The organism is Aeromonas sp. SrichE-2G, from assembly GCF_017939565.1.
In the GTDB taxonomy this organism is placed as follows: domain Bacteria; phylum Pseudomonadota; class Gammaproteobacteria; order Enterobacterales; family Aeromonadaceae; genus Aeromonas; species Aeromonas taiwanensis.
On the sequence record NZ_JAGKRG010000003.1, the window covers coordinates 55441 to 112469 of the forward strand.

General features: G+C 62.2%; 54 protein-coding genes and 1 tRNA gene (1 of these 55 running past the window's edge). 17 read left to right on the forward strand and 38 right to left on the reverse strand.

Features of this window, described 5'->3' with window-relative positions:
* The first annotated feature begins 108 nt into the window (after positions 1-108).
* The 6 genes from purH (at position 109) to J9885_RS01315 (ending at position 7781) form a co-directional block, all read left to right on the forward strand.
* Positions 109-1701, forward strand: a complete 1593-nt coding sequence (gene purH, locus J9885_RS01290; protein WP_210547841.1) for a bifunctional phosphoribosylaminoimidazolecarboxamide formyltransferase/IMP cyclohydrolase — start codon at positions 109-111, stop codon at positions 1699-1701.
* 110 nt (positions 1702-1811) lie between these two features.
* Positions 1812-3101, forward strand: a complete 1290-nt coding sequence (gene purD / locus J9885_RS01295) for a phosphoribosylamine--glycine ligase (RefSeq protein WP_210547842.1) — start codon at positions 1812-1814, stop codon at positions 3099-3101.
* 321 nt (positions 3102-3422) lie between these two features.
* Positions 3423-3797 carry a cytochrome b562 gene (locus J9885_RS01300; protein ID WP_043764163.1) on the forward strand — a complete coding sequence of 125 codons (375 nt, stop codon included), beginning with the start codon at positions 3423-3425 and terminating at the stop codon, positions 3795-3797.
* Entirely contained in the window at positions 3778-4332 is a 555-nt protein-coding gene (locus J9885_RS01305) for a cytochrome b/b6 domain-containing protein (RefSeq protein ID WP_210547843.1), read from the forward strand. The genes J9885_RS01300 and J9885_RS01305 overlap by 20 nt, the downstream gene beginning before the upstream one ends.
* A gap of 266 nt (positions 4333-4598) precedes the next feature.
* Positions 4599-7175 (forward strand): alpha amylase C-terminal domain-containing protein, encoded by a 2577-nt coding sequence (locus J9885_RS01310; RefSeq protein WP_210547844.1) that lies wholly within the window; start codon positions 4599-4601, stop codon positions 7173-7175.
* Positions 7176-7310: 135 nt separating this feature from the next.
* Positions 7311-7781, forward strand: coding sequence for a tetratricopeptide repeat protein (locus J9885_RS01315; protein WP_210547845.1), 471 nt, complete (start codon positions 7311-7313; stop codon positions 7779-7781).
* A 50-nt stretch (positions 7782-7831) separates the two neighbouring features.
* Here the strand turns inward: J9885_RS01315 and J9885_RS01320 are convergent.
* The 5 genes from J9885_RS01320 to rpsU form a co-directional block, all read right to left on the reverse strand.
* A tRNA-Ile gene (locus tag J9885_RS01320) sits at positions 7832-7908 on the reverse strand.
* 185 nt (positions 7909-8093) lie between these two features.
* Positions 8094-9989: an RNA polymerase sigma factor RpoD gene (gene rpoD, locus J9885_RS01325; protein ID WP_289711753.1), complete on the reverse strand. Its 1896-nt coding sequence runs from the start codon at positions 9987-9989 to the stop codon at positions 8094-8096.
* Positions 9990-10172: 183 nt separating this feature from the next.
* Complete coding sequence (gene dnaG, locus J9885_RS01330) at positions 10173-11960, reverse strand: DNA primase (protein ID WP_210547846.1); 1788 nt, start codon at positions 11958-11960, stop codon at positions 10173-10175.
* Positions 11961-12048: 88 nt separating this feature from the next.
* Positions 12049-12492 carry a GatB/YqeY domain-containing protein gene (locus tag J9885_RS01335; protein ID WP_134694671.1) on the reverse strand — a complete coding sequence of 148 codons (444 nt, stop codon included), beginning with the start codon at positions 12490-12492 and terminating at the stop codon, positions 12049-12051.
* A 15-nt stretch (positions 12493-12507) separates the two neighbouring features.
* Positions 12508-12723 carry a 30S ribosomal protein S21 gene (rpsU, locus tag J9885_RS01340; protein WP_005309452.1) on the reverse strand — a complete coding sequence of 72 codons (216 nt, stop codon included), beginning with the start codon at positions 12721-12723 and terminating at the stop codon, positions 12508-12510.
* A gap of 179 nt (positions 12724-12902) precedes the next feature.
* On the opposite strand from rpsU, the gene tsaD reads away from it, so the two are divergent.
* Positions 12903-13916, forward strand: coding sequence for a tRNA (adenosine(37)-N6)-threonylcarbamoyltransferase complex transferase subunit TsaD (gene tsaD, locus J9885_RS01345; protein WP_210547847.1), 1014 nt, complete (start codon positions 12903-12905; stop codon positions 13914-13916).
* 73 nt (positions 13917-13989) lie between these two features.
* Here the strand turns inward: tsaD and rpoS are convergent, their stop codons facing one another.
* The 14 genes from rpoS to rlmD all read right to left on the reverse strand — a co-directional run bounded on the left by rpoS (position 13990) and on the right by rlmD (position 28981).
* Positions 13990-14973: an RNA polymerase sigma factor RpoS gene (gene rpoS, locus J9885_RS01350; RefSeq protein WP_043764154.1), complete on the reverse strand. Its 984-nt coding sequence runs from the start codon at positions 14971-14973 to the stop codon at positions 13990-13992.
* Positions 14974-15019: 46 nt separating this feature from the next.
* A complete protein-coding gene (locus J9885_RS01355; protein ID WP_210547848.1) occupies positions 15020-16087 on the reverse strand; it encodes a LysM peptidoglycan-binding domain-containing protein in 1068 nt (355 codons plus the stop codon).
* 9 nt (positions 16088-16096) lie between these two features.
* Positions 16097-16678, reverse strand: a complete 582-nt coding sequence (locus J9885_RS01360) for a YqaA family protein (protein WP_210547849.1) — start codon at positions 16676-16678, stop codon at positions 16097-16099.
* Complete coding sequence (locus J9885_RS01365) at positions 16675-17292, reverse strand: protein-L-isoaspartate(D-aspartate) O-methyltransferase (RefSeq protein ID WP_043764150.1); 618 nt, start codon at positions 17290-17292, stop codon at positions 16675-16677. The genes J9885_RS01360 and J9885_RS01365 overlap by 4 nt, the downstream gene beginning before the upstream one ends.
* A 4-nt stretch (positions 17293-17296) precedes the next feature.
* Complete coding sequence (gene surE / locus J9885_RS01370) at positions 17297-18043, reverse strand: 5'/3'-nucleotidase SurE (protein ID WP_043764149.1); 747 nt, start codon at positions 18041-18043, stop codon at positions 17297-17299.
* On the reverse strand, positions 18024-19082 hold the full coding sequence (gene truD / locus J9885_RS01375; RefSeq protein ID WP_210547850.1) for a tRNA pseudouridine(13) synthase TruD: 1059 nt from the start codon (positions 19080-19082) through the stop codon (positions 18024-18026). The genes surE and truD overlap by 20 nt, the downstream gene beginning before the upstream one ends.
* A complete protein-coding gene (ispF, locus tag J9885_RS01380; protein ID WP_210547851.1) occupies positions 19082-19558 on the reverse strand; it encodes a 2-C-methyl-D-erythritol 2,4-cyclodiphosphate synthase in 477 nt (158 codons plus the stop codon). Before ispF ends, truD begins: the two co-directional genes overlap by 1 nt.
* 73 nt (positions 19559-19631) lie before the next feature.
* Positions 19632-20363 (reverse strand): 2-C-methyl-D-erythritol 4-phosphate cytidylyltransferase, encoded by a 732-nt coding sequence (gene ispD, locus J9885_RS01385; protein WP_210547852.1) that lies wholly within the window; start codon positions 20361-20363, stop codon positions 19632-19634.
* Entirely contained in the window at positions 20356-20673 is a 318-nt protein-coding gene (gene ftsB, locus J9885_RS01390) for a cell division protein FtsB (protein WP_041211065.1), read from the reverse strand. Before ftsB ends, ispD begins: the two co-directional genes overlap by 8 nt.
* 177 nt (positions 20674-20850) lie before the next feature.
* Positions 20851-22152, reverse strand: a complete 1302-nt coding sequence (gene eno / locus J9885_RS01395) for a phosphopyruvate hydratase (protein ID WP_043764145.1) — start codon at positions 22150-22152, stop codon at positions 20851-20853.
* 89 nt (positions 22153-22241) lie between these two features.
* Positions 22242-23879: a glutamine hydrolyzing CTP synthase gene (gene pyrG / locus J9885_RS01400; protein ID WP_039041042.1), complete on the reverse strand. Its 1638-nt coding sequence runs from the start codon at positions 23877-23879 to the stop codon at positions 22242-22244.
* A 218-nt stretch (positions 23880-24097) separates the two neighbouring features.
* On the reverse strand, positions 24098-24895 hold the full coding sequence (gene mazG, locus J9885_RS01405; protein ID WP_210547853.1) for a nucleoside triphosphate pyrophosphohydrolase: 798 nt from the start codon (positions 24893-24895) through the stop codon (positions 24098-24100).
* 187 nt (positions 24896-25082) lie between these two features.
* Entirely contained in the window at positions 25083-27293 is a 2211-nt protein-coding gene (gene relA / locus J9885_RS01410) for a GTP diphosphokinase (RefSeq protein WP_210547854.1), read from the reverse strand.
* A gap of 365 nt (positions 27294-27658) precedes the next feature.
* A complete protein-coding gene (rlmD, locus tag J9885_RS01415; RefSeq protein WP_210547855.1) occupies positions 27659-28981 on the reverse strand; it encodes a 23S rRNA (uracil(1939)-C(5))-methyltransferase RlmD in 1323 nt (440 codons plus the stop codon).
* 272 nt (positions 28982-29253) lie between these two features.
* Between rlmD and barA the strand changes: the two genes are divergently transcribed.
* The 3 genes from barA to J9885_RS01430 all read left to right on the forward strand — a co-directional run bounded on the left by barA (position 29254) and on the right by J9885_RS01430 (position 33447).
* Entirely contained in the window at positions 29254-31989 is a 2736-nt protein-coding gene (gene barA, locus J9885_RS01420) for a two-component sensor histidine kinase BarA (protein WP_210547856.1), read from the forward strand.
* Positions 31990-32053: 64 nt separating this feature from the next.
* On the forward strand, positions 32054-32539 hold the full coding sequence (locus J9885_RS01425) for a DUF1456 family protein (protein ID WP_043763282.1): 486 nt from the start codon (positions 32054-32056) through the stop codon (positions 32537-32539).
* 32 nt (positions 32540-32571) lie between these two features.
* Positions 32572-33447: an N-acetylmuramoyl-L-alanine amidase gene (locus tag J9885_RS01430; protein ID WP_210547857.1), complete on the forward strand. Its 876-nt coding sequence runs from the start codon at positions 32572-32574 to the stop codon at positions 33445-33447.
* A 154-nt stretch (positions 33448-33601) separates the two neighbouring features.
* On the opposite strand, the gene pdxJ is transcribed toward J9885_RS01430, so the two are convergent.
* From pdxJ to rpoE, 10 genes are all read right to left on the reverse strand, one after another.
* Positions 33602-34339, reverse strand: a complete 738-nt coding sequence (gene pdxJ, locus J9885_RS01435) for a pyridoxine 5'-phosphate synthase (RefSeq protein ID WP_043763278.1) — start codon at positions 34337-34339, stop codon at positions 33602-33604.
* A 73-nt stretch (positions 34340-34412) separates the two neighbouring features.
* Positions 34413-35120: a DNA repair protein RecO gene (recO, locus tag J9885_RS01440; RefSeq protein ID WP_043763275.1), complete on the reverse strand. Its 708-nt coding sequence runs from the start codon at positions 35118-35120 to the stop codon at positions 34413-34415.
* Positions 35121-36026, reverse strand: a complete 906-nt coding sequence (gene era / locus J9885_RS01445) for a GTPase Era (protein WP_210547858.1) — start codon at positions 36024-36026, stop codon at positions 35121-35123.
* 58 nt (positions 36027-36084) lie between these two features.
* Complete coding sequence (rnc, locus tag J9885_RS01450) at positions 36085-36756, reverse strand: ribonuclease III (RefSeq protein WP_043763271.1); 672 nt, start codon at positions 36754-36756, stop codon at positions 36085-36087.
* Positions 36757-37680: a signal peptidase I gene (gene lepB, locus J9885_RS01455; RefSeq protein ID WP_210547859.1), complete on the reverse strand. Its 924-nt coding sequence runs from the start codon at positions 37678-37680 to the stop codon at positions 36757-36759. It lies immediately after the preceding gene.
* A gap of 3 nt (positions 37681-37683) precedes the next feature.
* The gene (gene lepA, locus J9885_RS01460) at positions 37684-39477 is read right to left on the reverse strand and encodes a translation elongation factor 4 (protein ID WP_043763267.1); all 1794 of its coding nucleotides are present in this window, start codon (positions 39475-39477) and stop codon (positions 37684-37686) included.
* A 160-nt stretch (positions 39478-39637) separates the two neighbouring features.
* Complete coding sequence (locus J9885_RS01465; RefSeq protein ID WP_210547935.1) at positions 39638-40099, reverse strand: SoxR reducing system RseC family protein; 462 nt, start codon at positions 40097-40099, stop codon at positions 39638-39640.
* Positions 40100-40188: 89 nt separating this feature from the next.
* Positions 40189-41169 carry a MucB/RseB C-terminal domain-containing protein gene (locus J9885_RS01470; RefSeq protein WP_210547860.1) on the reverse strand — a complete coding sequence of 327 codons (981 nt, stop codon included), beginning with the start codon at positions 41167-41169 and terminating at the stop codon, positions 40189-40191.
* A 21-nt stretch (positions 41170-41190) separates the two neighbouring features.
* Positions 41191-41778: an RseA family anti-sigma factor gene (locus tag J9885_RS01475; protein WP_210547861.1), complete on the reverse strand. Its 588-nt coding sequence runs from the start codon at positions 41776-41778 to the stop codon at positions 41191-41193.
* A 22-nt stretch (positions 41779-41800) separates the two neighbouring features.
* Positions 41801-42382, reverse strand: a complete 582-nt coding sequence (rpoE, locus tag J9885_RS01480) for an RNA polymerase sigma factor RpoE (RefSeq protein ID WP_043763259.1) — start codon at positions 42380-42382, stop codon at positions 41801-41803.
* A 182-nt stretch (positions 42383-42564) separates the two neighbouring features.
* On the opposite strand from rpoE, the gene nadB reads away from it, so the two are divergent.
* The gene (nadB, locus tag J9885_RS01485; protein WP_210547862.1) at positions 42565-44172 is read left to right on the forward strand and encodes an L-aspartate oxidase; all 1608 of its coding nucleotides are present in this window, start codon (positions 42565-42567) and stop codon (positions 44170-44172) included.
* A 101-nt stretch (positions 44173-44273) separates the two neighbouring features.
* Here nadB and J9885_RS01490 read toward each other — a convergent pair whose 3' ends face one another.
* Positions 44274-44651, reverse strand: coding sequence for a protein YgfX (locus J9885_RS01490; protein ID WP_210547936.1), 378 nt, complete (start codon positions 44649-44651; stop codon positions 44274-44276).
* A 68-nt stretch (positions 44652-44719) separates the two neighbouring features.
* On the reverse strand, positions 44720-44989 hold the full coding sequence (locus tag J9885_RS01495; protein WP_043763255.1) for a succinate dehydrogenase assembly factor 2: 270 nt from the start codon (positions 44987-44989) through the stop codon (positions 44720-44722).
* 113 nt (positions 44990-45102) lie between these two features.
* Between J9885_RS01495 and ygfZ the strand changes: the two genes are divergently transcribed.
* Positions 45103-46014: a tRNA-modifying protein YgfZ gene (ygfZ, locus tag J9885_RS01500; RefSeq protein ID WP_210547863.1), complete on the forward strand. Its 912-nt coding sequence runs from the start codon at positions 45103-45105 to the stop codon at positions 46012-46014.
* Here the strand turns inward: ygfZ and J9885_RS01505 are convergent.
* The gene (locus tag J9885_RS01505; RefSeq protein ID WP_210547864.1) at positions 46004-46903 is read right to left on the reverse strand and encodes a LysR family transcriptional regulator; all 900 of its coding nucleotides are present in this window, start codon (positions 46901-46903) and stop codon (positions 46004-46006) included. The two genes, ygfZ and J9885_RS01505, sit on opposite strands and share 11 nt — an antisense overlap.
* Positions 46904-47028: 125 nt before the next feature.
* Between J9885_RS01505 and J9885_RS01510 the strand changes: the two genes are divergently transcribed.
* The gene (locus J9885_RS01510; protein WP_210547865.1) at positions 47029-47463 is read left to right on the forward strand and encodes a PACE efflux transporter; all 435 of its coding nucleotides are present in this window, start codon (positions 47029-47031) and stop codon (positions 47461-47463) included.
* An 83-nt stretch (positions 47464-47546) separates the two neighbouring features.
* Here the strand turns inward: J9885_RS01510 and J9885_RS01515 are convergent, their stop codons facing one another.
* A complete protein-coding gene (locus J9885_RS01515) occupies positions 47547-47888 on the reverse strand; it encodes a hypothetical protein (protein WP_043763247.1) in 342 nt (113 codons plus the stop codon).
* Positions 47889-48071: 183 nt separating this feature from the next.
* Here J9885_RS01515 and cutA point away from each other — a divergent pair, with 183 nt between their 5' ends.
* The 4 genes from cutA to J9885_RS01535 all read left to right on the forward strand — a co-directional run bounded on the left by cutA (position 48072) and on the right by J9885_RS01535 (position 51194).
* Complete coding sequence (gene cutA, locus J9885_RS01520; protein ID WP_210547866.1) at positions 48072-48389, forward strand: divalent-cation tolerance protein CutA; 318 nt, start codon at positions 48072-48074, stop codon at positions 48387-48389.
* Complete coding sequence (locus J9885_RS01525; RefSeq protein ID WP_210547867.1) at positions 48386-50167, forward strand: protein-disulfide reductase DsbD; 1782 nt, start codon at positions 48386-48388, stop codon at positions 50165-50167. Before cutA ends, J9885_RS01525 begins: the two co-directional genes overlap by 4 nt.
* A complete protein-coding gene (locus J9885_RS01530) occupies positions 50157-50690 on the forward strand; it encodes a GNAT family N-acetyltransferase (RefSeq protein WP_210547868.1) in 534 nt (177 codons plus the stop codon). Before J9885_RS01525 ends, J9885_RS01530 begins: the two co-directional genes overlap by 11 nt.
* 78 nt (positions 50691-50768) lie before the next feature.
* Positions 50769-51194 (forward strand): hypothetical protein, encoded by a 426-nt coding sequence (locus tag J9885_RS01535; protein WP_210547869.1) that lies wholly within the window; start codon positions 50769-50771, stop codon positions 51192-51194.
* A 19-nt stretch (positions 51195-51213) separates the two neighbouring features.
* On the opposite strand, the gene J9885_RS01540 is transcribed toward J9885_RS01535, so the two are convergent.
* The 5 genes from J9885_RS01540 to J9885_RS01560 all read right to left on the reverse strand — a co-directional run.
* Positions 51214-52515 (reverse strand): FAD-binding oxidoreductase, encoded by a 1302-nt coding sequence (locus J9885_RS01540; RefSeq protein ID WP_210547870.1) that lies wholly within the window; start codon positions 52513-52515, stop codon positions 51214-51216.
* Positions 52516-52721: 206 nt separating this feature from the next.
* Positions 52722-53801 carry a class II fructose-bisphosphate aldolase gene (gene fbaA / locus J9885_RS01545; RefSeq protein WP_005309342.1) on the reverse strand — a complete coding sequence of 360 codons (1080 nt, stop codon included), beginning with the start codon at positions 53799-53801 and terminating at the stop codon, positions 52722-52724.
* A 115-nt stretch (positions 53802-53916) separates the two neighbouring features.
* Positions 53917-55080 (reverse strand): phosphoglycerate kinase, encoded by a 1164-nt coding sequence (locus J9885_RS01550; protein ID WP_042016220.1) that lies wholly within the window; start codon positions 55078-55080, stop codon positions 53917-53919.
* Positions 55081-55143: 63 nt separating this feature from the next.
* Positions 55144-56154: an erythrose-4-phosphate dehydrogenase gene (epd, locus tag J9885_RS01555; RefSeq protein WP_210547871.1), complete on the reverse strand. Its 1011-nt coding sequence runs from the start codon at positions 56152-56154 to the stop codon at positions 55144-55146.
* A 49-nt stretch (positions 56155-56203) separates the two neighbouring features.
* On the reverse strand, positions 56204-57029 hold the 3' portion of the coding sequence (locus tag J9885_RS01560) for an ROK family protein (RefSeq protein ID WP_210547872.1). The gene runs 104 nt beyond the window's last position; 826 of the gene's 930 nt are visible here — the last part of the coding sequence; the start codon falls outside the window, past its right edge; it ends in the stop codon at positions 56204-56206.

The following is a 57029-nucleotide window of genomic DNA, read 5'->3' on the forward strand; positions in this document are numbered from 1 at the left end:
GCGAGAGTGGTTTGCGAAATCCCCCACTTCCATTTATTTGGGGACTCTCTGTGTGTTGAGCCTCGCCTCCCATGGAACGGTCCCCGTTATGCTGAGGACGATAGAGTGATGGAACAAGCTCGACCCATTCGCCGCGCACTGCTGAGTGTGTCTGACAAGACTGGCATCCTGGAATTTGCCAAGGCACTCGACGCGCGGGGTGTGGCCCTGCTCTCCACCGGTGGTACCGCCAAGCTGCTGGCCGATGCCGGCCTGCCGGTCACCGAGGTCTCCGACTACACCGGCTTCCCCGAGATGATGGACGGTCGGGTCAAGACCCTGCATCCCAAGGTGCACGGTGGCATCCTCGGCCGCCGCGACCGGGATGACGCCATCATGGCCCAGCACGCCATCTCCCCCATCGACATGGTCGTCGTCAACCTCTATCCCTTCGCCGCCACCGTGGCCAAAGCTGGCTGCACCCTGGAAGACGCCGTCGAGAACATCGACATTGGCGGTCCGACCATGGTCCGTTCCGCTGCCAAGAACCACAAGGACGTCACCATCGTCGTCAAGGCCTCCGACTATGACCGCGTCATCGCCGAGATGGATGGCAACGGCAACAGCCTGACTCTGGCGACCCGCTTCGATCTGGCCATTGCAGCCTTCGAGCACACCGCCGCCTACGACGGCATGATCGCCAACTACTTCGGCACTCTGGTGCCCTCCTACGGCGAGAACAAGGAAGGGGATGAAGAGTCCCGCTTCCCGCGTACCTTCAACGCCCAGTTCATCAAGAAACAGGACATGCGCTACGGCGAGAACAGCCACCAGGCTGCCGCCTTCTACGCCGAAGAGCAGGCCGCACCGGGCTCGGTGGCGAGCGCCACCCAGCTGCAGGGCAAGGCCCTCTCCTACAACAACATCGCCGACACCGACGCGGCGCTGGAGTGCGTGAAGGAGTTCAGCGAGCCGGCCTGCGTCATCGTCAAGCACGCCAACCCCTGTGGCGTCGCCATCGGTGACAACCTGCTGACCGCCTACGATCGCGCCTACCAGACCGACCCCACCTCGGCCTTTGGCGGCATCATCGCCTTCAACCGCGAACTGGACGGCGACACCGCTGCGGCCATCGTGGCCCGCCAGTTCGTGGAAGTGATCATCGCCCCCAGCATCAGCCAGGCAGCCCGCGACGCGGTCGCCGCCAAGCAGAACGTGCGTCTGCTGGAGTGCGGTCAATGGACTGCCCCGGCGCAAGGGTTTGACCTCAAGCGCGTCAACGGCGGCCTGCTGGTGCAGGAGCGCGATCTCGGCATGGTCACCCTGGGGGATCTGACCGTGGTCAGCCAGCGCCAGCCGACCGAGGCTGAACTGAAAGACCTGCTGTTCTGCTGGAAGGTCGCCAAGTTCGTCAAGTCCAACGCCATCGTCTATGCCAAAGACGGCCAGACCATTGGCGTGGGCGCCGGCCAGATGAGCCGGGTCTACTCCGCCAAGATCGCCGGCATCAAGGCCGAGGATGAAGGGCTGACCGTGGCGGGCTCCGTCATGGCTTCCGACGCCTTCTTCCCGTTCCGCGACGGCATCGACGCCGCTGCTGCTGCGGGTATCTCCTGCGTCATCCAGCCCGGTGGCTCGATGCGCGATCAGGAGGTGATCGACGCCGCCAACGAACACGGCATGTGCATGGTGTTCACCAACATGCGCCATTTCCGTCACTGATGGATCAGGGCCGCCGCTGGCGGCCCTTTTGTTGTCTCTTTTCACCTGGCTATTTTCACTGGCGCAGGCTGTTGGCCCGCCAGTGACCCCGAATAGAAGCGAGCGATACGATGAAAGTACTGATCATTGGCAACGGCGGCCGTGAACACGCCCTGGCCTGGAAGGCCAAGCAATCTCCCCTGGTGACCCGGGTCTTCGTCGCCCCCGGCAATGCCGGCACCGCCCATGAAGGGAGCATCGAGAACGTGGCCATCTCGGCCACCGACATCCCGGCCCTGCTGGCGTTTGCCAAGGAGCAGCACATCGGTCTGACCATCGTCGGGCCGGAAGCGCCGCTGGTGAAAGGGGTGGTCGATGCGTTCCGCGCCGAGGGGCTGGCCATCTTCGGCCCGACCGCCGCCTCTGCCCAGCTGGAAGGCTCCAAGGCGTTTGCCAAGGATTTTCTGGCCCGCCACGCCATCCCGACCGCCGAGTACCAGAACTTCACCGAGGTGGAGCCAGCCCTGGCCTACCTGCGCGAGAAAGGCGCCCCCATCGTGATCAAGGCTGACGGCCTGGCCGCTGGCAAGGGGGTGATCGTCGCCATGACCCTCGCCGAAGCGGAAGAGGCGGTGCGCGACATGCTCTCCGGCAATGCCTTCGGCGATGCCGGCGCCCGGGTGGTGATCGAGGAGTTCCTGGACGGGGAAGAGGCGAGCTTCATCGTTATGGTGGACGGCGAGCATGTGCTGCCCATGGCCACCAGCCAGGATCACAAACGGGTCGGTGATGGCGATACCGGCCTCAACACCGGCGGCATGGGCGCCTACTCCCCCGCGCCCGTGGTCACCCCCGAGGTGCACCAGCGCGTGATGGAGCGGGTGATCATGCCGACCGTGCGCGGCATGGCGGCCGAGGGCAACGTCTATACCGGTTTCCTCTACGCCGGCCTGATGATCGACGGCCAGGGCAACCCCAAGGTGATCGAGTTCAACTGCCGCTTCGGCGACCCCGAGACCCAGCCCATCATGCTGCGCATGCGCTCCGATCTGGTGGAGCTCTGCCTGGCAGCCTGCGCCGGCAAGCTGGATCAGGTCGAAGCCATCTATGACCCCCGCGTCGCCATCGGCGTGGTGCTGGCGGCGGGCGGCTACCCCGGCGACTACCAGCAGGGCAAGCCCATCAGCGGCCTGCCGGTGGAAGAGGCGAGCGGCGAGAAGGTATTCCACGCCGGCTCCCGCATGGAAGGCGATACCGTAGTCACCGCCGGGGGGCGCGTACTGTGCGCCACGGCCCTCGGCCACACGGTCGCCGAGGCGCAGCAACGGGCCTATCAGCTGGCAGGGCGCATCAAGTGGGACGGCGTCTTCTACCGCAACGACATCGGCTGGCGCGCCATCGAACGCGAGCTGGCCAAATAAGCCGTCACTTGCTACCTCGCAGACAAGGGCCCCCGGGCCCTTTTTTGTTGCCGGGGTGCAGCCCCCCACTGCATTCGGACTCCCCGCATGCTGCTGCCAGGCCGCCTTGGTGGGCTTCAGCCTTCCGTTTCGCCCGCTTGGCATCCGATGCCTGACACACTCCGTTCGGTTACATTCGTACAGCAGGATGCACACATTTCGTCACAATCAGTCGCACTTTCCCCATACAATTGGCCAGCTTTCGTGGCATCATGCTGCCGATAGCGCACTCATATGAGTGTCATAAGAACCTGCAATTTCGTCGTCTCATAAGGAAATCCCATGCTGAAAACTGTGCGTCCCCTGCTGCTGCCCCTGATGTTCGGCCTGATGACCCTGCCCGCCGTGGCCGGCGATCTGGAGCAACCGATGAAGAAGATCGGTTTCAACTACAAGCAGGCCGTGAAGGCCGACGATGCGGCCACCATGGAGAAACACATCAAGGAGATGAAGGCCCAGCTGGATGTGGCCAAGGAGAGGAACATGCCGGCCGCCAAGAAGGAGAAATTCCTCGAAGGCATGAACAAGGTACAAAACGAGCTGGACGCCAGCCTGGCGGCCCTGCAGGCCGGAGACCAGGAGAAGGCCCAGGCTCACCTGGCCAAGGTCAACGACCTGAAGAAGGAGTACCACAACTATGCCAAGCAGAAAGGCTGATCCCTTCCACTGGGATGGTCTGGTCCGCCTCACCCACTGGGGGGTGGCGGCCATCTGTATCGGCAATCTCTGGCTCAACGAAGCGGGGGAAGAGTGGCACGAGCGGATGGGATACGCCGTCATGGTGCTGATCGGACTGCGCCTGCTGTGGGGGCTCACCTTCGCACGCGGCCCCGCCCGCCTGCGCGCCCTCATTCCGAGCCGGGAGGACTTCCGGCAGCAGGCCGATGCCCTGCGCGAGCGAACCCCGCCCACGCCCGGCCACCACGGCAGCGGCAAGCTGGCGGTCTGGGCACTCTGGCTGCTCGTCCTGGCGACGGCCGGTACCGGCTGGTTCCAGAACACCGAGACCGGCTTCGAGCTCGGGGCCGATGACTGGCACGAGTGGTGTACCTGGGCGCTGCAGGGCATGATCGCCCTGCACCTGAGCGCCGTCATCTACACCTCCTGGCGCCAGCGCAGCAACCTGGTGACCCGCATGCTGCCAAGGCGCAGACGCGATGCCCGGGTTCAGCAACAGGAACCCAACACCTGACTCTCCCGGGGCCCTGATGGGCCCCGTTCTTGTCTCTTCCCCCGCCCTTCTCCCGGCCCGTGCAGCGACCTGCACAGGCGCTGTCGCGTCCTCTTCCGACAGGGACGCATGAAAGCATTTTCATTCACATTTCTTAATTAATTCAGGCTGTTCAATGTTCAACCAGCAGATTTTCATGAATGCTACTGAGCTGAACGAGGAAGTTTGTTGTCCGTTCGATTCATAGACAGTGATACGTCAATAACAAGATCGAAGGGAAAATCGTCATGCACACCACACTGTTTCGAACCGCCCTGCTGGCGGCAGCACTCGGCTCTTTCAGCCACACTGCCAGCGCCGAAGGGGTCATGGTTCACCTGTTCCAATGGAAGTTCAACGACATCGCCAACGAGTGCGAGACCGTGCTCGGGCCCAAGGGGTTCGGCGGCGTCCAGATAACCCCCCCCGCCGAACACAAGCAGGGCAGCCAGGTCTGGTGGACCGTCTATCAACCGGTCAGCTTCAGCAACTTCAACAGCTTCGGCGGTAGCGAGGCGGAGCTCAGAAGCATGATCGCCCGCTGCAACGCGGCCGGGGTCAAGGTCTACGCCGACGCCGTCTTCAACCAGCTGGCCTCGGGCACCGGCACCGCCACCGGCGGTGGCAGCTACAACTCGGGGCAATTCCAGTATCCCCAGTTCGGCTACAACGACTTCCACCACAGCGGCGACATCACCAACTACGGCGACAGCAACAACGTCTGGAACGGCGCCCTCTACGGCATGCCGGACCTCAATACAGGCTCCGCCTACGTGCAGGATCAGATCGCCACCTACATGAAGACCCTGCTCGGCTGGGGCGTGGCGGGCTTTCGCATAGATGCGGCCAAGCACATGGCCCCGGCCGACGTGAAGGCCATCCTCGACAAGGCGGGCAGCCCCAGAGCCTACCTCGAGGTGATCGGCGCAGGCGGGGAATCCGCCGACATCCAGCCCCCTCGCTACACCTACATAGACACCGTCACCGACTTCAAATACGGCACGGATCTCGCTGCCAACTTCAACGGCCAGATCAAGAACCTCAAGACCCTGGGCGAGAGCTGGGGCCTTCTCCCGTCGAACAAGGCATTCGTCTTCGTGGTCAACCACGACCGCGAGCGGGGCCATGGTGGCGGTGGCATGCTCACCTTCATGAACGGCGCCCGCTATGAGCTGGCCAACACCTTCATGATGGCCTGGCCCTATGGCTGGAAGCAGGTGATGTCGGGTTACCGCTTCGAAAACATGGGCACCTATGAAACCGACAAGGGGGCACCGGGCAGCACGCCCTGCTCCGACAGCCAGTGGAACTGCGAGCAGCGGCGCCCGACCATCATGAACATGGCCCTGTTCCACAACAGAACCGAGGGCCAGCCCGTCAGCCACTGGTGGGACAACGGCAACAACCAGATCGCCTTCGGCCGCGGTGACAAGGGCTTCGTCGCCATCAACAACGAGAGCGGCAGCCTGGTGGCCTCGGTGCAGACCGGCCTGCCGGCCGGCGAGTACTGCAACCTCCTGGGGGGCACTGATTACTGCAGCGGCGGCTATGTCACCGTCGATGGCAGCGGCAAGGCCAGCCTGAACGTACCCGGCATGAAGGCAACAGCCATCCTCGCCGGTTGCACCAAAGCCAGCCCCTGCGGAGGTTCCGTCCTGCCGGGCAACAAGTTCAGCAGCATGAACCTGCGTGGCACTCACAACGCCTGGGGCAACACCCCCATGACCGTCGATGCCAACCGTGTCTGGTCCGCCACCCTCACCCTGACCGGCAACGGTGACGCCACCGGTGCCCAGCGCTTCAAGTTCGACGTCTTCGGCAACTGGACCGAAAACTACGGCGACAACGAGGGGGATGGCATCGCCGACAAGGGCAGCAGCAAGGATATCCTGGTCAGCGGGGCGGGCACCTACCGCATTACCCTGAGCGAGAGCGATTTACGCTACACGGTCACCCCCCTCACCAGCAACCAGGCACCGGTGGCCGCCCTCTCCCCCAAGACCCTCAGCGTCAAGGCGGGTGAGAGCGTGGTGTTCGACGCCTCAGCTTCCAGCGACGATGGCGGCGTGGTGAGCTACAGCTGGTCCAGCGGGGGCACCGCCGCCACGGAGACAGTCCGGTTCGATACCCCGGGTACCCATACCGTGACGGTCACCGTGACCGATGCGGAAGGGTTGACCGCCAGTGCCAGCGCCACCGTGACCGTCACCGACGACAACGGCACCTATGCCAGCGTGCTGCCGACCCTGAACTTCCGCGGTACCCCCAATGCCTGGGGATCCCTTGCCATGACGCTGGTCGCCGACAACCAGTGGGAAGCCCTGGTCACCTTCGACGGGCAGACCAACCAGCGCTTCAAGTTCGACGTCAAGGGGGACTGGACCCAGAACTATGGCGACAGCAACAAGGACGGCGTGGCCGAACTGACCGGCAGCGACATCTACACCACGGTCACCGGCCAGTACCGGGTACGCTTCAACGATCAGACCCTGCAATACAGCCTGACCCCGGTGAGCGTCACCTATGCCAAGAATGTCGCCAGCCTCAACATTCGCGGCACCACCAACAGCTGGGGCACCACACCCATGTCACTGGTGGGGGATCACCTCTGGCAGGCCAGCGTCACCTTCACCGGCAGCGGGGATGGCAACGGTGGACAGCGCTTCAAGTTCGACGTCAAGGGGGACTGGACCCAGAACTACGGCGACACCAACAAGGATGGCGTGGCCGAGCTGGCCGGGGCAGACATCGCCACCGCAGTGGTTGGCGTCTATGTGGTGCGTTTCAATGACCAGACCCTGGCCTACAGCCTGAGCGCACAGTAAGGCTGGACACACGCCCAATGCATTGCAACCAGGCCTCCCGCCATCGGCGGGAGGCCTTTTTCATGGCCCCATGGCACGTTCCCCGCCACCCCATCGACATGCATACTGATCCTTCATCCCCATGCAGGAGCGCATATGAAACAGTTGAATACTCTCAAGGCCGAGGGACGGATCGAGGAAGCCCGCCAGCACGGCCTGCTGCAACTCATCGAGCACCCGGCCCATGCCGAGCTGCATTACGAAGTGGCCAGTCTGCACGACATGCTCGGGCGCGAGGCCCAGGCCATCCCGCTCTACCGCAAGGCCATCGAACTGGGGCTGGGCAATGCATCCTTGCGCGGTGCCTGGCTCGGCCTCGGCAGCTCCTATCGCACCACGGGGCACGATGCCGAGGCCCTGGCCACCTTCGATGAGGCGCTGGCCCGCTTCCCCGATGCCGTGGAGTTCAAGGTGTTTCGTGCCATGACCTGCTACAACCTGGGACGCCACAAGGAGGGGATGGAGAGCCTGCTGGCGGTGCTGGCGGCAACGACCACGGATCCCGCGATCGCACCCTATCGGCGCGCCATGGCACTCTATGCCGAGGATCTGGACAGGCGCTGGTGACACGCCAGAAACGACAAAGCCGCTCACGAGGAGCGGCTTTGGCTGAAATGTGGTGGCCCCTGCCCGACTTGAACGGGCGACCAATCGATTATGAGTCGACTGCTCTAACCAACTGAGCTAAGGGGCCATGATGCTGGTTTGCGGCGTGGATTATAGGGGATGCGAGATAACCCGTCCATAGTCATATCAACCACTTGGCGAGATTTTGTCCATCTCGACAGGGACTCGGTCATCCCATACGGCGGATAAAACAAAGCCCCGCATGGCGGGGCTTTTTGGCTGCGGCTCCAGGCCGGAGCAGATGGTCGAGGGTTACTCGTCCAGGAAGCTGCGCAGCACTTCCGAGCGGCTCGGGTGGCGCAGTTTGCGCAGGGCCTTGGCTTCGATCTGACGAATACGCTCACGGGTGACGTCGAACTGCTTGCCCACTTCCTCGAGGGTGTGGTCGGTGTTCATGTCGATACCGAAACGCATGCGCAGCACCTTGGCTTCGCGGGCGGTCAGGCCGGCCAGCACCTCGCGGGTCGCGTTGCGCAGGCTCTCGCTGGTGGCCGCATCCGCCGGCAGGGCCAACGTGGTATCTTCGATGAAATCGCCCAAGTGGGAGTCTTCATCATCGCCGATGGGCGTCTCCATGGAGATGGGCTCTTTGGCGATCTTCAATACCTTGCGGATCTTGTCTTCCGGCATGCCCATGCGCATGGCCAGCTCTTCCGGGTTCGGTTCGCGCCCCATCTCCTGCAGCATCTGACGGGAGATACGGTTGAGCTTGTTGATGGTCTCGATCATGTGCACCGGGATACGGATGGTACGGGCCTGATCCGCGATGGAGCGGGTGATGGCCTGACGGATCCACCAGGTGGCGTAGGTCGAGAACTTGTAGCCACGACGGTATTCAAACTTGTCGACCGCCTTCATCAAACCGATGTTGCCTTCCTGGATCAGATCCAGGAACTGCAGACCGCGGTTGGTGTACTTCTTGGCGATGGAGATAACCAGACGCAGGTTGGCCTCGACCATCTCTTTCTTTGCACGGCGGGCTTTGGCCTCACCGATGCTCATGCGACGGTTGATATCCTTGATCTGGGCAATCGACAGGCCGGTCTCTTCTTCGATCTGCTGCAGCTTGCCGATGGAACGCAGGATCTCTTCGTCCATCTCGAGCAGACGGGGAGACCACGCCTTGCCGGCCTGCTTCTGGTATTCGAACCAGGCAGTCTCGCACTCATTGTTGGTGAAGGCAGCGACGAAGGTCTTCTTCGGCATCTTGGCCTGTTCCACGCAGAGTTTCATGATGATGCGTTCCTGCACGCGGACACGCTCCATCATCTCCCGCATGTTATTGACCAAACGATCGAACTGCTTGGGCATCAGGCGGAATTGACGGAAGACATCGGCCAGCTGGGCGATGGCGTTCTGGGTGTCGTCGTGGGCACGACCATTCTGCTGAATGGAGAGACGAGTCACTTCATACTGGGCGCGCAGTTCACCGAACTTCTCGCGCGCGACTTCCGGATCCGGACCGCCGTCGCCGTCGTCGTCGGAATTGTCGCCGTCTTCGTCTTCGTCTTCGTCTTCGTCTTCATCCTCATCGGCGAGGTCATCTTCGCTGAGCTCGGAGCCGATGTGGGTGGCGGTCGGCGCCACGTCATCCACTTCGTTCGGGTCGATAAAGCCGGAGATGATGTCGGAGAGGCGCAGTTGCTCGGCTTCATACTTGTCGTACTGCTCGAGCAGATAGGTGATGGCTTCCGGGTACTCGGCCACGGAGCTTTGTACCTGGTTGATCCCGTCTTCGATCCGCTTGGCGATATCGATCTCGCCTTCACGGGTCAACAGTTCGACGGTACCCATTTCTCGCATGTACATGCGGACGGGATCGGTCGTGCGACCAATCTCGGATTCAACAGATGCCAGTGCCTGGGCCGCTGCTTCGGCAGCGTCTTCATCGGCGGTACCACCTTCAGCCATGATAAGGTCATCGGCATCCGGAGCGTTTTCAACCACTTGAATGCCCATATCGTTGATCATCTGGATGATGTCTTCGATCTGGTCTGAATCGACAATGTCTTGCGGGAGGTGATCGTTCACCTCGGCATAAGTCAGGTAGCCCTGTTCTTTACCTTTGGCAACGAGGAGTTTAAGCTGAGACTGCGGGGTTTGCTCCATAGAACTCATCCGGTTGGTGTTGCTAGGTTGCGCGTACAGTGCGCTGCTGCGCAAATAGCCAATTCTAATAGAAAACCGCCAGACATGCTATGTCTGGTTGCGGCGTCGGTCATGAGAAACCCCTGCCCGCAGTGTTGTCGGGGCCAGGTGGTTATAAAGTGTTTGCTTTCAATCCCGTCGATTCGGGCAACGCTATTCATATTGGGACTACTCACTCAAATATCAAGCCCCACTCTCATTTCTTTTCTCAATCTGCACCTCTCTGATCAGCATCATCAGCTCTTGTGTCTCCTCAGAGCTTAGCCCTTCTTGCACCACCTTGGCCTGTAATTCCTCGATGCGTTGCTTCAGGAACAGGTTGATGAAACCGACGAAGGTATCCTGCAATTCTCCCAGAATATCGGGCTCCTGGTCGAGCTTTACCTCTTCAAACAGATCGTGCATCGCCAGCTGGGCCAGGATTTCTCCTTCCTTGGTGCCACGCCAATGCTCCAGCAGAATGCCCGTCGTCACCCCAGGCTGAGTCAGGATCTGCTGGTGCAGCTGCAGCAGGAACCGGATGCCCTGGAGACGTAGATCGGCCAGCTCAGGCATGGCCGGCAACTCGGCGGTGATCGCCGGATATTGCACCATCAGGGCCAACGCCCGGCGCAGCGGGGTCAGTTTGGCCACCTTGGACTTGCTCATCTCGGCCTTGGGCTGGCTGCTTCTGGCAAACAACTCGGCGATCCGCTGCTTGTTCTCCCCCCAGCGCATCATGCTGGAGAGACGGGTGATCAACCCCTCGCGGGTGAAGCCCTCCGGTACGCGGCGTATCAGTTCCGCAGCCTTGTTGGCCACTTCGAACTTGCCCGCTTCTCCCGAGAGGGCTGCATCGCGCCCCAGGCGCTCGAACATGAAGTCGGCAAAAGGCTGGGCCTTGTCCAGCAGGGCTTCGAACCCCTCCTTGCCGATCTGGCGAACCAGGGAATCGGGATCCTCCCCATCCGGCAGAAAGACGAACTTGAGTTCACGACCATCCTGCAGATGGGGCAGCGCGTTATCCAATGCCCGCCAGGCCGCCTCACGGCCGGCATTGTCCCCGTCATAGCAGCAGACCACCTCGGCAGTGGTGCGAAACAGGGTGTGGATATGGTCGCTGGTCGTTGCCGTGCCCAGTGCCGCCACCGCATAATCGATGTCGTACTGCCCGAGCGCCACTACATCCATGTAGCCTTCCACTACCAGGATCCGGCGAGGATCCTTGTGTGCCTGTTTGACCTCATAGAGCCCAAACAGCTCCCTCCCCTTGTGGAAGATGGGGGTTTCAGGGGAGTTCAAGTATTTGGGGGTGCCGTCACCCAGCACACGCCCGCCAAAGCCGATGACCCGGCCGCGCTTGTCCCGGATCGGGAACATGATGCGATCGCGAAAACGATCATAGCTGCCGGGGCCGCTGTCGCGGGGGATCAACATGCCACCGGAGATAAGCAGTTGCTCGTGATCCCGGCTGGCACCAAACCGCCTCCTCACCTGATCCCAGTCGCCCGGGGCATACCCGATGTTGAAGCGCTTGACCACCTCGCCAGTCAGACCCCGGCCTTTCAGATACTCCACCGCCTGCGGCGCGTTCTTGAGATTGCTCTCATAGAAGCGGGCGATCTGGTTCATCAGTTCGAACAGATCCTTGCTGACAGCCGGCTGGCTATTGCCAGACCCACCCGAGGTTTGATCGCGCGGCACCTGCATGCCATGCAGGCTGGCCAGCTCCTCGATGGCATCGGGAAATTCGAGCCCGTCGTACTCCATGACAAAGCCGATGGCATTGCCGTGGGCACCACAACCGAAACAGTGGTAGAACTGCTTCTCCTGGCTGACGGTAAAGGAGGGACTTTTTTCGTTATGAAAAGGGCAGCAAGCCTGGTAGTTCTTACCGGCTTTCTTCAACCGCACACGGGAGTCGATTAGTTCGACTATGTCGGTGCGTACGAGCAGATCATCGATAAAGGATTGCGGGATCCTGCCTGCCATAACCGTCCTGTTTCATTGCATAGAAAATAAAAAAGCCGCGCATTCCCAGGGAAGCACGGCTTCTTTGACCAAACAAGAGAGTTGCCTGTTACGCCAAGCGGGTTTTCACCTGCGCACTGACGGCGCCGACATCGGCACGCCCCTGAATTTTCGGCTTCAAGACAGCCATGACCTTGCCCATGTCAGCCATGACGGCAGCCCCGCTTTCGGCAACGGCTTGCTCAATCAGGGCGGCGATCTCGGCTTCGGTCAGCTGTTGTGGCAGGAATTCCTGCAGCACAGCGATCTCTGCGGACTCTTTGTCGGCAAGATCCTGGCGACCGGCAGCTTCGAATTGGGTGATGGAATCACGACGCTGTTTGACCATCTTGGTCACAACGGCGAGGATCTCCTGATCACCGAGCTCGACACGAGTGTCAACTTCACGCTGCTTGATCTCGGCCATCAACAAACGGATCGCTCCCAGGCGAGCCTTGTCTTTGGCAAGCATGGCGAGCTTTTGCTGATCCTTGAGTTGATCCTTCAGAGACACGGCATGATCCCTTGATTAGTACAGGCGGATACGACGTGCGTTTTCGCGGGACAGCTTCTTGGCGTGACGCTTGACGGCGGACGCTTTGGCGCGCTTGCGAATGGTAGTCGGCTTCTCGTAGAACTCACGGCTACGAACTTCGGACAGGATACCGGCCTTTTCGCAAGAACGCTTGAAGCGACGCAGAGCAACGTCAAACGGCTCATTTTCACGGACTTTGATTACTGGCATGTGCCTTTCACCTCAGTGATAAATTGTTAGCTGACCTTCAATCGATCAGCATGTCTTAAAATGGTGCGAAATTATACTCTGGACAGGGAATGAAAGTAAACCCGCAGAGATCGCTCTGGTTTAAAAAACCCGCGAAGGTTACCATAGCCGTCTCATTTTAGCAGTGAAATTTTTTAGCAATGCGTGTATTGGGCATAGAGACATCCTGTGACGAAACCGGGATCGCGATCTTCGATGATCAAAAAGGGATCCTTTCCCACCAGTTATACAGCCAGGTCAAGCTGCATGCGGACTACGGCGGCGTCGTTCCCGAGCTGGCCAGCCGGGATCATGTCCGCAAGACGATCCCCTTGATCCAGGCCGCCCTGAAGGAGGCCGGAATCGGCAAGGATGAGATCGACGGCATCGCCTATACCGCAGGTCCGGGGCTGGTGGGCGCCATCCTGGTCGGGGCTACCATAGGCCGCTCCCTGGCCATGGCCTGGGGCAAACCCGCCGTGGCGGTACACCACATGGAAGGCCACCTGCTGGCCCCCATGCTGGAAGAGAAGGCTCCCGAGTTCCCCTTCGTGGCCCTCCTGGTTTCCGGCGGCCACTCCATGCTGGTCAGAGTCGATGGTATCGGCAGCTACCAGCTGCTCGGGGAATCCATCGACGATGCCGCCGGCGAAGCGTTCGACAAGACAGCCAAGCTGATGGGACTGGACTACCCCGGTGGCCCCCTGCTCTCCCGTCTTGCCGAGAAAGGCACCAAGGGACGTTTCACCTTCCCGCGTCCCATGACCGACCGCCCCGGGCTCGACATGAGCTTCTCCGGCCTCAAGACCTTCGCCGCCAACACCATCGCCGCCAATGGTGATGACGAACAGGCCCGTGCCGACATCGCTCGGGCGTTTGAGGACGCCGTGGTCGACACCCTGGCCATCAAGTGCCGCCGCGCCCTGAAGGAGACCGGCCTCAATCGTCTGGTGGTGGCCGGTGGCGTCAGTGCCAACCGCCATCTGCGGGCCCAGCTCGCCGAGCTGATGGAGAGCCTGAACGGTGAAGTCTTCTACCCGCGCACCGAATACTGCACCGACAATGGTGCCATGATCGCCTATGCCGGCATGCAGCGCCTGAAGGCGGGCGTGTTCGAGCCGCTGGCCGTCAAGGCCGTACCGCGCTGGCCGCTGGATACGCTGGATCCGGTGTGATCCACAAGATCCTGTTTCAATAAAAAGGGGCCCATGGCCCCTTTTTCGTGTCTGGCGGTGCTATCGCCGCTGGTTAGTTGGTTCTAAAGAGTGCCTCGATAGAGAGCCCCTGCCCCAGCAGGATCTCCCGCAGACGGCGCAGCCCTTCCACCTGGATCTGGCGAACCCGTTCGCGGGTCAGACCGATCTCGGCCCCCACGTCCTCCAGCGTCGCCGGTTCATAGCCGAGCAGGCCGAAACGGCGGGCCAGCACTTCGCGCTGCTTGGGGTTAAGCTCTTCCAGCCAGTGCACTATGCTGCTGCGCATGTCATCTTCCTGGGACTCCAGCTCGGGCCCCATGCCGCGCTCGTCGGAGAGCACGTCCAGCAGCGCCTTGTCGCGATCGCCGCCGATAGGGGTATCCACCGAGGTGATCTTTTCATTGAGCTTGAGCATGCGATTCACATCGTCGACCGAGCGATCCAGCGCAGAAGCGATGTCCTCGGCGGTCGGCTCATGATCGAGACGATGGGAAAGCTCGCGCGCGGTGCGCAGGTAGACATTCAGTTCTTTGACCACATGGATGGGCAGACGAATGGTGCGGGTCTGATTCATGATGGCCCGCTCGATGGTCTGGCGGATCCACCAGGTGGCATAGGTGGAGAAACGGAAGCCGCGCTCGGGGTCGAACTTTTCGACCGCGCGGATGAGACCGAGGTTGCCCTCTTCGATGAGATCCAGCAGCACCAGGCCGCGGTTGTTGTAGCGCCGGGCAATTTTGACCACCAGGCGCAGGTTGGATTCGATCATGCGCTTGCGCGCCGCTTTGTCGCCGCGCAAGGCACGGCGGGCGTAATAGACTTCCTCTTCAGCCGTGAGCAAGGGGGAGAAACCTATCTCCCCCAGATAGAGCTGGGTGGCGTCCATCACCTTGTTCAGTTCGGGCGCCATCAGTTCATCGGAAATGGTCTCTTCGGCCTCGGCCGCCACCTCCTGAACTTCTTCTGCCTCCTGATCCTCCAGCTCTTCGTCGAACTCTAACTCTGCATCCTGCATTACCAGTTGTTCTTGGCTCATGATATGTCTCCCTGACCTGCACCAGAGTAAGACCTAGCTCTCTGAGTTAACGCTTTGGCAAATAGCCCATCGGGTTGATCGACTTGCCTTTGTACCGGATTTCAAAGTGCAAGCGCACATCCGGCGCATCCGTGCTACCCATATTGGCGATAACTGCTCCGCCCTTGACGCTGTCTCCCTCTTTGACCCTCAGCTCATCATTGTGAGCGTAGGCGGAGAGGTAGTCATCGTTGTGCTTGAGAATGATCAGCTTGCCATAGCCCCTGAGAGCACTGCCCGCGTAGACCACCTTGCCGCCGCTGGCGGCATAGATGGGCTGACCCTTCTGGCCAGAAATGTCGATGCCCTTGTTGCCTTGCTCCGCAACGGAGAAGCCTTCGACGATCCGACCTTTGGTAGGCCAATGCCAGGAGAGTGTTGACGGGGAGCTGACGTTTTTTTGTTCTTTCGCCTGAGCGTATGCTGTTGACGGGGCAGGAGCAATCGTTTTCTGAGCAATAAATGGTGTGGTCGTACCTGCTGGCGCCGTCGCCAGCGGTTTGGGGCCCGTGCTGGTCACGGTCGGGGTAACCGCCGCCACCATCTGGCCGCTGGAGGCCCCCGCAGCCCCCACGTTGAGTACCTGACCCACGTGCAGGTCATAGGGAGCCTGAAGGTTGTTGCGCTGTGCCAGCACCTGATTGGAGACACCAAACTGGCGGCCTATGCTGCTCAGAGTATCGCCACGGCGGACCTGATAACTGCCCGTCCCCGTCACGCTGCCACGACTGACCGGGCTGCCGACACTCGCCACCGCAGTGGGGGCGCTACCATCCAGTCTGAGTTGCTGGCCGGGGTAGATGTTGTAGGGCGGCGTGATGCCATTCATGCTGATCAGCGCATCCACGTCCATGCCCGAGCGGAACGCAATGGAGTAAAGGGTATCCCCTTTGACCACAGTGTAACCGCTGCCCTGAATGCCGGATTTGGCCACCCCTTGACGGACCGGGATGGTCGAGGCGATCTGATCATTGCCCAGGCTGTGTACCGGGGCAGCAGTCTTGCTGGAGGAACAGGCGAGCAGCAGCCATGACAACACGACGACTCCGCTACCTTGCCAAACACGCGAACACATAGTGGATCCTTAACGACTAAACCAGAAATAGGCCGCAACGGCCAAACCAATACAGAGCCAACCGAGCACGTCCACATAGTGCATCAGCTTGCGCTCCATCTTCTCGCCACCCCAGCGCATCAGCCCCGCCACCAGGAAGAAGCGCATGCCACGGCCGATGAGCGAGGTCAGGATGAAGGGCAGCAGTGCCATGTGGAGCAAGCCGGCCGTGACGGTAAACACCTTGTAGGGGATCGGCGTGAAACTGGCAATAAAAATCACCCAGATGCCCCACTGCTCGAACCACTGTTCGGCCAGAGCAATCTTGTCCTCATAACCGACCGAGGCCACCAGCGGCTGGACGACAGGCTCCCACAGGCCATAGCCGAGCAGATAGCCCAGCAGGGCCCCCAGCACCGAAAACAGGGTCGCGATCCCGGCATAGTGCCAGGCCCGCTGGGGTTTGCCGAGCGCCATGGGGGCCAGCATCACATCCACCGGGATGGGCCAGAAGATGGACTCGATAAACGCGGTGATGGCAAGGTACCAGGGGGCATGCTTGTGGCGGGCCCACTGCATCACCCGTAAATAAAGGCGGGAAAACAACTTCACTCGACATCTCCGTCAATCAGGGGAACAAAACGCACCGGCTCCAGGATCCGGCTGGTGAGCTGCGAGCCGGATCGCTCGATCAGCTGCAGGGTCTGCTGGTTATCTCCCACCGGCAACACCAGACGACCGCCATCGGCCAGCTGATCGGTCAGGGCCTTGGGCACCTCGCTCGCCGCCGCCGTCACCAGGATGGCATCGAAAGGCCCCTTGTTCGGCCAGCCCAGCCAGCCGTTGCCATGCTTGGCAGAGACATTGTGCAGATCAAGCTGGCGCAGCCGGCGCCTGGCCTGGAACTGCAGCGATTTGATCCGCTCCACCGTGTAGACATGCTCCACCAGATGGGCCAGCACTGCGGTCTGATAACCGGAGCCCGTCCCGATCTCCAGCACATGGGCCGGATCGTTCTGGATCAGCAGCTCGGTCATGCGCGCCACTATGTAGGGCTGGGAGATGGTCTGGCCATGGCCGATGGGCAGGGCCGTATTGTCCCAGGCCTTGTGGGCCATGGCCTCGTCCACGAACAGCTGGCGCGGCACTTTCGCAATCGCCGCCAGCACGCGGAAATCACGCACATCCTGGGCAATCAGTTGATTCAACAGGCGCTGTACTATCACAACGTCATCCCTGCAGATCCAGCCAGGCACCCAGGCTCGCCAGACTGCTGTAGGCAGTCATGTCGATGGTCAGCGGGGTGATGGAGACATAGCCCTGCTCGATGGCAGCGAAATCCGTACCCTCGCCTGCATCCTGCTGACTGCCCGGGGGGCCGATCCAGTAGATGGGCTGGCCACGGGGATCCTCGGTGCAGATCACCGACTCGGCACGGTGGCGATTGCCAAGGCGCGTCACCCTGATCCCCTTGATCTGATCGAGGGGCAGGTCGGGCACGTTGACGTTGAGGATCTGATCGGCGGGCAGCGGATGCACCATCATGCCCTTCACCAGCAGGGCCGCGTAGTGGGCTGCCGTGGCGAAATGGGTCCGCCCTACCAGCGAGATGGCCAGTGACGGAAAGCCCAGGTGGCGCCCCTCTGTCGCGGCCGCCACGGTACCGGAGTAGATGACATCATCCCCCAGGTTGGCACCGTGGTTGATGCCGGCCACCACCATGTCGGGCTCGGGGCGCACCAGCTCGTTGACCGCCAGGTGTACGCAGTCGGTTGGAGTCCCCTTCACCGCATGGTATCCGGTTTCGGCGATGCGGGTGACCCGCAGCGGCACTTCCAGCGTCAAAGAGTGGCTGGCGCCACTGCGGTTGCGATCCGGCGCCACCACGATGACCTCGCCACAGGCCGTCAAGGCCTCGCTGAGGGCGCGAATGCCCTCGGCATGTACTCCATCGTCATTACTGACCAGAATTCGCATCGGTTGGGTTCCTGAAACCGTGATCGGCCTCTTCGGCCTGCATTAACTCGCGTACCACGCTGGTGGCAAAGGCTCCGGCCGGCAGGAAGAACGACAGGGTCAGCACCTCCCCTTCCAGCTGCCAGCTCATCTGCTCGGGTTTGAGCAACAGCGGGCGCCTGTCCTGATCCAGCCCGGCCTTCTCCAGCCCGTCACACCAGTCGGCATAGGGTGCCAGCACCCCCTGCTCGAACTCGGCGGCGGCCCCCTGGCTGGCCAGACGGCCCCGACCCCACTGGGGGGCGGTCAGCTGTACGTCGCCGGAGGCAAGGCGCGCCTCCAGCTCGGGGGTCAGCACCTCTTCGCTGAAGATGGAGTGGCTGCCCTTGAGCATCACGCAGTCACCGGCCAGTAGCTGGTGTGCCAGCCCCTGCTCGATGCGGGCGCTGACGATGGCATTGAACAGCATGCTGCGGGCGGCGGAGAGGTAGAGGGAGCGCTTGTTGCGATCCTTGATCCGCTTGCCGGCAAACATCGCCTTGGCCGCTTCCAGGTTGTTGCCCTCGCGCCCGAAACGCTGTTCACCGTAATAGTTCGGCACCCCCTGGGCGGCGATGGCCTGCAGGCGGGATTCCAGCCCGTCGGCTTGCTCCAGTCCGGTGAGGCGCAGGGTGAAGTGGTTGCCCTTGAGGTAGCCCACCCGCAGCTTCTTGTTGTGACGCTTGCTTTCGAGGATCTGGATGCTGTCGCTCTGGATGACCGACAGATCCGGCTCTGCCTTGCCAGGCAGGTGGATGCCGAACCACTGCTCGGTCACCGCGTGGCGATCCTTGAGACCCGCCCAGGTCACCGCGTTGCGCGCGACTCCGGCCGCATCCGCCAGCAGGCCCGCCACCCAGGCGGTGTTCTCGCCGGTTTTGCGCACCCGGACGAAGATATGCTCCCCCTCACCACAGGGTTCAAACCCGAGATCTTCATTGACCACGAAGTCGGCGGCCTCGGCCTTGAGGATGCCACGGGCGCTGGGCGCGCCGTGCAGGTAGGCAAGTTGTTCCAGCATTATTGTTTCACCAGTAAGACGACGGCTTCGGTGGCGATCCCTTCCTTGCGCCCCGTAAACCCGAGTTGTTCCGTGGTGGTCGCCTTGACATTCACCCGGTTCAAATCACATTGCAGATCCGCGGCCAGCACGGCGCACATGGCCGCGATATGGGGCGCCATCTTGGGGGCCTGGGCGATGATGGTCACATCCAGGTTGCCGATGGCATAACCCGCCTTCTGCACCCGGGCAAAGACATCCCGCAGCAGGATGCGGCTGTCGATCCCCTTGAATTCGGCGGCCGTATCCGGGAAGTGGCGGCCGATGTCGCCGGCCCCGATGGCCCCCAGCAGGGCATCGCTCACTGCGTGCAGTACCACGTCGCCATCGGAGTGTGCCAGCAGGCCCTGTTCATAGGGCACTGCCACCCCGCCCAGCATGCAGGGGCCGACCCCGCCAAACTTGTGTACGTCAAAACCATGACCGATTCGCATCATGCCCGGTGCCCCCCCATCATGTGGAAACCTTTCCCGTCCAATGTGTATGCCTCAAGACCATGGCCACTGCGGATCATGCCTGCTCCTCTGCGGGTGAATCGGGTCGCGCCGGCTGGCGCGCACACTGTTGCTGTAAAAAGAGCCCGGCCAGGGAGAGATCTTCCGGCCGGGTCACCTTGATGTTGTCGGCACGCCCTTCCACCATCCTGACGGTGAAACCGGCGCGCTCCATGGCCGACGCCTCGTCGGTGATGTCCGCCCCCAGGGCCAACCCCTCCTCCAGCGCACGCCTGAGCGCAAGGCGGGGGAACATCTGTGGCGTCAGGGCATGCCAGAGTTGCTCGCGATCCACGGTGGCGAGGATGTTGCCCGCCCCGTCGGAACGCTTCATGGTGTCGCGCACCCGGCTGCCGAGGATGGCGCCGTCGCACGCCATGGCGGTGGCGATAAGCCTGTCGAGATCGCCGTGGGTCAGACAGGGACGGGCGGCATCGTGCACCAGCACCCACTCCCCTTGTGCCACATGCAGCCCGTTGAGCACCGAATGGGCGCGCTCGCTACCCCCTTCCACCCGCAGCACGCGCGGGTCGGCGGCCACGGCCAGCGTCTCGAACCAGGCATCGTGGGGAGCCAGCGCCACGATCACCCGGGCGATGGCCGGATGGGAGAGCAGGCGCTCCAGGGTATGCTCCAGGATGCACTTCCCTGCCAGCGACAGATACTGTTTCGGGCAGCTGGCGCCCATGCGGCTGCCGATACCGGCGGCCGGGACTATCGCGGTCAGTCCGCTCTGGTGATCAGTCATCGTAGGGAACGCCGTCAGGCTCGGTCGCCTGGTCTTTTTCCTTGGGGATGATCCGGTAGAAGGTCTCGCCCTGCTTGATGTAGCCGAGGTCATTGCGCGACAGCTCCTCGATGGCCTCCAGGCCCGAGGTCAAATCGTCGATCTCCCGGTAGATCAGGTTGTTGCGGTCCTTGAGCACCAGGTTGTCCTGCTGCTGCCGCTCAATGGCATTGGAGAGATCCCGATAGTCGGAGAGGCCGTTCTTCCCCAGCCAGAAGTCATATTGCAGCCCTCCCAACAGGAGGAGCAGGATAAGAGTGAGTAGCCGCATGCACTGAGTCTCCTTCAAGCGGCCTAGTTTCCCATATTCGCAGGCAAGACAAAAGAAAGCCTGTGTGCCGGATGGGTTGGTCGGAATAAAAAACACGGGGCTCGTTCATGGAGAAGGCGGATACGAAAAAGCCCCGCCAGATGGCGGGGCTTTGGGAGGCTCGGAAGCAGGCGAAAATTAAGCCTGGTTCTTCACTTCTTTCAGACCGCGGAACGGAGCCTTGGCACCCAGGGCTTCTTCGATACGGATCAGCTGGTTGTACTTGGCAACACGGTCAGAACGGCTCATGGAACCGGTCTTGATCTGGCCAGCAGCAGTACCAACGGCCAGGTCGGCGATGGTCGCGTCTTCGGTCTCACCGGAGCGGTGGGAGATGACGGCAGTGTAGCCAGCGTCCTTGGCCATCTTGATGGCAGCCAGGGTTTCGGTCAGGGAACCGATCTGGTTGAACTTGATCAGGATGGAGTTGGCGATGCCGTTGTCGATACCGCGCTTCAGGATCTTGGTGTTGGTTACGAACAGGTCGTCACCCACGATCTGGATTTTCTTGCCCAGTTCGGCAGTCTGGTAGGCGAAGCCTTCCCAGTCGGATTCGTCCAGGCCATCTTCGATGGAGACGATCGGGAACTTCTCGGTCAGGTCAGCCAGGAAGTCGGAGAAACCGTTGGAGGTGAAGACACGGCCTTCGCCCTTCAGGTTGTACTCTTTCTTCTCTGCGTCGTAGAACTCGGAAGCAGCGCAGTCCATGGCCAGGGTCACGTCGGTGCCCAGCTTGTAACCGGCAGCGGCAACGGCTTCAGCGATCACTTCCAGCGCTTCGGCGTTGGATTTCAGGTTCGGAGCGAAACCACCTTCGTCACCGACGGCAGTGTTGTAGCCCTTGGACTTCAGCACTTTGGCCAGGTTGTGGAACACTTCTGCGCCCATGCGGACGGCTTCTTTCAGGGTCTTGGCGCCAACCGGCTGGATCATGAACTCCTGGATGTCGACGTTGTTGTCGGCGTGCTCACCACCGTTGATGATGTTCATCATGGGCAGCGGCATGGAGTAGACACCCGGGGTGCCGTTCAGCTCGGCGATGTGGGCGTACAGCGGCATGCCCTTGGCAGCAGCAGCAGCCTTGGCGTTGGCCAGGGAAACAGCCAGGATGGCGTTGGCGCCGAACTTGGATTTGTTCTCGGTACCGTCGAGGTCGATCATGATCTGGTCGACAGTGGCCTGGTCCTTGGCATCTTTACCCAGCAGAGCCTGGGCGATCGGGCCGTTGACGGCTTCGATGGCTTTCAGCACGCCTTTACCCAGGAAACGGCTCTTGTCGCCGTCACGCAGTTCCAGCGCTTCGCGGGAACCGGTGGACGCGCCAGACGGAGCGGCTGCCATACCAACAAAACCACCCTCCAGGTGAACTTCGGCCTCAACGGTCGGGTTACCACGGGAGTCGATGATTTCACGACCGATCACTTTAACGATCTTGGACATGTGTATTTCCTCAGGTTTCGTAAAAAAACAACAAAAATATGCCAAAAAAAGCGGCTGTGGCACAGAGCCCCAACCGCATTTATTTTCAATTACTTCAAATTACGCTTCTGATACTCGCCCGCCGCCTTCACAAAACCGGCGAACAGGGCGTGGCCATCACGAGGAGTCGAGGTGAACTCCGGGTGGAACTGCGCGGCCACGAACCAGGGGTGATCCGGGATCTCGATGATTTCCACCAATTTCTTGTCGGCGGAGAGACCGGTCACTTTCAGGCCTGCTGCCTCGATCTGCGGCAGCAGCTTGTTGTTCACTTCATAACGGTGGCGATGACGCTCGTAAATGGTCGGGCTGCCGTACATCTGGCGCACCTTGGAGTCTTCCACCAGGTGGCAGAGCTGGGAACCCAGGCGCATGGTGCCGCCCAGATCGGACTTCTCGGTCCGGGTCTCGACGTTGCCTTCGTCATCCACCCACTCGGTGATGAGACCGACCACGGGGTACGGGCTGTCTTTCTTGAACTCGGAGGAGTGAGCCCCTTCCATACCCGCCACGTTGCGGGCGTATTCGATCAGCGCGACCTGCATGCCGAGGCAGATGCCCAGGTACGGGATCTTGTTCTCGCGGGCATACTTAGCGGCCAGGATCTTGCCTTCCACACCGCGCTCGCCGAAGCCGCCCGGTACCAGGATGGCATCCAGACCTTCCAGCAGCTCGGCACCACGGGTCTCGATGTCCTGGGAGTCGATGTACTTGATGTTGACGGAGAGACGGGTCTTCAGGCCACCGTGCTTGAGCGCCTCGTTGACGGACTTGTAGGCGTCCGGCAGGGAGACATACTTGCCCACCATGCCGATGGTCACTTCCGCAGTCGGGTTGGCCTCTTCATAGATGACCTGTTCCCACTCGGCCAGATCCGCTTCCTTGCACTCGATGCCGAAGCGCTCGGTGATGTAGCCGTCCAGACCCTGGGACTTCAGCAGCGCCGGGATCTTGTAGATGGAGTCGACGTCCTTCATGGAGATGACGGCGCGCTCGGGCACGTTGCAGAACAGGGCGATCTTGGCACGCTCGTTGGCCGGAATGGCACGGTCGGAACGGCAGATCAGCACGTCCGGCTGGATACCGATGGAGAGCAGCTCCTTCACGGAGTGCTGGGTCGGCTTGGTCTTCACCTCGCCGGCGGCGGCCAGGTAAGGAACCAGGGTCAGGTGCATGAACATGGCGTTGTTGCGACCCACGATGGCCGCCAGCTGACGAATGGCCTCGAGGAACGGCAGGGACTCGATGTCGCCCACGGTACCGCCCACCTCGACGATGGCAACCTGGTGGCCTTCGGCACCGGCGATCACCCGCTCCTTGATGGCGTTGGTGATGTGCGGGATCACCTGGATGGTGGCGCCCAGGTAGTCACCACGACGCTCCTTGCGCAGCACGTCGGCGTAGATGCGGCCGGTGGTGAAGTTGTTGCGGCGGGTCATCTTGGTGCGGATGAAACGCTCGTAGTGGCCCAAATCCAGATCGGTCTCGGCCCCGTCCTCGGTTACGAACACTTCACCGTGCTGGGTCGGGCTCATAGTGCCCGGATCCACGTTGATGTACGGGTCCAGTTTCATGATGGTCACATCCAGACCACGGGCTTCCAGAATGGCTGCCAGAGAAGCTGCGGCAATGCCTTTGCCGAGGGATGAAACAACGCCACCAGTCACAAAAATATATTTGGTCGTCATGCTGAACCTGAAAGAAGTTTAGGGAATTTTAAGGGGTGCTTCGGGGATGAAGCAGGACGGGGAAACAGTATACCAAAACCCCCACTCCCAAACAATGAACAAAAATCTATCAGGCTCGCCGCCCCCCCGTCTTGCGCCAAATCAACTTTGCTCGGTTTCTTTGGCTCAGTCCCGGATGACATCCAGTGTCTTCGGGGGCAATCCGTCCTTCTCAGCACTCAACTCTGTTCGGTTTCCTTGGCCCGGCCCCAGGCGTCATCCAGCTTCTCCAGGGTACAGTCGGTCATTTTCAGCCCTTCCGCGGCGATAAACTGCTCAACCTGACGAAAACGTCGCTCGAACTTGGCATTGGCGCCCCGCAGCACCTGCTCGGGATCCTTGCCCAGGTGACGCACCAGGTTGACGGTGGCAAACAGCAGATCGCCGAGCTCGTCGCTCACCCGCTCCTCGTCCACGTCGACCATCAGCGCCTCTTCCATCACCTCCTCGATCTCCTCGTGGATCTTGTCCACCACGGGGCCCAGGGTCTTCCAGTCGAAACCGACGGTGGCGCAGCGCTTCTGGATCTTGGCGGCCCGGGTCAGGGCCGGCAGCGAGAGGGGGATGTCGTCGAGCACGCTCTCTTTGTCGAGCGCCGCCCGCTCCTTGGCCTTCTCCGCCTCCCAGTTCACCTTGACCGCCTGCTCGTCGCCGAGGTCGGCATCGGAGAAGACATGGGGATGGCGGCGGATCAGCTTCTCGCTCACCGCATCGACGATGTCGGCAAAGTCGAACAGCCCCTGCTCCTTGCCAAGCTGGGCATAGAAGACCACCTGAAACAGCAGATCGCCGAGCTCCCCCTTCAGCCCCTGCCAGTCCTTGGTCTCGATGGCATCGGCCACCTCGTAGGCCTCCTCCAGGGTGTGGGGCACTATGGTCTGGAAGCTCTGCTTGAGATCCCAGGGGCAACCCCCTTGCGGATCCCGCAGGCGAGCCATGATGTCGAGCAATTGAGAGAGGTCGTAACGTTGAGACATGGGCTACTCACTTTCGATTCGTTAAATGGGGATAAAGCGACATCAAGCCGCGCAGCCGATCAATCTCATGTCGAGCAGTTGAGGCAGGTCGTAACGTTGGGACATGGGATGTTCGCTTTTATTGATGCTACCGGGGAAAAACAGTGACCGACCTGGCGGTCGGTCACGGGGGCGGTGTCGGGTAAGATCAGAGGCGCTTGGCGCTGATCACGTCGTTGAGCTGGCTGAGCTTGGCCAACGCCCGGTTGAAGGCGTTGATGTTGTAGATCTCCAGCTCCATGTCGATCTCGGCGGTCTGCTCGCGCACGTTGGAGCGCGAGCGCACCCCCATCACGTTGATCTTCTCGTTGGCGAGCACGGTCGTGATGTCGCGCAGCAGGCCGGATCTGTCGTTGGAGAGGATGCGGATGGTGAGGCCGTAACCGCCGGAGTAGTTTTCCCCCCAGACCGCGTCAATCAGCCGCTCCGGGTTGCGACGCGACAGCTCCTTGAGCTGTTCGCAATCCTCCCGGTGGATGGAGACGCCACGGCCCATGGTGATGAAACCCTGGATGGCATCCCCCGGAATGGGCTGGCAGCAGCGGGCGATGTGGGTCATCAGGTTGCCGACCCCTTCCACCACGATGTGATCCTTGGGCTTGGGACGGAACGGCGCGTTGGCCTTCTGCTCCAGCTTCTCCAGCAGCCGGCGATCCTCTTCCTCGGCAGTCGGCTTGTTGTAACGGGTGTCCAGGTAGTTGAGCAGCTGGTTGATACGGATGTCGCCGCTGCCGATCCCGGCCAGCAAGTCTTCCAGCTCCTCGGCGTGGAAGCGCTCCAGCACCACCTTGTCCACCTTGGAGAGGGTCAGGTTGTGCCTGTCCAGCTCCTTCTCCAGCAGCTCCTTGCCGGCGGCGATGTTCTTGTCCCGATCCAGCTTGCGGAACCAGGTCGCCACCTTGGCGCGCGCCCGGCTGGAGCGCAGGAAGCCGGCGTTGGGGTTCATCCAGTCGCGGCTCGGGTTCGGCTCCTTCTGGGTGATCACCTCCACCTGGTCGCCGGTCTGCAGCGTGTAGGTGAAGGGCACGATGCGACCGTCTATCTTGGTGCCGATGCAGCGGTGGCCGATCATGCTGTGCACGTGATAGGCGAAGTCGAGCGGCGTGGCGCCCGCCGGCAGGTCGATGACATCTCCCTTGGGGGTGAACACATAGACCCTGTCCTCGAACACCTGGCTGCGCAGATCGTCCAGCAGGGAGCCGCTCTCGGAGAGATCCTCCTGCCACGCGAGGAGTTTTCGCAGCCACTCGATCTTGTCTTCGAAGGTGTTGGTCTTGGTGGCCGCCTGGGCCCCTTCCTTGTAGCGCCAGTGGGCAGCGACGCCGAGCTCCGCATCCTGATGCATCTGCTCGGTACGGATCTGGATCTCCACCGTCTTGCCCTCTTCCCCCACCACGACGGTGTGGATGGACTGGTAGCCGTTGGGCTTGGGGTTGGCGACATAGTCGTCGAACTCGCGGGGAATGTGGTGGAAGTGGGTGTGGACTATGCCGAGCGCCGCGTAGCAATCCTGCAGCCGCTTGGTGATCACCCGCACCGCGCGCACGTCGAACAGCTCGTTGAACTCGAGGTGCTTCTTCTGCATCTTGCGCCAGATGCTGTAGATGTGTTTCGGCCGGCCGTAGACCTCGGCCTCGACCCCCGCCTCTGCCAGGGCATCCCGCAGGGACTGCACGAACTCGCGGATGTAGCGCTCCCGATCGAGGCGTTTCTCGTCCAGTTGCTTGGCGATCTGCTTGTAGGTATCCGGGTGCAGGTAGCGGAAGGCGAGATCCTCCAGCTCCCACTTGAGCTGGCCGATGCCGAGGCGGTTGGCCAGCGGCGCATAGATGTTGGTGATCTCCTGGGCCATCAGCACCCGGGTCTCTTCATCTGCCTTCTTCGCCTCCCGCAGGCAGGCGATCCGCTCCGCCAGCTTGATCACCACGGCGCGCACGTCTTCCACCATGGCGAGCAGCATGCGGCGCACGTTGTCCACCTGCTCCGGGGAGGTCTCGCTGCGGTGCAGGGTCTGCAGGGAGCGGATGGCCTCCATCTCCAGCACCCCTTCCACCAGCTTGGCGATCTTGGCGCCGAAGTCCTCGCTCACCTTCTCCTGGCTGATGAGGCCCGCTTCGACGAAGGGGTAGAGAATGGCGGCCTTGAGGGTGGCGAGATCCATGCTGAGCATCAGCAGAATGCCCACCATCTCGACACCGCGCACCAGCAGGCGGTTGGTGAGGGCCTCGTCGCCGAGCGTCAGACAATACTGGTAGACGGTTCGCAGCTGATTCTTGTCATTTTCACTTAAGGAGAGGGAACTGACCCACTCATCCAGAGTGAAATTGTCTTTCAAATGAATATCGCGCACCGCAACCATGGTATCAATCCTTAAAAGTGTGGGGCCGAAAGCCGATGCTTCCCCTTCCCCTCATCAACTGATGACTGCCTCAAATGGGGATGCAGAAGAGAGTTTTCAAGGCATGCTGTCGCGCAAGACAACAGGGCTATCCCCACATCCGATCCATTTTCGACGCTCTAGATTACCCTAATCACTCCTGCTCAGACAGCACTGCCACCATCGAAAAACCGATGCAACCGCCCTCCCGAAAGGCGGGCCGTTCAACCCCGTTCAAATCACACTGTGCACGCCGGATGACCGCTCATTGACTTCCGCTTACTGCCGTTCAAACAGCGCCATGAACTCCAGATGGCCGCTATTTGGGAACATTCACAAGCTTCCGTTTACTTCCGTTCAAACAGTGCCATGGATTCCAGATGGCCGGTGTGCGGGAACATGTCCAGCATCCCCAGCCGGGTCAGCTGGTAGCCCCCCTGCACCAGCACCTTGCTGTCACGGGCCAGGGTGACCGGGTTACAGGAAACATAGACCACCCGTTTGGGCGAAAGTGCCACCACGTGGCTCATCACCTCGAGGGCGCCGGGCCTCGCCGGATCCAGCAGCACCAGGTCAAATCCCTCACGGGCCCAGGACATGCCGACGATGTCACCGCTCAAGTCCGCCTTGTAGAAGCGGGCGTTGTCGATGCCGTTGCGCCTGGCGTTCTCCGTGGCGCGCTCCACCATGGCAAGCTCCCCTTCGACCCCGACCACTTCGCGGGCCTGACGAGCCAGCGGCAGGGTGAAGTTGCCGATGCCGCAGAAGAGATCCAGCACCTTGTCATCCCCGGTAGCGCCCAGCCACGCCAGCGCCTGATCGACCATGCGCTGGTTGATGGGGCCATTGACCTGGATGAAGTCACCGGGGGCGAATGCAAGAGACAGGCCATCGAGGGAGTAGCTCGGTTGAAATTGCTGATGCAGGGGCTCGATGCGATCGTCCGCCGCCTGCAGGTAGAGGTCGATCTCCTGCTCTTGCGCGAATGCGTTCAACAGGGCGCGATCTGCCTCGTTCGGGCGGCCGGTGTGGCGCAGCAGCATCATGATGCCCTGCTCTGCCTGAATGAGTTCAGCATGCCCCAGCTCGCGCTGGCTCTTGAGGCGATTGAGACACTCGCGCAGCGGCGCGATGAGGGCCGAGAGCGGCTCGGCCAGCACGGGGCAGCCGGCGATCTCCACCAGATCGTTGGACTGGCGACGGCGGAAGCCCACCCGGGTGCAGCGGCCGTTCTTGTCAAACTTGATGGCAAGGCGGCAGACCCGGCGGTAGGCGCGGGACTCCCCTCTCAGCACGGGCTCCAGCGCCGGTGCCTGAATATTGCCGAGGCGCTCGAACAGGCTGACCAGCCCGGCCTCCTTGGCCGCCTGCTGATCCGCCTCCCCCAGGTGCTGGGCGCTGCACCCGCCGCACTCGCGATAGTGGCCGCAGAAGGGGGCGATGCGATTGGCCGCCGGGGTCATCACCTGTTGCAGGGCGCCATGGGCATAATGCTTCTTGTCATCGATGATGCGGGCCTTGATGGCCTCGCCGGGAAGCGCCCCTTCGACGAAGATCGCCTTGCCCTGATGACGGCCGACACCGACACAGTGGTGATCCAGACTGTCTATCGTAAATTCAATACGTTGGGGCTGGGTGGATTTCTTTTCGGGCTTGAAAAACTGGGCCATAAAACTTGGTGCCTATAGGTGGCTATGTCATGATTGTGGAATCTGCGGCAGACCATTGTCCCACAAGAATAATCGTATGACCAAATACGGCCTGAGGGCCCGCGCTGCGGCGTCCGCCCCATCGCCCATTCTGACCAGAAGTGGCTCACTGATATGACCGGATATGGCCTAACATTCCGAGCGGCAACCTCCACCGCCCTGCCTGCCCTCTCCTTCTGCCGGCACGCCATGGGCGCGCCCGCCTTCATCATCCTTGCCAACGGTTTATCAGCATGACCAAGTACGGCCTCAGAGCCCGGGTGCTGGCCTTTACCATTCTGCCGACCCTGATCATCGGCGGCCTGATCGCCGGCTATTTCACCTTCCATCGCTACCATCAGCTGGAAAACAACCTGATCGATCAGGGCATCAACATCATAGAACCGCTGGCGATTGCCAGCGAATATGGCATGACCCAGCACAGCCGCGAGTCCCTCAAGCGACTGATCGGCCTCACCCATCGCAAGAACTCGCCCTTCATCAAGTCCATCGCCGTCTTCACCCAGGACAACCAGCTGTTCGTCACCTCCAATTACCACCGGGATTTCAGCCAGCTGCGCCTGCCCGACGGCAGCATCATCCCGGCCCTGACGAGCGTCTCCTTCAACGGCGATGACATCATCTTGCGCACCCCCATCCAGGCCGAGACCAGCCTGGACGGCTTCCCCCTGCCGAGCGACCTGGAGCCGCCGGTCATCGGCTACATCTCCATGCAGCTCGCCACGGACAGGGCCATCGTCCTGCAATACCGGGATGCCTTCTTCGCGGTCATCATCGTGCTCATCGGGCTGGCCATCAGCGCCCTGTTCGGCTTCCGTCTGGTCAAGAGCGTGACCCAACCCATCACCGATATGGTGCAGGCGGTGCACCGAATCCGGGAGGGGCGACTCGACACCCGGGTCAGCGGTCAACTCACCGGCGAGCTGGACATGCTCAAAAACGGCATCAACGCCATGGCCAAGGCGTTGTCGGAATACCACGAGGAGATGCAGCAGAACATTGATCAGGCCACCTCGGATCTGCGGGAGACGCTCGAGCAGATCGAGATCCAGAACGTCGAGCTCGACATGGCGAAGAAGCGGGCGCAGGAGGCAGCCAGAGTCAAGTCCGAGTTCCTCGCCAACATGTCCCACGAACTGCGCACCCCCCTCAACGGCGTCATCGGCTTTACCCGCCAGCTGCTCAAGACCAGCCTGACCCCGAGCCAGACCGACTACATGCAGACCATAGAGAAGTCGGCGCGCAACCTCCTCGGCATCATCAACGACATCCTCGACTTCTCGAAGCTGGAGGCCGGCAAGCTGCAGCTCGAGCACATCCCCTTCAGCCTGCGCGACACCCTCAACGAGACCATGCACCTGCTCGGCCCCAGTGCCCACGACAAGCAGCTGGAGCTCTCCCTGCAGGTGGATGCCGCCGTGCCGGACTATCTCACCGGTGACCCCATGCGCCTGCAGCAGGTGCTCACCAACCTCACCGGCAACGCCATCAAGTTCACCGAGCGCGGCAACGTGGATGTGCGCGTCGAGCAGACGGGGGCCCCCAACGGCAGCAAGGTGCGCCTGCGGGTCCTCATCCGCGACACCGGCATCGGCATCTCCGAGGAGCAGCAGCGCCAGCTGTTCCAGGCCTTCAACCAGGCCGACTCCTCCATCTCCCGCCGCTACGGCGGCACCGGGCTTGGGCTCGTCATCACCCAGAAGCTGGTGCAGCAGATGGGGGGCCAGATACGGTTCGAGTCCGAGCTTGGCAAGGGCTCCGTCTTCTCCTTCAACCTGGAGCTGGATGTCTCCCCCCTGCCCCAGGGCGAGCCGCTCCCGCTGGATCGCATCCAGAGCAAGCGGGTCTGGCTGCTGGAGCCGGATCCCTTCACCCACGCCTCCCTGCTCGCCCTGCTGGCGGAGTGGCAACTGGACGTGCACTCCCTGACGGTGGACGAGGAGTGGCCCCAGATGGGCAGCCAGGACATGGTGCTCATCGGCAGCAGTACCCTGCAGAGCCCGCAGCAGGTAATCGCCCGCCTCGACGCCCTCGACGGGCAACAGAACACCATAGTGATGCTCAGCAGCCACGAGCCTGCCCTCTATGACGCCATGCTGGCCCACGGTGCCTCTCACTGCCTCTCCAAACCCATCAACCACCGCAAGCTGCTGGATGCCCTGCTCTCCCCCGACGCGGCCAGGAACACGACCCTGCACGCCTCGTCGCCACGCCACGAACAGACGATGGCGGTGCAGGCCGTCAGGGTGCTGGCGGTGGATGACAACGCCGCCAACCTCAAGCTCATCGCCGCCATGCTCAAGGAGATGGTGACCGAGGTGGTGGTGTGCAAGAACGGCAAGGAGGCGGTCAACCTGGCCCAGAGTCAGGCGTTCGACATCATCTTCATGGATATCCAGATGCCTATCATGGATGGCATCAGCGCCACCCAGGCTATCCGCCATCACTCCCTCAATACCGAGACCCCCATAGTGGCGGTCACCGCCCACGCCATTCCCGGCGAGCGGGAGCGGCTGATCCGCCAGGGGATGGACGACTACCTCGCCAAACCCATCGACGAGGGGATGCTGGCACAGCTCATCACCGACTTCGCCCACCGGCGTCACCAGAATCACGGCGTGCAGCAGATAGACTGGGCCCTCGCCGTGCGCCAGGCCGCCGGCAAGCCGGCACTGGCCAGGGAGATGCTGACCATGCTGCTCGCCAGCTTCGACGAGGTGGATCCCCTCCTGGAGGCCGCTCTGGAGGGGGGCGCCGATGATGCCGAGGTACTGGCCCAGATCCATCGCCTCAACGGCGGCTGCGCCTACTCCGGGGTGCCGGGCCTGCAGCGCCTGCTCTCCCAGCTCGAGCAGCAGCTGCGTGACGGGGTCGCCGTCCGCGATCTGGAGCCCGAATTGCTGGAGCTGCAGGACGCCCTGGAACAGGTGAGGCAGGAGGCCCCCCGCTACCTGGCCCTGACCGACTGAGGCGCTTTTTCTGACGGCGCAGCCAGCTGGTGGTAACATCGGCGCCGTTTCTACAGGAGTCAACATGACCAACAACGATATTCTGCGCCGCCTGCGCTATGCCCTTACTATCAGCAACGACCAGATGGTCGAGATGTTTGCCAAGGGCAACCTGGCCGTCACCCACGCCCAGCTGCACGGCTGGCTGATGAAGGAGGCCGCAGAGGGCGAGGCACAGGATCCGGGCTACGCCGCCTGTCCGGACTCGGCCCTGAGCCAGTTCCTCGACGGCTTCATCGCCCTGCGCCGCGGCGTGCGGGAGGATGCGCCGCCTCAGGTGATCCCGAACCGGATCAACAACAACCTGATCCTGCGCAAGCTGCGCATCGGCCTCAACTACAAGGAAGAGGACATGCTGGGCACCCTCAAGCTCGCGAACTTCAACCTCTCCAAGTCCGAGCTGAGCGCCCTGTTCCGCTCACGGGACCACAAGCACTACCAGGATTGCGGGGATCAGATCCTGCGCAACTTCCTCATCGGCCTCACCGCCAAGTACAGGTCCGAGCCGTGATCACCGCTCCTGGCAAGGTGCGGGGCTGAGCCATGAGCCGGCGTCGCAGCCCCCTGGTCCCCCGTTTCCGGGGGAGCGGTGGCGCGCGCTGGCTCTGGTCACTCTGCCTCCTCCTGCTGCTCGGCGCCTGCCAGCCCGACGCCTATCGTCTCTCCTCCCACCATCAGAGCGCCAACCAGAACGAGCGCATCGCCTTCCTGATCCTGCACTACACGGATGAGGATGACGCTCGCTCCCTTCGCCTGCTGACCGAGTCAGAGCACAAGGTAAGCGCCCACTACCTGATCCCCCGCGACACCGATGAGCGACCGCTCCCGGTCTACCAGCTGGTACCCGACGACCAGCGCGCCTGGCACGCAGGCCGCAGCCGCTGGCACCAATATGCCGGGCTCAACGCCAGTTCGCTGGGCATCGAGATAGTGAATCTCGGGTATGACGAGAAAGAAGCGGCCCTGCCCGCCCACCTGAGACACTGGCAACCCTACACGGAAGCCCAGATCGCCGCCCTCGGTGCCCTCGCCCGGGAGCTGGTCGAACGCTACCAGATCCCCCCCACCCAGGTACTGGGCCACAGCGACGTCGCCCCCGAGCGCAAGCAGGATCCCGGCCCCCGCTTCCCCTGGCGCGAGCTGGCCCTGCGCTACGGGGTCGGCGCCTGGCCCGACGAGGCCAGGGTGGCCGCTCTGCGCCAGCAAGGGCTCCCGGCCTGGCCACCCCTCATCTGGCAGCAGCAGCTCGCCCGCTACGGCTATGGCATTGCGCCGAGCGGTGAGTGGGATGCGCAAAGCCGCGCCGTGATGCGCGCCTTCCAGCTCCACTTCCGCCCGACCCAGGTCAGCGGCGAGCCGGATGCCGAGTGCCAGGCCATTCTGATGGCCTTGCTGGAGCGCTACTTCCCCGAGCAATAGGCTGAGACCCGATCCCTTCACAGCGTGGCGGATGCCGGATACCGACCCTCTTTCAACCGCCCAGGTTGGGCCTCGCTGCCCAGACCAGGATCCCAAAAACGACGAGGGACGCCGCGGCGTCCCTCGTGGGTTGTCATCAGGCAAGCTGCTGACGTCAGATCCCCTGACGGGCTTCCTGCATCAGCGCGCGCATGTCGCTGACCGCCTTGGCCAGACCGTCGAAAGCGGCGCGGCCGATAATGGCGTGACCGATGTTGAGCTCATAGAGCTCGGGAATGGCGGCGATGGCCTTGACGTTGTGGTAGTGCAGGCCGTGGCCGGCATTGACCTTCAAGCCCTTGCCCGCAGCATAGGAGGCTCCGGCGGCGATGCGCTTGAACTCGGCGTTGCGCTCCGCATCCGTGGTGGCGTCGGCGTAGCGGCCGGTGTGGATCTCGATGAAGGGGGCACCGCTCGCGGCGGCTGCGTCGATCTGGATAGGGTCGGCATCGATGAAGAGCGACACCTGGGCGCCGACGGCGGCGAGGCGAGTCACCGCATCGGTCACCTTGTCCAGCTGGCCGGCCACGTCCAGGCCACCCTCTGTGGTCACCTCGGTGCGCTTCTCCGGCACCAGGCAGACGAACTGGGGCTTGATACGGCAAGCGATGCCGATCATCTCCTCGGTCACCGCCATCTCCAGGTTCATCCTGGTCTGGATGGTCTGGCGCAGGATCTCCACGTCCCGGTCGGTGATATGGCGGCGATCTTCCCGCAAGTGCACCGTGATGCCATCGGCGCCGGCCTGCTCGGCCACGAAGGCGGCCTGTACCGGATCCGGATACTGGGTGCCGCGGGCGTTGCGCAGGGTGGCGATATGGTCGATGTTCACACCCAGGTAGATCTCGCTCATTACTTAACTCCTTGAAAATACTCTCTGTTAACTGTGCAGCTGCCGCCCTGGCGCCAGCCTCGATATCCGTATGTCAGCCTTGCATGGCTTTGCGTTTTAAAAACAGCTCTCGGCTCTTCAACTGCCGCTTGCCCAGATAAGGCTGTAGCGCGAGGCGACTGAAGCGCTTGGCCGCCTGCAGCAAGGGAGGGGTGTCGAAGCGCCCCTCGGCGAAGGCCAGCAGGTGGGCGCCGAGAAACAGGGTACGGGGATCCGGCGCCCGCTCGCAAGCGACAAAGCCGAGCTCCCGCTCGAAGCCGTAGAGCAGGGTCGGGTCGATGGGCGAGTCGTCGTCGGCGGCGTATTCGAAGTCCACCGCATAGCCCAGCGCTTGCAGCAGCAGGAACTCGAAGCGGCGCAGGGGCAGCTCCGGGGTTTCGCCATCCGCCAGCGCCATGATGGCGCGGGCATAGGCGTCGAATACCTCGGGGAAGGGGGTGTGGGCTTCCAGCAGGTAGTAGACCAGCTCGTTGAGATAGAGGCCGTAGAAGAGGCGATCGCCGCCGAGGCGCAGGGAGTGATCCGGGCACTCCACCTGGGTGAGGTTCTTGAGATCTCCCTTGCCGCGCCAGGCGATGGTCAGCAGGGTGAAGGGTTGCAGCAGCCCCTTCAGAGAGGAGCGTGGCCCGCGGGAACCGCGAGCCACCAGGGTAAAGCGACCGCTATCCTGGGTGAATACCTCGACCAGCTGGCTGGTCTCCCGATAGGGCCGACTGTGAATGACGAAAGCCGGGGTCAGCAATCAGTCGTCACCATACCCGAGGCTGCGCAGGGCGCGCTCATCGTCGGCCCAGCCGGACTTGACCTTGACCCAGAGCTCCAGGTGCACCTTGTTCTGGAACAGCCGCTCCATGTCAATGCGGGCCTCTGTGCCTATGGTCTTGATCTTCTCGCCCTTGTTGCCGATGACCATCTTCTTCTGGCCTTCACGCTCCACCAGGATGAGCCCGTGGATGTGGTAGAGACCGGTCTCCTCCACCTTGAACCGCTCGATCTCCACCGTCACCGAGTAGGGCAGCTCCTCGCCGGTGAAGCGCATCAGCTTCTCGCGGATGATCTCGGAGGCCATGAAGCGGGAGGATCGGTCGGTCACGTAGTCTTCCGGGAAGAAGTGCACGTTTTCCGGCAGCAGATCCTTGGCCCACTCGCGGATCTTGGCCACGTTGGTGCCCTTTTCGGCGCTGATGGGCAGGATATGGGAGAAGGCCATCTGCTGACCCAGCCACTCGAGGTGGGGGAGCAGCTCTTCCTTCTCCTTCACGTTGTCAATCTTGTTGACCGCCAGTACCACGGGGCACTTGAGGTGGCGCAACTTGCCGAGCACCATCTCGTCATCCTTGGTCCAGTGGGTGCCGTCAACCACGAACACCACCATGGCCACGTCCCCCAGGGAACTGGTGGCGGCGCGGTTCATCAGGCGGTTGATGGCCCGCTTCTCCTCGATGTGCAGACCCGGGGTATCCACATAGATGGTCTGGTAGTTATCCTCGGTGTCGATCCCCAGGATCCGGTGACGGGTGGTCTGAGGTTTCTTCGAGGTGATGCTGACCTTCTGGCCAAGCAGCTTGTTGAGCAGGGTGGACTTGCCCACGTTGGGGCGGCCCACGATGGCAACAAAGCCGCAATAGGTGCTATCTGTATCCGTCATGACAATCTTTCCAATGCTGGTTGTGTCGAAAGACCGCGGCCTCTTGCATTCATAGCAGTCATGACAGCCTTTCCAATGCTTGCTGCGCCGCGGCCTGTTCGGCCTTGCGACGGCTGGTGCCGACCCCGACCAACGGACCATCCAGACCGTCCACCTCGCACTGCACGGTGAACTCCTGGTTGTGGGCCTCGCCCTTGACGTTGGTCACGGTATAGGTCGGCAGGGACCGGCGGCTGCCCTGCAGAATTTCTTGCAGCCGGGTCTTGGGATCCTTCTGCTCGATGCCGGGCTTGATCTCTTCCAGGCGGCTGGCGTACCAGCCGAGCAGGAGGCTGCGCACCCGCTCCAGATCGGTATCCAGATAGATGGCGCCGATCACCGCCTCGACCGTGTCGGCCAGGATCGACTCGCGGCGAAAGCCACCGCTTTTCAGCTCACCCGGCCCCAGGATCAGGTGATCCCCGAGGTCGAACTCCCGGCCCAGTTCGGCCAGGGTCTTCTCGCGCACCAGGGTGGCGCGCATCCGGCTGAGATCCCCTTCCGCCGCCTGCGGGAAGCGGTGGAAGAGATCGTCGGCAATCACCAGGCTCAGGATGGAGTCGCCCAGGAATTCCAGGCGCTCGTTGTGCCGGGAACCGGCGCTGCGATGGGTCAGTGCCCGGGTCAGCAGCTCGGCTTCCTGAAAGACATGCCCGAGACGGGACTGCAGTCTGTTCATCTTGATATTCATTTACTGTATTCCGCCAATGCGGTTGAAGCGCACGCCGGTCGGCACCCAGCTGGGCAAGCTGGAACCTTCCTCGCGCTCAAATTCGAAACTGATCCAGATGGCAACCGCCTTGCCCACCAGGTTCTGCTCGGGCACGAAGCCCCAGAAACGGCTGTCGGTGCTGTTGTCACGGTTGTCGCCCATCACGAAGTAGTGGCCTTCCGGCACCACCCACTCATCAGGATAGGTGCCCGGCTGGCGATAGTAGCGATCCACCAGGTCCGGCATCAGCGGGTTGCGCAGGGTCTCGTGGGAGACGTCGCCCAGCTGTTCGGTGTAGCGATCCAGCGGGATCCCCATCTGGCTGAACTCGCCGCGCTGCTCGAACTTGATACCCAGCTTCTGGAAGCCGGGGCACGTTTTCCCTTCCTGCTCCTCGCACTTGGGCCGGATCATCAGCTCCTTGTTACGATAGATGATCCTATCCCCTGGCATGCCGACTACCCGCTTGATGTAGTCCACCCGCGGTTCGAGCGGGTATTTGAACACCACGACATCACCGCGCTTCGGCTCGCCGGTCTCGAGGAACTTGGTGTTGGTCACCGGGTCCTTGAGGCCATAGGCAAACTTCTCCACCAGGATGAAATCGCCCACCAGCAGGGTGGGCATCATGGATCCCGACGGGATCTGGAACGGCTCGAAGATGAAGGAGCGCAGGATCAGCACCAGCGCGATCACCGGGAAGACCCCGCCGGTCTGTTCGATCCAGACCGGCATGGGGGCCACCTTGGCCAAGGTCTTCTCGTCCACGTCCGGGCCGGCATTGGCACGGGCGGCCGCGATCTTGGCCGCCCGTTGCTTGGACCAGACCAGCTTGTCGACGGTCCAGATGATGCCGGTCAGCAGGGTGACGACGACAAGGATCAGGGAAAAGGTGCTTGCCATCGATTAGTCCTTTCCGACGTGGAGGATAGCGAGGAAGGCCTCTTGCGGCACGTCGACACGGCCCAGGGACTTCATCCGCTTCTTGCCTTCTTTCTGCTTGTTCAGCAGCTTCTTCTTCCGGCTCACGTCACCACCGTAGCACTTGGCAGTCACGTCCTTGCGCAGGGCCTTGACGGTGCTGCGGGCGATGATCTGGTTGCCGATGGCCGCCTGGATGGCAATGTCGAACATCTGGCGCGGGATCAGCTCGCGCATCTTCTCCACCACCTGGCGACCGCGATACTGGGCGTTCTCCTTGTGGGTGATGATGGCCAGGGCGTCGACCCGCTCACCGTTGATCATGATGTCCAGACGGACCATGTCGGAGGTTTCGAAGCGCTTGAAGCCGTAGTCCAGGGAGGCGTAGCCGCGGCTGGTGGACTTGAGGCGGTCGAAGAAGTCGAGCACCACTTCCGCCATCGGGATCTCGTAGGTCAGCGCCACCTGCTTGCCGTGGTAGACCATGTTGGTCTGCACGCCACGCTTCTCGATACACAGGGTGATGACGTTGCCCATGTACTCCTGCGGCAGCAGGATGTGACATTCGGCAATGGGCTCGCGCATCTCCTTGATGTTGTTGATGGCGGGCATCTGGGCCGGGCTGTCGATGTGGATGGTGGAGCCATCATTCAGCTCGATCTCGTAGACCACGGTCGGTGCCGTGGTGATGAGATCCAGATCGTACTCACGCTCCAGACGCTCCTGGATGATCTCCATGTGCAGCATCCCGAGGAAGCCGCAGCGGAAGCCGAAGCCCAGCGCAGTGGAGCTCTCCGGTTCGTAGAACAGGGAGGCATCGTTGAGGGAGAGCTTCTCCAGCGCATCGCGGAAGGACTCGTAGTCATCGCTGGAAATGGGGAACAGGCCCGCATAGACCTGGGGCTTCACCTTCTTGAAGCCCGCCAGCGCCTTCTCGGCACCGTGCTTGGCCAGGGTCAGGGTATCCCCCACAGGCGCGCCGTGGATGTCCTTGATGCCGCAGACGACCCAACCTACCTCGCCACAACCCAGGCCGTCGGTGTCCACCTGCTTGGGTGTGAAGATACCGATGCGATCCACACCCCACACCTGACCGGTGCTCATCACCTTGATCTTGTCGTTCTTCTTCAGGGAACCGTTCTTGATCCGCACGAGCGACACGACCCCCAGGTAGGAGTCGAACCAGGAGTCGATGATCAGCGCCTGCAGGGGCGCATCCGGATCACCTTCCGGGGACGGGATCTTGGCCACGATCTCTTCCAGCACCAGATCGACGCCGAGGCCGGTCTTGGCGGAGCAGCGCACCGCGTCTACCGCATCGATGCCGACGATGTCCTCGATCTCTTCGGCAACCCGCTCCGGCTCGGCGGCCGGCAGGTCGATCTTGTTCAGTACCGGCACCACTTCCAGATCCATTTCCATGGCGGTGTAGCAGTTGGCCAGAGTCTGTGCCTCAACCCCCTGACCGGCATCCACCACCAGCAGTGCCCCTTCACAGGCAGCCAGGGAGCGAGAAACCTCGTAGGAGAAATCCACGTGGCCCGGGGTGTCGATAAAGTTCAGCTGATAGGTGTTACCGTCTTGTGCCTGGTAGTTCAGGGTCACACTCTGTGCCTTGATGGTAATGCCGCGCTCGCGCTCCAGATCCATGGAGTCCAGCACCTGGGCCTGCATCTCGCGATCGGACAGGCCGCCGCAAGTCTGGATCAGACGGTCCGACAGGGTCGACTTACCGTGGTCGATGTGCGCAATAATCGAAAAGTTACGAATGTGTTTCATCGAGCAAGAATCACTCAAAATTAAGTTAGGGTCGGATATGAGGGCAGGATTTTACTGGATAACCCGGTCGACGGCCAATCTTTAGTCGGCGGGCCCCTGAAATAGCGCCTTGTCCGGCGAGGTGTTGGACACCACGATGGTATCCGCCAGACCCTGCCCCTCAGGAAAGATGACGGGTATCGAGCACCACCCCGAGCATGCGGGGACCATATTCACCCTGCTCGAGCCGGTCAGAAAAGTAACGAACCAGTAAAACTCCGATGGCGCCGCCCAGCAGGCAGCTGAGAATGGTGACACCCTCTCCCGCCGACAAGAGCGGAGCCAGCCAGAGCTGGCCGAGCAGGGCGCCCAGCAGCAGGCAGAAGAGCGGCAGCACATAGACCAGAGCGGCCCCACGCAATATGCTCGCCTGGGGAATGCCGAGCCGGATCTGCTGGCCCACCGCCACCTCGCCGACGAGGGGAACCCGCAACCGCTGGGGCTTCATCGGAAAGGCCTTGGCGACGGTGCCGGTACCGCAGTTGGACTGTTGATGGCATCCGCTGCAGGCGGAGCGCCGCTCGCACTCCACCCAGGCATAGGTGCCTTCGATGGCCACCACTGTGGCCAGCTCTTCACTCATGTTACTCACCGGACAGCTCCAGAGGGGCGGCAAGGGGATGACCCGATCTCATCACGCGCGCCCCGGTTCGGCAAGTGCCTTCGTACGCCTCACTGCACCGCCTCGTTGCGAGCCAGGGGCTGCACCGACTCGGCAATGCGCTTGGCGGTCTCGGCGGGCACCTCCCCTACCACGGTGATCTCCACACCGACCTCGTTGACATAGCTCACGAGGGAGGTCGCACCCTGGCGGATCAGCTGCTGGCGCACCGCCTGCTTGGGGTCGACCCGGGCCACATAGATGGAGAGATCCACCAGACCGTCGGAGAGCATCATGTAATCCACCGGCAGGCTGGTACTGACCAGCTGGTGCCTGTCCTGGGAGAGCACCTTGAAACCACCCGGCAGCCAGGTCAGATGCCAGTTGAGGGCCTGCTGGGGAGCGGGGTAGGCATCTTCCAGCGCCAGCGCATCGGGCAACTTGCTGCGCGCCAGGGTGACCAGCCAGGGCGCCGGTGCCGGCTGCCTGTCCAGATCCACCCCAAGCACCTGTTCCACCAGGTTGCCTTCCCGATCCACCATGTCCACCCGCAGCAGGAGGTGGCTCTGCTCGTCGACCCAGAGCACGAAACCGTATTTGTCCGCCTCCTTGGGCACCAGCCTCACCACCTGAGCCACCAGGCCGGCCACCCGGCTGCGCCCCGCCAGTACGGGGTCATAGCTCTCCAGCACCCGGGACAGCGGCATCCTCACCAGGCTCGACCAAACGCCGGGAAAACGCGCCCCCTTGAGAGTGTAGGGATCATGACTGTTCTCGAAGAAGGTGTATTCGTTCTGGCGCTGCAAGTACTCCACCGCCTTGCCATCGAGATAACTCAGATGGGCCACTTCCTTGCCATCGATCACCCCGTGGCTGAAACGGATCGGCTCGAGCCGTCCCTGCCGGGCCTTGACCATGGACAATTCGAAATTCTGTTGCGAAACGGCACTCTGCATCTGCTGCAACAAGGCCTCGGCCGACAGATCGTCGGCCGAGGCCTTGGCACAAGTGAACAGGAGAGAGACCAGCAGGATGAAACTGGACTGGCGCACGATCTGATCCCTAAAAATCCGTTATTCCTGAATCTGCTTGTCTTGCAGCAGACGTTGTTGCAGCTGGTGATCTCGCAGGAAGGCATTGATCCGCTCGCGCTGCTCCTGCATCTGCTGCTCGCTCAAGCCTTGCTGGCGCACACTGGCCCTGTTGCCCTCCTGGGGATAGTGCACGCTCACCGGCGTGGCGCTGCCCCCCACAGGTATGGTATTGAGCACGGGGTTGGTCGGCACGCCATCCTTGCCCTGATACTGCTGCACACCGAAGATGACGGCGGCAGCCACGGAGGCGGCAATGGCATACTGCCCCATCTGCTGGCCAAACCGGCGCACCAGGGGAACCACCTTGCCGGCGGTCTTTACCTCAGGAGCTTCGGATTGTGCCGGCTTGGGCGCCAGGATGACCGGTTCGTCTTCCAGCGCCAGCATGATGCTGTCGCTGAGGTCCAGTTGCAGATTGACCGGCAGGTCTCCCCGCATGGCATCACCGATCAGATGGTAACGCGACCAGGTTTCTTGCAGGGCGGGATCCGTTCCCAGCTCCTTCAGAACCTCCATTTCGCTGAGGTCACCATCCATCAGGGCTGAAAGTTGCTCTTTATTTGCCATAAGTTTGCCTGTCTTTCCCCAGTTAATGCTCGATCAGAGGTTGCAACCTTTTATCTATTGCTTCCCTCGCCCGGAAGATGCGGGATCTCACCGTACCCACAGGGCAATCCATGATCTCCGCAATCTCCTCGTAGCTCAGCCCTTCCATTTCACGAAGGGTGATCGCTGTTCTCAAATCTTCCGGCAGGGCTTCTATGGCGGTAAACACGGTGCGCTTGATCTCGTCGGTCAGCGCCAGGTTTTCCGGGGTGGCCACCTCTTGCAGGGCTTCACCACCACCATAAAATTCAGCCTCGTCCGCTTCGACATCACTGCTGGGCGGTCTGCGCCCCTGTGAAGTCAGGTAATTTTTGGCCGTGTTGACGGCGATCCGGTACAACCAGGTGTAAAACGCGCTCTCGCCACGGAATGTCGGCAATGCGCGATAAGCCTTGATGAAAGCCTCTTGCGCCACATCCGGTACATCGCCCGGATTGTTGACATACCTGGCCACCAGGTTGACCACCTTGTGCTGGTATTTGCGTACCAACAGGTTGAATGCATTTTTATCGCCACGCTGGACCCGTTCAACCAGCTGTTCGTCCAGTAGATTCTGGTCGCTCATCAGAGCCGTAAAACCCCCATCAGGTTATCGTTCTTCTTTTCCGGCCCCTTCTTAGCGCACAAGTTCAGACAGGAGGAATCAGAGAAAGTTCGCTTGCATTGAAAAAAATGTGATGCGGGCTGCATCACTGCCCCCCCTTGGGCTACCATGGGGCCAGTTCTTAATCCAGGCCAATGATACTTATGAAAGCAAGTGTTGAATACCTTTGCGACGTGCTGATCATTGGCAGCGGTGCCGCCGGTCTGTCCCTCGCATTGCGATTGGCAGACCAGGCCAAAGTCCTGGTTCTGAGCAAGGGGCCCATCAGTGAGGGGGCCACTCTCTATGCGCAAGGAGGCATCGCTGCCGTGTTCGACGAGACCGACAGCATCGAATCCCACGTGAGCGACACGCTCAACGCCGGGGCAGGGTTGTGCGACCCGGCGGTGGTGGAGTTCACCGCCCGCAACGCCCGCGATTCCATCCAGTGGCTGATCCAGCAGGGGGTCCCCTTCGATCAGGAAGAGGATGCCGAGGGGGAATCCCACTACCACCTCACCCGGGAAGGGGGTCACAGCCATCGCCGCATCTTCCACGCGGCCGATGCCACCGGCAAGGCGGTGCAGCTTACCCTGATCGATCAGGTGCGCGCCCACCCCAACATCACCCTGATGGAGCGCTTCAACGCGGTCGATCTCATCACCACCCGCAAGCTGGGTCTGCCGGGCAACAAGGTGCTGGGGGCCTATGTCTGGAACCGCAACGCCGAGCAGGTCGAGGTAGTGCGCGCCCGCTTCGTGGCACTGGCCACCGGCGGCGCCTCAAAGGTCTACCAGTACACCTCCAATCCGGACGTGAGCTCAGGGGACGGCATCGCCATGGCCTGGCGCGCCGGTTGCCGGGTGGCAAACCTGGAGTTCAACCAGTTCCACCCCACCAGCCTGTTCCACCCGGACGACCCCAACTTCCTGCTGACCGAGGCCCTGCGCGGCGAGGGGGCCTACCTGCGCCGCCCCGACGGCAGCCGCTTTATGCCGGACTTCGACGAGCGGGCCGAGCTGGCGCCGCGGGACATAGTCGCGCGGGCCATCGACCACGAGATGAAACGCCTCGGCGCCGACTGCATGTATCTGGACATCAGCCACAAGCCGGCGGATTTCATCATCAAGCACTTCCCGACCATTTATGAGCGCTGCCTCGCGGTCGGCATCGACATCACCAAGGAGGCGATGCCCATCGTCCCGGCGGCCCACTACACCTGTGGCGGCGTGATGATCGACAACAACGGCCAGACCGACATTCCCGGTCTCTATGCCATCGGCGAGGTGACCTACACCGGGTTGCACGGCGCCAACCGCATGGCCTCCAACTCCCTGCTCGAATGCGTGGTCTATGCCCATCAGGCGGGAGCCGACATCCTGGCCAAGCTGCCCACCAGCGTGGCGCCCCCCAGCCTGCCCGCCTGGGACGAGAGCCAGGTGGACGACTCGGACGAGCAAGTGGTGATCCAGCACAACTGGCACGAACTGCGGCTGATGATGTGGGACTACGTGGGCATAGTGCGCACCAACAAGCGCCTGGCCCGAGCCAAGCGCCGCATCGATCTGCTCAAGCAGGAGGTGCAGGAGTACTACGCCAACTTCCGGGTCTCCAACAACCTGCTGGAGCTGCGCAACCTGTTGCAGGTGGCCGAGCTCATCGTCAACTGCGCCCTGGAGCGCAAGGAGTCGCGCGGTCTGCACTACAACCTGGATTATCCGGACATGCAGCCGGACTCCAAGCCGACCGTGCTGACGCCGGATCGGGAATAAGACCGTTGTGCTCGACTCGGGCGCCTGCCCCCCAGATGACCCCGCCCAGGCGGGGTCATCTGTTATGGGCGGCCGGACGTGGCAGGGATAGAGAGACGCCCCTAACGGACGGCGAGATGAATGGCGCGAGCCAAGGTACGGTAGTGCTCGGGAGAGAGCGCATCGGAGAAGAGCCAGAGCTGGCGTTCCGCTCCTTTCTCGGGCTTCTCGGGCCGCAGCCTCAGCCACAGCGCCCCGGGCAGGATGCGGCTGCGGGGATCCAGCCGATGGCGCTCCCCCCGCCACGTCAGCCACTCTCCATCCCAGACGAGTCGCTCACCCGCCGGGCTTCGGCGCAACGCGCACCAGAGGCCCAGCAACCAGCAGGGGAAAAACAGCGCCCATTGCCAGCCCTGGATCAAGCGGGCCGTGGGCCAGAGCAGCAACAGAAACAGAATGCACAGCAGCAGGCGCTGCTGGCGGGAGGCAATGACGGGTATCTCTACCCGCATCGGGGACACCGGGCTGGCCATGGGAATGAGTCCGGCCGTGGGTCAGGAGAGCGGGCTCAGCGCAGGCGGTCGTGACGGGCCTGGTTGCGCTCGAGGATCAGGGGGATCATGGTGGCAAAGGCGGGATCTTCCGGCACGCCGTGACCCATGCACCAGCGGAACAGCTCGGGATCCTCGCACTCCAGCAGGCGGATGAAGGTCTGCTGCTGCTCCTCGTTCAGGCCGTCGAACTCGTGTTCAAAGAAAGGCATAAAGATCACATCCAGCTCGAGCATGCCGCGGCGGCAGGCCCACTTCAGGCGGGACTTCTCACTTGGGGTCAACATGGAACTCTCCTTACAAAGACCCGGGAATGGTAGCAGCTGGATTTTCCGGCTGACAAACATTCCTTACGTCTTTACCATGCAGGTCACATACTTTCTGTCTCTGGACGACCATCGTGAGCCTGCCGACCCCCCTTCTTCCTGCCGAGCCGACCCTGTTTTCCCTGACCGATCTGGCCATCACCCTCCTCACAGGCCCGGATCGCGCCAAGTATCTGCAGGGTCAGGTCACCTGTGACGTCAACGTACTGCAGCCGGGTCAGAACACCCTCGGTGGCCACTGCGATCCCAAGGGCAAGCTGTGGAGCGATTTTCGCCTGCTCTGCCTCGATGACGGTCTGCTGATGCTGACCAAACCGTCGGTACTGGCGCGCCAGCTGCCCGAGCTCAAGAAGTTTGCGGTGTTTGCCAAGGTCGAGATCGCCGAGTACACGGGGACTGTGGTCGGCGTCGCTGGCCAGGGCACGGATGCCTGGATCGCCCAGCACTTCGCTCTGAGCGGAACCGGCCTTGTCGAGGGCGGCATGGCTGTCAAGGTGGAAGCGGATCGCTGGCTGCTGGTCAGTGAAGCGCCCCAGGCCCTGAGCCTGCCTGCCGGCCAGGAATCCCTCTGGTGGGGGCTGGAGATCAAGGCGGGCATCCCCCATCTGGAGGCGGTGCACCAGGGGGAGTACATTCCCCAGATGCTGAACCTGCAGGCGCTCGACGGCATCAGCTTCACCAAGGGTTGCTACATGGGTCAGGAGATAGTGGCCCGTGCCAAGTATCGCGGTGCCAACAACCGCGCCCTGTTCGTGCTGGCGGGTCAGGCCAGCGGCCCCGTCGCCAGCGGCGACCCCCTGGAGATCCAGCTCGGTGACAACTGGCGCCGCAGCGGCCTGGTGCTCAACGCCTGGCAGCAGGATGGCCAGGTGTGGCTCACCGCCGTGCTGCCCAAGGACACCGAAGCCGACGCCCGCTTCCGCCTCAAGCAGGAGGAGGGTTCCAGCCTGGCCCTGCAACCCCTGCCCTACGAGCTCACCGAGTAAGTTCTCCCTGGGGAGGCACCCGCGCCAGCAGAGCCTCCTTCAGCCAGCGCCCCGCCTGCCCCAGCGGGCGGGCGCGATACCACTGCAACTCCAGCTCCAGCTCGGCCTGGGCGATGAAGTCCGGCTTGAGCACCACCAGCTCCCCCCGTGCCAGCGGCCGGTGCAGCAGAAACTCGGGCACCGCCGCCCAGCCCAACCCCAGTTTGACCAGCTCCAGAATGCCGAGATCTCCCTCGACCCACCACACCTGGGCCGAGAGGCGAAAGCGGTGGCGCTCCGTTCCCTCCCGTCGCCCGGTCACCATCAGCTGGCGCGCCCCCTGCAGGTCGCTCTCCCGCAGCGGCACCTTGCGAGCCAGCGGGTGATCCGGGGAGACCACCAGCGGCATGGCGACGGCGCCCAGCGAGCGGGAGACCAGCTCCCGCTCGGGCTCCGCCTTCTGGTAACTGATACCGAGCTGGGCCCGGCCGCTCTTGAGCAGCTCGGTCACATCCTCCATCAGCGGGAACAGCAGCTCCAGCTCCACCGTCGGATAGCGGCTGGCAAACGCCTCCAGCAGGGAGCCGAGCCAGGGCAGGTGGGAGTCATCGTCGATGGCCAGGGTCAGGCGAGACTCGATGCCGCTGGCCAGCTCGCCGGCGATGGCCTGCAGGCGCTCGCTCTGGGCCAGCAGCACGCCCGCCTCCTGACAAATGCGGGCCCCCGCCTCGGTCAGCACAGGGTAGCGGCCGCGGCGATCGAACAGCTCGAGACCGAGGTCGATCTCCAGATTGGCGATGGCGGTGCTCACCACCGACTGCGCCTTGCCCAGCCTGCGTGCCGCCGCCGAGAAGGATCCTGTCTCGGCGGTCGCCAGCAAGGCCCTGAATTGTTCCAGTGAGGAGGTCATGGTCTGCTCCGGCGCTCCAGTGGCTGCATAGATGTATCTATTTTAACGATGGATACCAACGTGAACCCATCTGTTTTTAGCGATAAATTTGCCGCAGTTCATCTTCACAGACGAGAGAGACCATCATGCGTACTACCCGTGACCGCCTGCGCCACGCCATCGGCTTCGAATTGATTGGCCTGCTCATCGCCGCCCCGCTGGCCAGCTGGGTCACCGGCGTCGGTCTGAACCACATGGGCCCGCTGGCCCTGTTCTTCTCGGTAGTCGCCACCGTCTGGAACTATGTCTACAACATCGGGGTGGACAAGCTGCTGCTGCGCTATCAGGGCCACACCCACAAGGCGCTGTGGCAGCGGGTACTGCACACGCTGGGGTTCGAGGGGGGTCTGCTGGTCGTCGCCCTGCCGGTGATGTCCTGGTGGCTCGACATCGGTCTGCTGGAGGCGCTGGTGCTGGATCTGGGCTTCGTGCTGTTCTACCTGGTCTATGCCTTCGTCTACAACTGGAGCTATGACAAGGTGTTCCCCATCCCGATGGTGCAGCAGAAGGTAGCGGGGTAAATGACGAATAAACGGCGGGTCAGGACGAGGCACCATCATGCGACAGGCATGATGGTGCTGGAGGAAGGATTGCCTCGTCGGGATCAGGCCTGGGCCTGGATCTCTTCCGGGGGCGTGTCGTCCTGCTTGCCCTCCTGCTGCAGCATGGCTTCGAGGTCGCTCTGATACTGGTTCAGCATGCGCTGGGCCGCGACCATGTCACCCTTGTGCAGACGCTCGAACAGATGGTGCTGCACCACGCCGTTGAGATACTCCACCGTGATCGGTTGCTCCAACGCAGACAACAGCTCCTCTTTTTCCAGCTCCGCATTGATCTCGTCGACACTGGTACGCAGCAGACCGGCCAGTTGCACCAGCATGCGTCGCTCGCCTTCGCGCAACAGGCTCAACATGCGGTTTCTCTGCTGCTCATTCTGTTGGGTCATACATTTCCTTACGTTGTGTGGGAACAAGCCCGCTCATTCTGCCCTGTCCTTTTCACAGCGTCTATCTCGGACGCATGACTTATTCCGGGTCGGGAGGCCGGGTGCTATTTGCCCCCCGGCCCGGTATAGTAACGGCTGATCCAGAGGGCCAGTACGCCCCACGTTGCCGAGACCGTCCATCCCATGACCGACGCCATCCTGGTGCTCTGCACCTGCCCCGACGAGGCCAGTGCCGACCTCCTCTGCGAGCAGCTGCTCAGTCAGCGCCTCGCCGCCTGCATCAATCAACTGCCCGGGCTCACCTCCGTCTATCGCTGGCAGGGAAAAACCGAGCGGGCGCGGGAAATCCAGCTCATCATCAAGAGTCGGGCCAGCCTGTTCGAGCCCCTGCGCCAGTGCATCCTCACCCATCACCCCTACGAGGTCCCGGAGATCCTGGCGCTCCCGGCAAACCAGGGTCATCAACCCTACCTCGACTGGTTGAAAGAGGAGACATCATGAGACCCCTTCCCCTGTTTTTCCCTCTGCTGCTCCTGCTGAGCCTGTTTTGCACCCTGCCGGTTTACGCCCAGACGAGCGGCCAGGATCTGCTGAGCAGCCTCGGCATCGAGACCCAAACCCAGCCCAAGTTTTTGAAAGTGGACGAGGCCTTCGTCCTCGAGAGCGAGCAGCAGGGCGACCGGATCACTCTCACCCTGCGCATCGCCGACGACTATTACCTCTATCGCCACAGCATACGCGTCAAGGGAGAGAATCTCGCCTTCGACGAGCCCGTCCTGCCTCCGGGCACCGAGCACGAGGATGACTTCTTCGGCAAGAGCCGGGTCTACTATCAGGAGCTGTCGATCCCCGTCACCCTGACCCAGGCCGGCCAGGGGGCCAGCCTCACCCTGAGCTATCAGGGCTGCACCGAGGGCCTCTGCTACCCGCCGACCACCAAGGTCGTCCAGGTGCAGCCGCTGGCGCCCAAGCCCGATGCTGCGGCACCGGCCACCGCTTCCACCTCGTCCAGCCAGCAAGACAGGCTGGCCGCCGCCCTCGGTAGCCAGGGATTCTGGCTCAGCGTCGCCGCCTTCTTCGCACTCGGCCTCGGGCTCGCCTTTACCCCCTGTGTCTTCCCCATGTATCCCATCCTGACCGGGATCATCGCGGGCGCGGGGCAGCACCTCTCCACCCGGCGCGCCTTCCTGCTCTCCTTCGTCTATGTGCAGGGGATGGCGCTCACCTACACCCTGCTCGGCCTGGTGGTGGCCTCGGCCGGCCTGCAATTCCAGGCGGCGCTACAGCACCCCTATGTGCTGATCGGGCTCTCCGTCATGTTCGTGCTGCTGGCCCTCTCCATGTTCGGGCTCTACACCCTGCAGCTACCGAGCGGCCTGCAAACCCGGCTCTCCGGCCTCTCCAACCGCCAGCAGGGCGGCTCGGTGGCCGGGGTCGCGGTCATGGGCATGATTTCGGGGCTGGTCTGCTCCCCCTGCACCACGGCACCGCTCTCCGGCGCCCTCATCTACGTGGCCCAGAGTGGCGACCTCTGGCTCGGCGGTGCGGCCCTCTACGCCCTGTCGCTGGGGATGGGACTGCCGCTGCTGCTGCTCGGCACCTCGGGGGGCAAGCTGCTGCCCAGGGCCGGTGCCTGGATGGATGTGATCAAGCAACTCTTTGGTTTTGCACTGCTGGCGGTGCCCATCCTGCTGCTCTCCAGGCTCTGGAGCGAGCAGACCACCTCCCTGGCCTGGCTCGGCTGGGCGCTGGCCCTGTGCGCCTACCTCTATCACCACAACCAGCACCGCACCCATTCGGTCGGCAAGAGCCTAGGCGGCTTCGCCTTGTTGCTGGCCATGATGAGCCTGGTGCTCATGGGCAAGGATCTGCTGCATCCCTCCCCCGGCGTCCAGGCCAGCGCCGAGAACCGGGCGCCTGCTTTCATCCGCATCAAGACCCTGGAGGATCTCAAGACCCGGCTCGCTGCCGCCCACGGCAAGCCGGTGCTGCTCGACCTCTACGCCGACTGGTGCGTGGCCTGCAAGGAGTTCGAGCACAAGACCTTCAGCGACCCGGATGTACGGGCACGCTTCGATGACATGGTGCTGCTGCAGGCGGACGTCACCGCCAATGACGACGCCGACGTCGAGCTGCTCAACGGTCTCAACGTGCTGGGTCTGCCGACCCTGATCTTCTTCGACAGCGCAGGCAATGAAATCAGCGGCCAGCGAGTGACCGGCTTTATGGGCCCCGAGGAGTTCGCGGGACATCTCGACAGGGTGATCGATGCCAACTGAACTGCGTCACCTCCGGGCTGCCGATACCCCGGCCTTGCAGCGCCTGTTCGAACTGGCCCCTGCCTATCAGGCGGCCATCAGTCATGAGCCTCTCTGCGCGCAAGCGGCGCAAGAGGCACTCACTGAATGCCCGCCCGATCTGCCGCTCTCTGCCAAGCATGTGATCGGGCGCTGGGAGGAGGGAGAGCTCACCGCCGTGCTCGATCTGCTGCGCGCTTACCCCGACCCGACCACCGCCTATCTGGGCCTGTTGCTGGTGGGAGAACCCTGGCAAGGGGCCGGCCGGGGTCAGGCGCTCTATCTCCACGCCTGCACGCTGGCCCGCTCATGGGGAGCCACCCGGCTTCGCTTGTCGGTGATTGCCAGCAATGAATCTGCATTATCTTTTTGGCTTCGCAGAGGGTTTACCGAGTGTTATCGCCGCGATCTCGCCGGTTATCGGGCCGAGGCGATCGTGCTGGAATGCAGCATAGGCCCCGCGCCTCCTGCGCAAGCCCTCGCCATCTCATCCCTTGCTGACTGATTTTTCCGGCCATCCCTTGTATATGACCGGCACCATGGCAGAATTTGCCCTTTCCCGTCTCGTTCGTCCGGAGTTTTGATGAAAAAGTGGTTCATCCCCCTGTTGGCCCTCTGGCTCTATGGCTGCAACTCGGGTCCCGGTGAAGAGGCCATCCAGAGCCAGGTGACCGCGAAGTTGCAGGCGGCCACCGACGCCAGCCTGTTCGACATCAGCGACTTCACCATCCTCGGCAAGGAGGAGCGGATGGAGGGGATCTATCTGGTCAAGGTGAGCTACCGGCTCCACTTCAAGCAGGGGCTGGATCAGTTGCAGGTCCTGCACGACGAAGATCTCGTCTACGACAGGGTCGGCCCCTTCCAGCAGGAGATGGGGCTGATGGAGCTGGAGCGCAAGTACGGCGACTTCGAAGCGGGGCAGGTGCTGCCCCAGGAGAGCCAGGTCTGGATGATGAAGACCGAGCAGGGCTGGCGATTGGCGGAACCCGAACCTGCGCAGCAGGGATAATCCCCTGCCTCCCTCCGGCCTAGAGCAGATCCTTCATCCTGTGCCAGAGCATCCCGAGCGCCAGCAGCGGTGAGCGCAGCGCCGGGCCGCCCGGGAAGGTGATATGGGGCACACCGGCGAAGAGATCGAAGCCCCGGCTCTCGCCGCGGATCGCTTCCGCCACCAGCTTGCCCGCCATGTGGGTGGCATTGACCCCATGCCCCGAATAAGCCTGGGCGTAGAAGACATTGGGATGCTGCTTGAGGCGGCCGATTTGCGGCAAGCGGTTGGCGCCTATGCCTATCATCCCTCCCCACTGGAACTCGATGGCGGTGCCCGCGAGCTCGGGGAAGACCCGCAGCAGCTTGGGCAGCATGAAGGCCTTGATATCGCGAGGGTCTCGGCCGGAATAGTTGCAGGCCCCGCCAAACAGCAAACGGCCATCCGCCGACAGGCGATAGTAATCCAGCGCCACGTTCTGATCGCACACAGCCATGTTCTGCGGCAACAGGCGCTGACGCAGCCGTTTCTCCAGCACCTGGGTGGCGAGGATGTAGGAGCCTGCCGGCAACACCCTGCCGCCAAGCTCGGGGTTGAGGTCGTTGAGATAGGCGTTGCAGCCGATCACCAGATAGTCGCTGCTCACCCGGCCGTGAGCCGTGGTCACCTCGACCCGCTTGCCGTAGTCGATGTGGGTGACTCTGGAGTGTTCGAACAGGGAGACGCCCAGACTCTGGGCTGCGCGCGCCTCGCCGAGCGCCAGATTGAGGGGATGCAGATGACCGGAGCCCATGTCGACCATGCCGCCGATGTAGCGATCCGACCCCACCACGGTGCGGATCTCCTCTCTGGGAACCATCCTGATCTCGTGCCGGTAGCCGAGGCTCGCCAGATGCTCTGCATCCTCCTCGAACCCCTTCAGGTGACGCGCCTTGGTGGCGAGATCGCAGTACCCCCAGGTGAGATCGCACGCGATGTTGAAGCGCTCGACCCGCTCGCGCACCAGCTGCACCGCCGCCAGCCCCATCAGATCCAGCTCGCGCACGCCTTCTTCACCAATCCAGCGGGCAAACTGGCTAGTGTCGTGACCGATACCGCGAATGAGCTGGCCGCCGTTGCGCCCTGAGGCCCCCCAGCCGATGCGGTTCGCCTCCAGCAGCACCACCTTGTAACCAGCGTCAGCCAGGTTGATGGCGGTATTGAGGCCGGTGAAACCCCCGCCGATGATGCAGACGTCGGCCTCCAGCTCACCGCTGAGCTCGGGCCACTGCCGATGGTCGTTGCGGGTCGCGGCGTAGTAGGAGGCCACGTGCTCCTGATGTGTGTTGTGCTTTCCCTGCATGTTCAGCATCCTGCCCTGGTTGCATTCGTTTACTAAATTAAACGGATGTCATCGATAATACCCAGCCCCAGGGTAGCGATCCAGCCTGTCAGGATCACAGAAATGCAAAAGGTGCCCCAAAGGGCACCTGTCCGTAACGACCGCGTCATCAATGCAAAAGGCGCCCCGCAGGGCGCCTTTTCATGCAATCAAGGTGCTGTAACGAATTACAGTACGTTGATGGCGTTCAGGTCGGAGAAAGCCTGCTCCAGACGCTTGATCATGGAAGTCTGACCGGCACGCAGCCATACGCGCGGATCGTAGAACTTCTTGTTCGGCTTGTCGGCGCCTTCCGGGTTGCCCAGCTGGCCTTGCAGGTAGGCTTCGTTGGTCTTGTAGAAGTCCAGGATGCCTTCCCAGGTCGCCCACTGGGTGTCGGTGTCGATGTTCATCTTCACTACGCCGTAGGAGATGGACTCGCGGATCTCTTCCAGAGTGGAACCGGAACCGCCGTGGAATACGAAGTCCAGAGACTTGGCCGGGATGCCGAACTTCTCGGAAACGTACTTCTGGGAAGCGTCCAGGATGGACGGGGTCAGCTTGACGTTACCCGGCTTGTAGACACCGTGCACGTTGCCGAAGGAGGCAGCGATGGTGAAGCGCGGGCTGATCTTGGACAGACGCTCGTAGGCGTAGGCCACGTCTTCCGGCTGGGTGTACAGAGCGGACTGATCCATGTGGCTGTTGTCGACGCCGTCTTCTTCGCCGCCGGTGCAACCCAGTTCCAGTTCCAGAGTCATGTTCATCTTGGCCATGCGGGTCAGGTACTCGCAGCAGATGTCGATGTTCTCTTCCAGAGACTCTTCGGACAGATCCAGCATGTGGGAGGAGAACAGCGGCTTGCCGGTTTCAGCGAAGTGCTTCTCGCCCGCTTCCAGCAGACCGTCGATCCACGGCAGCAGCTTCTTGGCGGCGTGGTCGGTGTGCAGGATGACCGGTACACCGTAAGCTTCGGCAACGGCGTGCACGTGCTTGGCACCGGAGATGGCACCGATAATGGCAGCTTGCTGGCCTTCCAGCTTCAGACCCTTACCGGCGGTGAATGCAGCACCACCGTTGGAGAACTGCACGATAACCGGGGCTTTCACCTTGGCGGCAGCTTCCAGCACGGCGTTGACGGAGTCGGTACCGACGCAGTTGACGGCCGGCAGAGCGAAGCCGTTTTCCTTGGCGATGGCGAACACTTTCTGAACGTCATCACCAGTGATCACGCCGGGTTTTACGAAGTCGAAAATTTTCTTAGACATGTTTAATCGTCCTGTCTCGTATGCCGTTAATAAAAAGTGGGGGGTTCATCATGAACCGGCACAGCGGCCACATGATAAACGAAACGGGAGGCTTTTGCCCCCCGTCCCGGGTCAATTAGGCCTTGGCGCGCTCTTCGAGAATCGCGACGGCCGGCAGTACCTTGCCTTCTACGAACTCCAGGAAGGCGCCGCCGCCGGTGGAGATGTAGGAGACCTTGTCGGCGATGCCGAACTTGTCGATGGCGGCCAGGGTGTCACCACCGCCAGCGATGGAGAAGGCCGGGGACTCGGCAATGGCGCGCGCGATCACTTCGGTACCCTTGGCGAACTGGTCGAACTCGAACACGCCGACCGGGCCGTTCCACAGGATGGTCTTGGCGTTCATGATGATGTCGGCCAGGGCCTTGGCGGAATCCGGACCGATGTCGAAGATCATGTCACCGTCGGTCACGTCGGACACGGACTTGATGGTGGCCGGGGTGGATTCGGAGAACTCGGCACCCACGACCACGTCGGTGGTCACCGGGATATTGGTTTCGGCAGCCAGCTTCTTGGCGGTGTCGATCAGGTCGTGCTCGCACAGGGACTTGCCGACGTTGTGACCGGCAGCGGCGATGAAGGTGTTGGCTATGCCACCACCGACCACCAGCTGGTCAGCGATCTTGGAGAGGGATTCCAGTACGGTCAGCTTGGTGGAGACCTTGGAGCCGCCAACGATGGCAACCATGGGGCGCTCGGGCTTCAGCATGGCCTTGCCCAGGGCTTCCAGTTCACCAGCCAGCAGGGGGCCAGCACAGGCAACCGGTGCGAACTGGGCCACACCGTAGGTGGAGCCTTCGGCGCGGTGAGCGGTACCGAACGCATCCATTACAAAGACGTCACACAGGGCGGCGTATTTTTTGGCCAGCTCTTCGGTGTTCTTCTTCTCGCCCTTGTTGAAGCGGCAGTTTTCCAGCACGACCAGCTCACCGGCGGCGACGTCTACGCCGTCCAGGTAATCCTTGGCCAGACGAACCGGGCAGGACAGTGCGTCTTTCAGATAGTTGACAACCGGAGCCAGGGAGAATTCTTCGTTGTATTCACCCTCGGTCGGACGACCCAGGTGGGAGGTGATCATCAGCTTGGCGCCCTTTTCCAGAGCCAGCTTGATGGTCGGCAGGGTGGCGACGATACGTGCATCGGAAGTGACCTTGCCGTCTTTTACCGGCACGTTCAGGTCAGCACGGATCAGAACGCGTTTGCCCGCCAGATCCAGGTCGGTCATCTTGATAACAGACATATTCAGTCCTCTATATTTTCAGGTAATGTTAAAAAAACAGTAACCTTGCACCCGTGCAGGCTCTCAGCCTGCGGCCATCATGGCCCGGGTGGTATCCAGCATCCGGTTGGCGAAGCCCCATTCGTTATCGCACCACATCAACATCTTGACGAGGTTGGCATCGCTGACCCGGGTCTGGGTACCATCAATGATGCAGGAGTGTGCATCATGATTAAAGTCTACGGAGACCAGTGGCTCTTCCGTGTAGTCCAGAATACCGTGTAATGTACCTCTGGATGCCCGTTGCAGGGCTTGATTTACGTCACTAACTGTCACTTTTTTACGAACAGTAATGCTCAGATCCATGGCGGTTACATTGATGGTAGGTACCCGCACCGCGATCGCCTCGAACTTGCCGGCAAAGTGCGGCAGAATCCGCTCCAACCCCTTGGCCAGCTTGGTATCCACCGGGATGATGGACTGGCTGGCGGCCCGGGTTCGACGCAAGTCGCCGTGATAGGCATCGATGACTTGCTGGTCATGCATGGCCGAATGAATTGTCGTAATAGTACCACAATTTATTTCGAATTCTCGATGCAATGTTTCTATGACGGGGACCACGCAGTTGGTGGTACAGGAGGCGTTCGAGACGATCCGCTCCCGTCCCGTCAGCACCTGATGATTGACCCCGTAGACGATGGTGGCGTCCACGTCCGCATCCGCCGGATGGGAAAAGAGCACCTTGCCCGCCCCCGCTCCCAGATGTAGCTCTGCATCGGCCCGCGAACCGAACACGCCGGTGCAATCCAGCACCACGTCCACCCCCAGCGCCCGCCAGGGCAGCCTGGACGGATCCTTCTCGGCAAACAGGGCGATGAGGTCCTCCCCCACCAGCATGCTGTTGCCTGCCAGTTGCACCGGGTAGCGGAAGCGACCGTGACTGGTGTCGAAGCGGGTGAGGTGCACCATGGCCTCCGGCGCCGCCAGCTCGTTGATGGCGACTATCTTGATCTGTTTGTCGCGTCCGCTCTCGTAGAGGGCCCGCAGCACGTTGCGGCCGATGCGGCCGTACCCGTTGATGGCAATCTTGATCATGAAAGTTCTGTATCCTTACCTGCGACTGAGGGATGAACGGATGGGCGGCTCACGAGAGCAGCGCTTCCCGGAAGACGCCGCGTGCCAGCAGCGCGGCCCCGAACACCCCGGCACTGTCCCCCAGCGCAGGCGCGATGAGGGGGGTGGCGAAACGGGGATTGAAGAGAAATGGCAGCACGGTCTGGCGGCCGGCGCTGTAGAGGCTCTGCACATTGCCCACCCCACCGCCGATGACGATGACGTCCGGGTCGAGGATGTTGACCACGTTCGCGAGCGCCTGGCCGAACAGCAGGTGCAGCCTGTCTATGGTGAGCCTGGCGACGTGATCGTGGGCCGTGGCTGCCGCAATCTGGGCGAGTGAGAGGCGGTGCTTGGCCTTGGCCTCGTACCAGGCCTCCAGGGCCGGGCCGCTGATCATGGTCTCGACACAACCGCGCTTGCCGCAGTAGCACTCGGGACCGTCCGGTGAGAGCACATTGTGGCCCCACTCCCCGGCGATGCCGTGGTGGCCGTTGAGGATCTGGCCGTTGATGACGATGCCGGCCCCCACCCCGGTGCCCATGATGATGCCGAATACCACTTTCGCATCAGGGTGGTGCTGGCGCACCGCACCGAGGTGGGTTTCCGCCAGCGCGAAGCAGTTGGCGTCGTTGGCGATGAGCACGGGCACGCCGAGCCGGCGCTCCAGATCTTCCTTGAGCGGCTTGCCGTTGAGCTCGGTGGTGTTGCAGTTCTTCATCAGGCCGGTTTGCGGATCCCGCGCCCCCGGCGTCCCCATGCCGATGACGGCAGGGCGCTGGCCGAGCCGTGCGGCGCACTCGTCCACCAGTCTGGCAATCTGGCCGATGATGTGGTCATAACCGCCGGCACGTTCG

Bases quoted from the DNA above. Each gene is read 5' to 3' on its own strand.
- purH (WP_210547841.1), top strand. From the start codon at position 109: ATGGAACAAGCTCGACCCATTCGCCGCGCACTGCTGAGTGTGTCTGAC.
- purD (WP_210547842.1), top strand. From the start codon at position 1,812: ATGAAAGTACTGATCATTGGCAACGGCGGCCGTGAACACGCCCTGGCC.
- J9885_RS01300 (WP_043764163.1), top strand. From the start codon at position 3,423: ATGCTGAAAACTGTGCGTCCCCTGCTGCTGCCCCTGATGTTCGGCCTG.
- J9885_RS01305 (WP_210547843.1), top strand. From the start codon at position 3,778: ATGCCAAGCAGAAAGGCTGATCCCTTCCACTGGGATGGTCTGGTCCGC.
- J9885_RS01310 (WP_210547844.1), top strand. From the start codon at position 4,599: ATGCACACCACACTGTTTCGAACCGCCCTGCTGGCGGCAGCACTCGGC.
- J9885_RS01315 (WP_210547845.1), top strand. From the start codon at position 7,311: ATGAAACAGTTGAATACTCTCAAGGCCGAGGGACGGATCGAGGAAGCC.
- dnaG (WP_210547846.1), bottom strand. From the start codon at position 11,960: ATGGCAGGCAGGATCCCGCAATCCTTTATCGATGATCTGCTCGTACGC.
- rpsU (WP_005309452.1), bottom strand. From the start codon at position 12,723: ATGCCAGTAATCAAAGTCCGTGAAAATGAGCCGTTTGACGTTGCTCTG.
- tsaD (WP_210547847.1), top strand. From the start codon at position 12,903: ATGCGTGTATTGGGCATAGAGACATCCTGTGACGAAACCGGGATCGCG.
- rpoS (WP_043764154.1), bottom strand. From the start codon at position 14,973: ATGAGCCAAGAACAACTGGTAATGCAGGATGCAGAGTTAGAGTTCGAC.
- J9885_RS01355 (WP_210547848.1), bottom strand. From the start codon at position 16,087: ATGTGTTCGCGTGTTTGGCAAGGTAGCGGAGTCGTCGTGTTGTCATGG.
- surE (WP_043764149.1), bottom strand. From the start codon at position 18,043: ATGCGAATTCTGGTCAGTAATGACGATGGAGTACATGCCGAGGGCATT.
- truD (WP_210547850.1), bottom strand. From the start codon at position 19,082: ATGCTGGAACAACTTGCCTACCTGCACGGCGCGCCCAGCGCCCGTGGC.
- ispF (WP_210547851.1), bottom strand. From the start codon at position 19,558: ATGATGCGAATCGGTCATGGTTTTGACGTACACAAGTTTGGCGGGGTC.
- ispD (WP_210547852.1), bottom strand. From the start codon at position 20,363: ATGACTGATCACCAGAGCGGACTGACCGCGATAGTCCCGGCCGCCGGT.
- ftsB (WP_041211065.1), bottom strand. From the start codon at position 20,673: ATGCGGCTACTCACTCTTATCCTGCTCCTCCTGTTGGGAGGGCTGCAA.
- eno (WP_043764145.1), bottom strand. From the start codon at position 22,152: ATGTCCAAGATCGTTAAAGTGATCGGTCGTGAAATCATCGACTCCCGT.
- pyrG (WP_039041042.1), bottom strand. From the start codon at position 23,879: ATGACGACCAAATATATTTTTGTGACTGGTGGCGTTGTTTCATCCCTC.
- mazG (WP_210547853.1), bottom strand. From the start codon at position 24,895: ATGTCTCAACGTTACGACCTCTCTCAATTGCTCGACATCATGGCTCGC.
- relA (WP_210547854.1), bottom strand. From the start codon at position 27,293: ATGGTTGCGGTGCGCGATATTCATTTGAAAGACAATTTCACTCTGGAT.
- rlmD (WP_210547855.1), bottom strand. From the start codon at position 28,981: ATGGCCCAGTTTTTCAAGCCCGAAAAGAAATCCACCCAGCCCCAACGT.
- barA (WP_210547856.1), top strand. From the start codon at position 29,254: ATGACCAAGTACGGCCTCAGAGCCCGGGTGCTGGCCTTTACCATTCTG.
- J9885_RS01425 (WP_043763282.1), top strand. From the start codon at position 32,054: ATGACCAACAACGATATTCTGCGCCGCCTGCGCTATGCCCTTACTATC.
- J9885_RS01430 (WP_210547857.1), top strand. From the start codon at position 32,572: ATGAGCCGGCGTCGCAGCCCCCTGGTCCCCCGTTTCCGGGGGAGCGGT.
- pdxJ (WP_043763278.1), bottom strand. From the start codon at position 34,339: ATGAGCGAGATCTACCTGGGTGTGAACATCGACCATATCGCCACCCTG.
- era (WP_210547858.1), bottom strand. From the start codon at position 36,026: ATGACGGATACAGATAGCACCTATTGCGGCTTTGTTGCCATCGTGGGC.
- rnc (WP_043763271.1), bottom strand. From the start codon at position 36,756: ATGAATATCAAGATGAACAGACTGCAGTCCCGTCTCGGGCATGTCTTT.
- lepB (WP_210547859.1), bottom strand. From the start codon at position 37,680: ATGGCAAGCACCTTTTCCCTGATCCTTGTCGTCGTCACCCTGCTGACC.
- lepA (WP_043763267.1), bottom strand. From the start codon at position 39,477: ATGAAACACATTCGTAACTTTTCGATTATTGCGCACATCGACCACGGT.
- J9885_RS01465 (WP_210547935.1), bottom strand. From the start codon at position 40,099: ATGAGTGAAGAGCTGGCCACAGTGGTGGCCATCGAAGGCACCTATGCC.
- J9885_RS01475 (WP_210547861.1), bottom strand. From the start codon at position 41,778: ATGGCAAATAAAGAGCAACTTTCAGCCCTGATGGATGGTGACCTCAGC.
- rpoE (WP_043763259.1), bottom strand. From the start codon at position 42,382: ATGAGCGACCAGAATCTACTGGACGAACAGCTGGTTGAACGGGTCCAG.
- nadB (WP_210547862.1), top strand. From the start codon at position 42,565: ATGAAAGCAAGTGTTGAATACCTTTGCGACGTGCTGATCATTGGCAGC.
- J9885_RS01495 (WP_043763255.1), bottom strand. From the start codon at position 44,989: ATGTTGACCCCAAGTGAGAAGTCCCGCCTGAAGTGGGCCTGCCGCCGC.
- J9885_RS01505 (WP_210547864.1), bottom strand. From the start codon at position 46,903: ATGACCTCCTCACTGGAACAATTCAGGGCCTTGCTGGCGACCGCCGAG.
- J9885_RS01510 (WP_210547865.1), top strand. From the start codon at position 47,029: ATGCGTACTACCCGTGACCGCCTGCGCCACGCCATCGGCTTCGAATTG.
- J9885_RS01515 (WP_043763247.1), bottom strand. From the start codon at position 47,888: ATGACCCAACAGAATGAGCAGCAGAGAAACCGCATGTTGAGCCTGTTG.
- cutA (WP_210547866.1), top strand. From the start codon at position 48,072: ATGACCGACGCCATCCTGGTGCTCTGCACCTGCCCCGACGAGGCCAGT.
- J9885_RS01525 (WP_210547867.1), top strand. From the start codon at position 48,386: ATGAGACCCCTTCCCCTGTTTTTCCCTCTGCTGCTCCTGCTGAGCCTG.
- J9885_RS01530 (WP_210547868.1), top strand. From the start codon at position 50,157: ATGCCAACTGAACTGCGTCACCTCCGGGCTGCCGATACCCCGGCCTTG.
- J9885_RS01535 (WP_210547869.1), top strand. From the start codon at position 50,769: ATGAAAAAGTGGTTCATCCCCCTGTTGGCCCTCTGGCTCTATGGCTGC.
- J9885_RS01540 (WP_210547870.1), bottom strand. From the start codon at position 52,515: ATGCAGGGAAAGCACAACACACATCAGGAGCACGTGGCCTCCTACTAC.
- fbaA (WP_005309342.1), bottom strand. From the start codon at position 53,801: ATGTCTAAGAAAATTTTCGACTTCGTAAAACCCGGCGTGATCACTGGT.
- J9885_RS01550 (WP_042016220.1), bottom strand. From the start codon at position 55,080: ATGTCTGTTATCAAGATGACCGACCTGGATCTGGCGGGCAAACGCGTT.
- epd (WP_210547871.1), bottom strand. From the start codon at position 56,154: ATGATCAAGATTGCCATCAACGGGTACGGCCGCATCGGCCGCAACGTG.